This window comes from Proteus sp. LHD240705 (assembly GCF_047921555.1).
Lineage (GTDB): Bacteria > Pseudomonadota > Gammaproteobacteria > Enterobacterales > Enterobacteriaceae > Proteus.
In genome coordinates, this window is sequence record NZ_JBLRMI010000011.1 from 1 (window position 1) to 57,671 (window position 57,671).

Consider the following 57,671-nt stretch of genomic DNA (forward strand, 5'->3'; position numbering starts at 1 on the left):
AAGAATAAGCAATTGATTTTATATTTAGGTTGTTAATAAGATAATTGCTAAATAATGCCTTGGCTCCAACGAGAAAATTGCTCAATCCCCATCCTATTTAATATATAACGAAACCAAACACTGTAATTTTGTGGGTTTTTTTCAGTGTCTTGATAGAGTGTATCTAAAGAAACCCAACGATAATTCATCACTTCATCTGGATTGCTATGTGGTAATTCGTTACTAAACCCAAGAAATAGATGATCAAATTCATGCTCTATCAGATCATCTGTCACTTTTTCGTTATACAGAATAGTTCCAATAGATTGCATATCACATTGCATACCTAATTCTTCATCTAAACGACGATGAATAGCATCTGAAAGTAATTCGTTTGGAAGCGGATGACTACAACATGTATTTGCCCATAAACCACCAGAGTGATATTTAGATATTGCACGTTGCTGAATAAGTAATTGTTGTTTTGAATTAAAAATAAATATTGAAAAGGCTCGATGTAAGGCGCCTACAATATGAGCTTCAAGCTTTGGCATTGTTCCTAGCTCATTATCATTTTTATCTACGAGAATAACAGCGTCTTCCACAAGAAATCACCTTAATAAAATAATATATTGTTATAGCGTGAATATAACATGACTGTATATCAAATAACGATTTATTGTGTTGTCCTTTTTATGGCATCACAGTGATGATGCCTTTATTATAGTAATAAATACGTAGGTAATCTGCTTTTTTAAAATTATCTAAAAATAACTATTTGTTTTATATAAATTAAAAATAATGAATTTAAATGATTTAGGTAATGGCTATCAGAGAGTTTACTAGATTCATATTATGATGAGAGGTAAGATGAAATACTAATTCTGCTACTGTTTGTAGCAAAATCTAAAATAAAGGAATTTAGTTATGTCATCTATATTACCTCGCTCTGTAACCTCGCCAAAAAAATTCTTTATTGGTAGCCAATTACTGTCTTCTGTCGGTAAATATGTAAAAGATTTTGGTGATAATGCATTTATTATTAGTGATGAGTTTTTTTTAGAAAAAGTAACTAAAGAAGCGGCACCTTCTCTAAAAGAAAATGGTATTGTTTCACTGGTTGAAAAATTTAATTACGAATGTACTGAGGCAGAAGTTAATCGCCTTGGTAAAATTGCGGTTGAAAATAAAGCAAACGTTATTATTGGGATTGGAGGAGGTAAGACATTAGATGTGTCTAAAGCCGTTGCTTATTATCAACACATTCCTGTTATTTTATTCCCAACTATCGCTTCAACTGATGCACCTTGTACTGCATTATCTGTTTTATACAAAGAAAATGGTGAGTTTGATAAATACTTATTCTTACCACAAAATCCAGATGTTGTTATTGCTGATACCGCTATTATTGCATCAGCCCCACAACGCTTTTTCTCAGCAGGTGTTGGCGACGCCTTAGCAACTTACTTTGAAGCACGAGCTTGCTATCAAGCAGACGGCTTAAATTTAGTCAATCAACGTCCATCACGTACAGGCCTTGGTTTAGCACAACTTTGTTTTGAAATGTTAAGTGAAAACATTGATAAAGCAATGGATGCTATTCGCCACAAAATTACCACTCCTGCATTAGAGCAAACTATTGAAGCAACAATCTACCTAAGTGGTGTTGGTGCTGAAGCCGGTGGTTTAGCAGCTGCTCACGCAGTAAATAATGGTATGTCTGCTGTTGAGTCTTTACACCGAGTTCAACATGGTGAAAAAGTGGTATTCGGTTTATTAACTCAATTAGTGTTAGAAAATGCACCACAAGAAGAAATTGATGAAGTGATCCGTATTATTAAAGCGGCAGAATTACCACTGACACTTGAAGATATGGGCATGAAAGAATTCATTGAAAGCGAATGGCGCACTGTTGCTAAAATCGCCTGTGCTGAAGGCGACACGATGGGTAATATGCCAATGAAAGTGACTGAAGAAGATGTTTATAATGCAATGATCGCAGCTAACGCATTGGCTCATCGTTATAAATAATTCTTAGTTTAGTAATGATTATCTTAAAACCCCAAATTGATTTTGGGGTTTTTCTTTACTCTAATGTTGGATTCATTTGGGTAAGATCGAACGGTGTTATCTGATAAACATAGTAGTTCAACCAATTAGCAAACAATAAATGTCCATGACTACGCCAAGAAGCGATAGGTTTTTTACTCGGATCATTATTAGGAAAATAGTTTTCGGGTAATTTAGGATCTAGCCCCGCTTTAACATCACGATGATATTCATCTGCTAGTGTATTGGGATCGTATTCTGGATGCCCAGTTGCAAAAACAACTCTTTTATCTTTTGATGCAAATAAATAAGCGCCAGCTTCTTCTGATGTTGCAAGGATCTCTAAATCAGTATTGTTTTGAATAAACTCGATAGGAAAACCAGCATAGCGAGAATGCGGAGCAAAGAAAGTCTCATCAAATCCGCGTGTTAACAGTGAAAATGGTGAGCAAGTGTTATGACTATATACGCCTGAAATTTTTTGTTCTAGCGTGTATTTAGGTAGGTCGTATAAGATATTCAATCCAGCTTGAGCAGCCCAACAAATAAAGAGTGTAGAAGTCACATGCTCTTTAGCCCACGTAATGACTTCTTTTATTTCATCCCAATAAGCCACATCTTCAAATTCAACTAGCCCTAATGGCGCACCCGTGACAATAAGCCCATCGAAATTTTGTTCTTTAATTTGGTCAAAATCACAATAGAAAGTATCGAGATGCTCTACCGGGGTATTTTTAGGAACACGAGAGTCAATACGCAATAATTGAATATCAATTTGAAGAGGGCTATTAGAAAGCAATCGTAGAAATTGATTTTCTGTTTCTATTTTTTTGGGCATTAAATTAAGGATAAGCACTTTTAATGGGCGAATATCTTGAATACTCGCTCTACTGGATGTCATAACAAAGACATTCTCTTTTTGTAAACAACGGACTGCGGGTAGCTCATCGGGTACTCTAATTGGCATTTCAATAACCTCTAAAATACATCTAGACATCTAGAAGCCTGAATTTATCTAATAACCTTTTAAATGTCGAGGTCTTCATGTGGTGTATGAAGAATATTCATATAAGAAAAAGCTATATAGCTAAAATCATCAGACATTAACATTCTTTTTTCCGTCTATTATCGATCTCTTCCAGATCCCTCGAATTATTTTGAAATTCTGATTTTTGTACAATAAAAAAACACCGATGTAATCACATTGTTAAAAATTATTTAAATAAAAATGGAATTCATTTTTGATTTTTGTGAAAACTGCATTAATCTTAATCAGGTGTGTAAAAGCTTTTAGGGGAATGCAGAATGTCACAATCGTTAACTACAGAAGAATTAAATTTTACGCAATCTTTTGGTGAACAGGAAAAGGATATATTAAATCATGATGTTAAGTGTTTTTTAACTGATTTAGTAAATCATTTCTCAGATAGACGCCATGCTTTATTAGTTGAAAGAGATAACTGGAAACACAGAGTTGATAATGGTGAACTTCCTAATTTTATTTCGGAATCAGATTCCATTATAAAATCAGAATGGAAAGTTAATCCAATACCTAAAGATCTTCAAGACCGTCGAGTGGAAATAACAGGGCCTGTTGATCGCAAAATGGTTATCAATGCACTAAATGCTAATGTGAAAGTCTTTATGGCGGATTTTGAAGACTCCTTAGCGCCTACATGGGACAAAGTAATTGATGGTCAGATCAATTTGCGTGATGCCGTCAAAGGCACTATTTCTTATACCAATGAACAAGGTAAATGTTATCAACTTAAAGCGTCACCTGCGGTATTGATTGCAAGAGTAAGAGGACTCCATCTTCCTGAGAAGCATGTGCTATGGCAAGGGAAACCTATTGCAGGGGGATTATTTGATTTTGCTTTGTATTTTTACCATAACCACAAAGCCTTATTAGAAAAAGGGAGTGGCCCTTATTTTTACATTCCTAAATTGCAAACATGGCAAGAAGCTAAATGGTGGAGTGATATTTTTCATTTCACTGAAAAGCGCTTTGGTTTAGCAACAGGAACTATTAAAGCCACAGTATTAATTGAAACCTTACCCGCTGTTTTTCAAATGGAAGAAATTCTTTTTCATATGAAAGAGCATATCGTTGGACTCAATTGTGGTCGTTGGGATTATATTTTTAGCTATATCAAGACATTAAAAAATTATCCTGATCGTGTATTACCTGATAGACAAGGGATCACGATGACTCAACCTTTCTTAAGTGCTTATTCTCGCTTGCTTATTCAAACTTGCCATAAACGAGGTGCGTTTGCGATGGGAGGAATGTCTGCATTTATCCCAAGTAGAGATCCTGAGCAAAATGGCATTATTTTGAAAAAGGTATTTGACGATAAAGAGTTTGAAGCAACAAATGGCCATGATGGCACTTGGATTGCTCATCCTGGACTTGCTGAAACAGTATTAGCTGCTTTTGATCCTATTTTAGGATCTCGAAAAAACCAACTTGATGTTCAACGCAATGAAAAAATAACGGCAGAAATGTTATTAGCACCTTGTACAGGTGAACGTACAGAAAAGGGCATGAGAGCGAATATCCGTGTTGCTGTGCAATATATCGAAGCGTGGATTTCTGGTAATGGTTGCGTACCTATCTATGGATTAATGGAAGATGCAGCAACAGCGGAAATATCGCGTACCTCTATTTGGCAATGGATCCGCCATCAAAAAACACTGTCTGATGGGCAAGTCGTGACTAAAGATCTCTTTCGTAAGATGCTGAAAGAAGAGCTTGAAGTGATACACCAAGAAGTCGGTGATACTCGTTTTAAAGAAGGGCGTTTTAAAGAAGCGGCTTCTTTGATGGATAAGATTACAACCCAAGATGAATTAGTCGATTTTCTGACTTTACCGGGTTACCAACTTTTAAATTAAAAAAGATACGTCAAAGCGTATTTATAAACTGCAAACATCATCACTACCGTATTTATAGGAGCTGTTTTTATGACTATTAGTAGATCAGAGCAAATCGCCCAATTAGAGAAAGAGTGGGAACAACCTCGCTGGAAAGGCATTACCCGTCCTTATAGCGCTGAAGATGTCATTAAATTAAGAGGTTCGGTTAACCCAGAACATACCTTAGCAAGACGTGGCGCTCAAAGGCTTTGGTCATCATTAAATGGAAAATCGAAAAAGGGTTATGTTAACGCATTAGGTGCTTTAACTGGTGGGCAAGCGTTGCAACAAGCAAAAGCAGGGTTAGAAGCTGTTTACCTTTCAGGATGGCAAGTGGCTGCTGATGCTAACACCGCAGCAAGCATGTATCCTGATCAGTCGCTATATCCAGTTGATTCTGTTCCTAATGTTGTTCAACGTATTAATAATACGTTTAGACGAGCTGATCAAATTCAGTGGTCAAATGGTATTGGTCCTCAACATAAAGATTATATTGATTTTTTCCTTCCTATTGTGGCTGATGCGGAAGCAGGTTTTGGTGGAGTATTAAATGCCTTTGAATTAATGAAAGCAATGATTGAAGCTGGAGCGGCAGGTGTTCACTTTGAAGATCAATTAGCAGCAGTGAAAAAATGCGGTCATATGGGAGGAAAAGTATTAGTTCCGACTCAAGAGGCTGTACAAAAGCTTGTTGCTGCACGTTTGGCCGCTGATGTGTCTGATGTGCCAACATTACTTGTTGCCAGAACAGATGCTGATGCTGCCGATCTCTTAACTTCAGATTGTGATCCTTACGATAGTCCATTCTTAACAGGAAAACGTACTCCTGAAGGTTTCTTCTGTACCCATGCGGGTATTGATCAAGCTATTAGTCGTGGACTTGCTTATGCACCTTACGCTGATCTGGTGTGGTGTGAAACATCACTCCCTGATCTGAAAATGGCAGCTAAGTTTGCAGAAGCTATTCACGATAAATATCCCGGAAAAATGCTGGCTTATAACTGCTCGCCTTCTTTTAACTGGAAAAAGAACCTTGATGATCGCACGATCGCGCATTTCCAAGATGAGCTTTCCGCGATGGGATATAAATTCCAGTTTATTACTTTAGCGGGTATTCACAGCATGTGGTTTAACATGTTCGATCTGGCACATGATTATGCCAAGGGTGAAGGTATGAAACATTACGTTGAGAAGGTGCAAGAAAAAGAGTTTGCTGCACTTAATCAAGGCTACACCTTCTCCTCGCATCAGCAAGAAGTGGGAACAGGGTATTTTGATAAAGTGACCACGATTATTCAAGGTGGTATGTCTTCAGTGACGGCACTAACGGGCTCAACAGAAGAACAACAGTTTTAGGTTTCAGCGAACCACAAGTTTTAAAAATATCATTATCTATTTTTGTGGTGATAATTCAGGAGCAGGATGCTCCTCTTTTTCGTGAGGTTGTTAATGACGCCAGAAGATTTAATTGCTCAAACAATTTTACAAGGCTTTGATGCCCAATATGGTCGCTTCCTTGAGATAACCTCGGGGGCACAATATCGTTTTGAGCAAGCGGATTGGCATGGTGTTCAAATCGCGATGAAAGAGCGCATCCGTTTATACGATAATCATGTTGGATTAGTGGTTGAACAACTTAAGTGTATTCGGCATGATATTGATAAAGAAAGTCTTTTTCTACAAAGGGTGAAAGAAAACTATACGCAATTATTGCCCAATTACCCTCGGTTTGAGATCGCAGAGAGCTTTTTTAATTCTGTTTATTGTCGTCTGTTTTACCATCGTGAATTGAATAAAAAAAACCTATTTGTTTTTTCATCTCAACCCGCTTATCGCTTTACACAAGCACCTCGACCGTTATCAAAACAGTTTGTTATTCAGAGTGATTTACCCACATTACTGCAAGACATTTTATCACGCTTACCTTTGCGACTACCGTGGCAAAATAAACAACGCGACATTCACTCTATTTGTAGTGTACTTATCGCTCAATTCTCTTCTGAACAATTGCAGAGTGCGGTATTTCATATCGCAAACGAACTCTTTTATCGTAATAAAGCAGCTTGGTTGATTGGCAAAATAGTGATTAATAATCAATATATTCCATTCTTATTGCCTATTCATAATGTTGAGCAGCAATTACTGATTGATACCTGCCTTATCTCAGCAGATGAAGCGAGTATTGTCTTTGGTTTTGCCCGTTCTTATTTTATGGTTTATGCCCCATTTCCTGCGGCATTAGTTGCATGGTTAAGAGATATATTACCAAGCAAATCTATCGCTGAGCTTTATATGTCAATAGGGTGTCAAAAACACGGTAAAACAGAATACTATCGTGAATACCTCGCCTTTATGAATTTTTCATCGGAGCAATTTATTGAAGCGCCTGGTGTGAAAGGTATGGTGATGTTGGTATTTACATTACCCACTTATGATCGTGTTTTTAAAGTGATCAAAGACAAGTTTGCACCACAAAAAACGATCACTGCGGAGCGTGTAAAAGAGTGCTATCAATTAGTTAAAGAGCACGATCGTGTCGGACGAATGGCAGATACCCAAGAGTTTGAGAATTTTATGATCGATAAGAAAAGAATTAGCCCTGAATTAATGGCTGTTTTTGAACAAGAGATCCCAAATAAGCTAGAAGATCTAGGTGATAAAATACTGATCCGTCACCTTTATATGGAACGGAGAATGATACCGCTCAATATCTATATGGAACAGTGCGATGACAATCAACTTAAAGCTGTTGTTGAAGATTACGGGCAAGCGTTGAAAGAGCTTATTGCAGCGAATATTTTTCCCGGTGATATGCTGTTTAAAAACTTTGGTGTAACTCGGCATCATCGTGTGATTTTCTATGACTATGATGAAATTAGTTATATGACAGATATGAATTTTCGGGCGATCCCTCCTGCTCGCTACCCTGAAGATGAATTAGCGAGCGAGCCTTGGTATAGCGTTGCACTCAATGATGTATTTCCTGAAGAATTTCGCTATTTTCTATGTAGTGATAAGCGAGTTTGTCACTATTTTGAAGCTCAACATCGTGAGCTTTTATCACCAGAATATTGGCAACAGCAACAGCAAAAAATTAAAGAAGGGTATATCGAAGATGTTTATGCCTATTCCCAAACTAAGCGATTTACTTAATAAATTGCCCTAGGAAAAGATAAAAATAAAGATAGGTACAAGGGGATACCTACCTTTATTGGATAAAACCTATTTTTGTACAGAGATAATTAACGCTGAGTACCCGCAACAGCTTCTTTAGCTAATTCAGTAATGCGTTGGAAATCACCTGCTTTCACTGCATCATTAGGCACTAACCAAGAACCACCAATACAAAGTACACTCTCAAGTGCAAGGTAGTTACGGTAGTTTTCTGGTGAAATACCGCCAGTTGGGCAGAAGCGAATTGTTGAGAATGGCCCTGCAATTGCTTTTAATGCCTTAACACCACCATTAGCTTCCGCTGGGAAAAATTTAAATTCATTTAAACCGTAGCTCATTCCCAGCATTAATTCGGAAACTGTTGAAATCCCTGGAATTAAAGGAATAGTTCCCGCAACAGCCGCTTTGAGTAATGCTTCTGTTAATCCTGGGCTAATAGCAAATTGAGCACCCGCTTCAGTAACTTGCGCTAATTGTTGAGGATTAATTACCGTTCCCGCGCCTACAATAGCTTCAGGAACTTCTTTTGCAATACGGCGGATAGCTTCAATTGCACATTCTGTACGTAATGTCACTTCTAAGACTTTTACACCACCGGCGACTAAAGCTTTTGCAATAGGGACTGCATCATCAATATGGTTGATAACAATAACCGGAACAACAGGCCCTGATTTTAGTACAGACTCTGCACTTGTATTCCAATGATCCATGATTGTATTTCCTAATCAGAAAGTGGTGAGCAAATAAATTTAATTTGCTCCTCGTTAAGCCTCAAAACTTGTCTACATTAAAAATCAATGCAACAAGCACCTTGTTCAGCACCTGATAAATGACGGCGTAAATTAATGAATAACTCACGACCACAGCCTGTATTATTGGCACTTAAATCAGGGATTTCATCTTGGCGAGCATTTAATGTTTGCTCATCGACAAGCAACGTTAACTCACCTGTTTTACCATTAACACGAATGATATCACCATCACGTACTTTGGATAATAAACCACCATTTACAGCTTCTGGTGTAACATGAATTGCGGCGGGAACTTTACCTGATGCGCCTGAAAGTCGACCATCTGTAACTAATGCGACTTTGTAGCCTTTATCCATTAACACCCCTAACGGCGGCATTAATTTATGTAATTCAGGCATCCCATTGGCTTGTGGCCCTTGATAACGCACAACGACCACACAATCTTTATTTAACTCACCAGCTTCAAATTTAGCGGCAATATCATGTTGGCTATTAAAAATAACAGCAGGCGCTTCGATAATTTTATTCTCATCAGGTACCGCAGAGGTTTTCATTACAGCTCTACCTAAGTTACCTTGCATTACTTGTGTACCACCGTGTGATGAGAATGGTGTATTGATATCAGCAATCACATCTTTATCTAAAGAGCTTATCGCACCTTCACGCCAATCAAGTTTGCCGTCATTTAACCAAGGCTCTAAGGTATAGCGTTCAATACCAAATCCAGCAACAGTGTTTACATCACGATGAATTAAGCCTTTTTTCAGTAATTCACGAATGATGAGAGCAACCCCTCCAGCCGCTTGGAATTGGTTAATATCAGCAGGACCATTAGGATAAATGCGAGCAATAAGTGGCACAACTTGCGAAAGTTCAGAGAAATCATCCCAATTAATAATAATACCTGCTGCACGAGCCATTGCGACTAAGTGCATAGTGAGATTAGTGGAACCACCTGTTGTTAACAGGGCAATAATGCCATTTACAATCACTTTCTCATCAACTAATTGACCTATAGGGAGATAGTTACCAGCGTTTTCTGTGAGACGCACAATTTGGCTAGCGGCTGCGTCAGTCAATGCATCACGCAATGGCGTATTAGGATGCACAAAAGAAGCGCCAGGTAAATGTAACCCCATTATTTCCATCACCATTTGGTTGGAATTTGCTGTGCCATAAAAGGTACAAGTCCCAATACTATGATAAGAAGCAGCTTCCGCTTCTAACAAGGCATTACGATCTACTTTACCTTCAGCATAAAGCTGGCGAATACGGACTTTTTCTTTATTGGGTAAGCCGCTAGTCATAGGGCCCGCAGGAACAAAAATAGCAGGAAGATGACCAAAAGAGAGTGCAGCCATCGCTAATCCGGGAACGATTTTATCGCAGATCCCTAAATACAGCGCACCATCAAACATATTATGGGATAAACCCACTGCCGCTGACATTGCAATCACATCACGACTAAGGAGTGATAACTCCATGCCATCTTGACCCTGAGTGACACCATCGCACATTGCAGGAACACCGCCTGCCACTTGTCCCACGGCACCAACAGCATGTAATGCTTTTTTAATTTTTTGAGGATAATCTTCATACGGCTGATGAGCTGACAACATATCATTGTAAGCAGTGATAATGGCAATATCATTATGAACCATATTTTTCAGGCGATTTTTATCATCGGTCTGACAAGCCGCGAAACCATGAGCCAAATTACCACAAGCAAGTTGAGCACGATGTACTGTTTGGCTTTTTGCGGCTTCAATTTTTTTCAGATAAGCACGACGAGTCGATTGTGAACGAGCGACAATACGCTCTGTAACCTGTTTTACTGTTTCATTTAGAGGTGTAAAATCGTTCTGAAAATGGTCATGATCTTTAGGGTTCATAATGATGCTTCCTTTATTCACACAAGGGTGATGAGCTTTACTATTGGCTATAAAAAGAGAATATAAGTATTAGCTATAGTATTTGTTACCGGTAACATTGTTACGGGTAACAAGCAGAGTTGCAATACTCTTAATGCACCTTAAACAACATCTGTGATCAGCATCAATTTTTTAAGGGGAGAAATAACAGTTTTTTAATATTTAACGGAAATAAAGTGTAAAAGCGGTCATTTTAAAAAGCTGAATCGGTTTAATTGCGGAGATACCTTCCTCATTACTTTGCAATGAGGAAGGTGAAAGAGGGCGAATTAACTTTTTACGCCACCGTATTCACGGCTAATTTGTTTTGCTGCTTTTATCACCATCGCACCCAATTCAGTGATACGAGAATCCGTCATTCTAGACACAGGACCTGAAAGCGAAATTGCGGCAAAAGGCTGGTGGTGTTCATCATAAATACAGGCACCAATACAGCGTAAGCCTAAAGCATGCTCTTCATCATCGAAAGAGAAGCCTTGTTTGCGGGCTTGTTCTAAATTTTCTTTTAAGGATGAAGGAAGTGTTCGTGTATGAGGGGTATAAGCCATTAGGCCTTTTTTCTGGAGCAAAGGCAGTAATTTATTTTCTGGTAAAGTGGAAAGAAACGCTTTACCCGCACCCGATGCGTGCATGGGTAATTTACCGCCAATAGGTGCAGACATTCGCATTAACGCATTACATTGCACTTGATCGACAATCACCGCATCGAATTCAATTTGGTCAAGAATTGCCAAATTTACCGTTTCACCCGAGTCTTCCATTAATTGACGTAAGATGGGGTGAACCATAACAAGTAAGTTACGGGTTTGCAGAAAACTACTGCCGACAATAAAGGCGTGTGTACCTACAACCCATAAGCCTAAATCTCCGACTTGGCGAACAAAACCATGTTGTTGAAGTGTAGTGAGTAGGCGGTGTGTTGTGGAATTGGGTAACCCAGCTTGAAAGGCTAAATCAGTTAGGGCGATACCACCTGGAGATTCGGAAATATATTCCAATAATGTCAGTCCACGACTTAATGACTGAACAGGGCCTCCTTGTGCGGTGCTTTGAGTGGCAGTTGTTTTCGTCTTACGCACTTTTTTATTTGTAGGGGAAACTGTCATGCATACACTCCAGAAATGCTATCCATATTAATATCTATTATGAACTATCTCGTGTAATAAAACTCCTCCGATCACCGCATTTTTCAAAACAAAATGTGTGATAAGAAATATTACTGTAATGGGATTTATCGCTAAGTGAAAATCTCTCATCTTCGTCTTAGAAATCTTTATAAAAAGATATGGTAGGATAAAAAAACAACGAAATAACAATAAAGAAAACAAGAACAAAAACATTCTCTATTAAGAGGGAACAACGTGGCAAACATAAAGCAACAACTGACGGAAGCATTAGCAAAACGTATCTTAGTACTTGATGGTGCAATGGGTACAATGATCCAACAATATCAACTGACAGAAGCCGATTATCGAGGTGAGCGTTTTACTGATTGGCGTTGTGATGTCAAAGGGAATAATGATCTTTTAGTTTTAACTCAACCGCAAATTATTGCCGATATTCATAATGCTTATTTTCAAGCAGGCGCTGATATTGTTGAAACCAACACCTTTAACTCGACATCTATCGCGATGGCGGATTATCAGATGGAGTCGCTTTGTTTCGAACTTAATGAAGAAGCGGCAAAATTAGCTAAAGCCTGTGCAGATAAATGGAGTGCCTTAACACCAGATAAACCTCGCTATGTCGCGGGTGTTTTGGGGCCAACCAATAGAACTGCCTCAATATCCCCAGATGTTAACGATCCAGCTTTTCGTAACGTTTCATTTGATAAGCTGGTGGAAGCTTATCGAGAAGCAACGCGCGGATTAATTACAGGCGGTGTTGATCTAATTATGGTCGAAACTATTTTCGACACACTAAATGCGAAAGCGGCTATTTTCGCCATTAAATGTGAATTTGAATCACTCAATATTGAGTTACCTGTGATGATCTCCGGCACCATTACGGATGCATCAGGAAGAACATTAACAGGTCAAACAACAGAAGCGTTCTATCACTCTTTACGCCATGCGGATGCGCTTTCATTTGGCTTAAATTGTGCTTTAGGCCCTAAAGAATTACGCCAATATATTCAAACACTTTCACAAATTTCTGAAACCTATGTCAGTGCTCACCCTAATGCTGGTTTGCCTAACGCCTTTGGAGGCTATGATTTAGATGCCCAAGAGATGGCTGAGCAAATTAAAGAGTGGGCACAAGCTGGTTTTCTCAATATTGTAGGAGGTTGTTGTGGAACCACTCCTGCGCATATTCTCGCCATTTCACAAGCGGTAGAAGGCATTGCACCAAGAGTATTACCTTCCTTGAAAAAAGCATGTCGTCTTTCAGGTCTTGAACCATTAGTTATTGATGAAAATTCACTGTTTGTGAATGTGGGCGAAAGAACCAACGTTACAGGTTCTGCTAAATTTAAGCGCTTGATAAAAGAAGGTAATTACCAAGAAGCGTTAGATGTTGCACGTCATCAAGTTGAAAACGGTGCTCAAATCATTGATATCAACATGGATGAAGGCATGCTAGATGCCGTCGAAGCAATGACACGTTTTCTTAATCTCATTGCGGGTGAGCCTGATATTGCCAAAGTGCCTGTGATGATTGACTCCTCCAAATGGGAAGTGATCGAAGAAGGTCTAAAGTGTATTCAAGGCAAAGGTATTGTTAACTCAATTTCGATGAAAGAGGGTGAAGTTCCTTTTCTTGAGCATGCTAGATTGGTGCGTAAATATGGTGCTGCTGTTGTCGTTATGGCGTTTGATGAAGTAGGGCAAGCGGATACCCGAGAACGCAAAATTGAAATTTGTCGCCGAGCTTATCAGTTATTGACCGAGCAAGCGGGTTTTCCTCCTGAAGATATTATTTTTGATCCTAATATATTTGCCGTCGCAACAGGTATTGCAGAACATAATAATTATGCCATTGATTTTATTGAAGTCTGTGCGGATATTAAATCTCAACTGCCTTATGCCTTAATTTCTGGTGGGGTATCTAACGTTTCATTCTCATTTAGAGGTAACGATCCTGTTCGTGAGGCCATTCACTCTGTTTTTCTCTATTACGCAGTAAAAAATGGTATGGATATGGGGATTGTCAATGCGGGACAACTCGCCATTTATGACTCACTACCTGATGAACTGCGTAACGCAGTTGAAGATGTCATTTTAAATCGTCATGAAGAGAGCACAGATAATTTATTAGCATTGGCAGAGCGTTATCGTGGCACTAAAAGTGATGAGCAAAATCATCAGCTTGCCGAATGGAGACAGTGGAATGTTGAGAAACGTTTAGAATACGCCTTAATTAAAGGGATCACCGAGTTTATTGTTGAAGATACAGAAGCTTGTCGCCAACAAGCATCAAGCCCTATTGAAGTGATTGAAGGGCCATTGATGAATGGTATGAATACCGTCGGTGATTTATTCGGTGAAGGCAAAATGTTTTTGCCTCAAGTTGTGAAATCAGCAAGAGTGATGAAACAAGCCGTTGCTTATCTTGAGCCTTATATCCAAGCGACAAAACAGGCAGGAACTTCCGCAGGTAAAATTTTACTCGCCACAGTGAAAGGTGATGTTCACGATATTGGTAAAAATATTGTCGGTGTGGTTTTGCAGTGCAATAACTATGAAATTATCGACTTAGGTGTAATGGTGCCTTGCGATAAAATTTTGCAAACAGCGATTGATGAAAAAGTCGATATTATTGGTCTTTCAGGGCTGATCACACCTTCACTTGATGAGATGGTGAATGTTGCTAAAGAGATGGAAAGACGCGGTTTTTCTTTACCATTAATGATTGGTGGAGCAACAACGTCCAAAGCGCATACTGCAGTAAAAATAGAACCTAATTATAGTCATCCTACTGTTTATGTTCAAAATGCTTCAAGAACTGTAGGTGTTGTTGCTGCACTATTATCTGAAACACAAAAAGCCGATTTTGTTGCTAGAACGCGTCGTGAATATGACGTTGTACGCCAGCAATACGCCAGAAAAAAACCTCGTACTCCTCCTGTTTCTTTAGAGGTTGCGCGAAAAAATGCACTACAAATTGATTGGCAAAATTACACACCACCAAAGCCCAATCAATTAGGAGTGCAAGAGATCACGGCAAGTATTGAAACCTTGCGTGAATATATCGATTGGACACCTTTCTTTATGACGTGGTCTTTAGCGGGGAAATATCCGCGAATTTTAGAAGATGATGTGGTTGGTGAAGAAGCAAAGCGTGTATTTGCCGATGCAAATGCGATGCTGGACAAATTAAGTCGTGAAAAATTATTAACACCTAAAGGGATTATGGGGCTATTCCCTGCAAATCGTCTGGGTGATGATATTGTGATTTATCAAGATGAAAGCCGCCAACAAGTACTTTTGAAAAGCTGTCATTTACGTCAACAAACGGAGAAAAATGATTTTCCTAATTACTGCTTAGCCGATTTTATTGCCCCTGTTGAAAGTGGTGTTGCTGACTATTTTGGTGCTTTCGCAGTCACGGGCGGATTAGAAGAAGATACTCTTGCGAATGTTTATGATAATGCCCATGATGACTACAATAAAATCATGGTAAAAGCGTTATCAGATAGATTAGCAGAAGCTTTTGCTGAATATCTTCACCAACGGGTCAGAACAAAGATTTGGGGTTATAGCGCGGATGAAAATCTCTCCAATGACGAACTTATTCGAGAAAAATATCAAGGAACTCGACCTGCGCCGGGGTATCCTGCCTGCCCAGAGCACACAGAAAAAGCAAAAATTTGGCAATTACTTGATGTTGAAAATCGCATTGGAATGAAACTGACAGATGCTTATGCCATGTGGCCTGGTGCTTCAGTATCGGGCTGGTATTTTAGCCATCCTGACAGTAAATATTTCGCTGTTGCTCAAATTCAAAAAGATCAGGTTGAAGATTACGCAAAACGCCGAGGAATGAGCGTGAGTGAAGTCGAACGTTGGTTAGCGCCTAATTTAGGGTATGAGTCTTAGGTTATTTTCAGATCTCAATAATGTAATAAAGAGTGGGGGATAGTAATATCCCCTTGTTATTCTCACTAGTCGATCCCATTAAAGGTGTATAAGCTATAAGCCTGTATCAGAAAAAAGGACATTACAATGAGCTATACTTTGTACCTTCAGAAAACACCACCTGCTGGCGCTGAGATGCCGTTTCCTTCTTTAGCAAAAGGAAATTATCCATTAAGTGAAGTTTTAATTAATGCTTTTTTAAATCTGATGCAACTAACAGGAAACTTAGATACTGATGCTGTTTTAGATGAAAAAGCATTTGATAAAATTTGGCTAAAAGCAGAAATGACGCCTGCACGAATCGAAGAAGTCGGGGACTATATTTATCATAAAACTCCGACTTCCCCAGAGCCTGTTGAAGAAGAAATAGCATTATTTAAGCAGGCAATGAAAGAAGAAGAAGCGTTGCTTGCTCAAGAGAGTAAAAAAGAAGGGAATATCCCTATTCATAAATTCGCTACTAATGATGGTTGGATTGTCACACCGAAAGAGTGTGAGATTATTGCTTCTACACTTACCGCTAACTTGTTGGAAGATAACCGGCTTTTTGTTGAAAAAATTGCAAAGATTTCTCATCTTGCGCATCGTTCTTTAGAAATTGCCTTAATTGATTTTGGTAAGTTTAATCAATTTGCTAAGAAATATGGTGGTTATCGGGTGTATTAAAAATAAAGAGCTTCTTAGTAAGAAGCTCTTTAAAATAAAATTATTGAGTATAATGACTGGTCTTATTAATTAATGCTAGGTGCTTATCTATTCTTAACGATGTAGTCGGTGTTTGTTTGAAATTTGGCGATAGGTATTCTTGAATAATTTCTATAAAACTTTCCTTTATATTCTTAAGGTTTTCAGAATATTTTGCTATTTCGGTATTTTCATTAAGACTAATTAATTTTTCAATGTTATTTTTATTAAGACTAATTAATTTTTCAATGTTATTTTCATTAAGACTAATTAATTTTTCAATGTTATTTTTATTAATGTAATTTAAAATATTATCTTTTTTTTCTTGATATGTTTTTTTTATTTCTTCATTAATAATGTTATCTGAACTAATTAATCTTTCAAAATTTAAAGATATCTGTTCTATTGTTTCTTTAATTAAATATTCATTATTTTTAGTATTTTGTATGAAATTAGTCAATTCAGTATCTGATTGTATTTTCTTATTCAAAGAATTCACATGATATATTGATTTTTCGTTTTTCTGTTTAGCGCTTTGTAACATTGTGTTATTCGTGTTTTGGGTTGATGTTATACTTCCATTTAAGTCATTATTTACTTCTTTTATATAAGGAATGAAATTTGTTTGGGTGATCCTTAAGTGATTAAAACTACCTATTTTCATTGAGATATCCATATTTTTTAATAAAGTGAGGTTGTAGTTTAAAAAAATATAAATGGAGTATCTTTAATAGATAAAGCATTTTTAATAAAGAGTATGAAATATAAAAGAGAAATAATTTCTTATCTCTCTTTTATATATTGATAATTCGTTATTAATTAAAACAATGTATCATGTAATTTACGCACAATATTATCTGCATCTTTGCCATCAACTAATAAACATAAATTGTGAGTACTTGCACCATGGCTTATCATACGAATATTATAATTTTCTAATGTGCCGAAAATTTTAATACCTAAACCATTCACCTGTGAAAGTGAATTACCAATCACAGCAACTAATGCTAGATCTTCTTCTACTTCAACACGGCATAATGCGGATAATTCAGTTAAGAGTGCATTGGTTAATAAACTCCCCGATGCGTTGGTAGTGCCAGTTGTATCAAGTGTTAACGCAATGCTCACTTCTGATGTGGTTATCACATCAACAGAGATATGATGGCGCGATAAAATAGTAAATATCTCTGCTAAAAAACCTCGTGCATGAAGCATTTTCAGGCTGTGTAATGTGAGTAAAGTTTGTTTTCTACGTAGTGCAATTGCGCGGAATACAGGTGGATTTTCTGTTTGAGCACAAACTAATGTACCGCCTTCTTCGGGGGCTTTGCTAGACCCCACAAACACGGGAATACCACTACGTACAGCGGGTAATAATGTGGCAGGGTGTAAAATTTTAGCGCCAAAGGTGGCCATTTCAGCCGCTTCATTAAAGGCGATTTGATCAATACGATGTGCCTCTGGCACTATTCTTGGATCGGTACTGTAAATGCCTGGTACATCCGTCCAAATATCCACACGAGACATTTCGAGTGCTTCACCAATAAGTGCAGCCGTATAGTCACTACCACCACGACCGAGTGTTGTGGTTCTGCCTTTAGGCTCTTGACCAATAAAACCTTGCGTTACAATCACGGTTTCTTCTAGACGAGGTTGTATAAGGCTTTGTGTGAGCTCGGTGAGCTGTGCCATATCAGGTTCAGCGTGACAAAATAGATCATTGGTTTTCATCACTTTTCTGACATCAAACCAATCTGCCTGTATGCCTTTTTCACGCAATAATTCAACAAATAGCAAGGTTGACATTAATTCACCGTGACTGACTAATTCGTCTGTCAATGCATCAGATGTGGCAAGTGAAGCCGCTTCAGAGAGCATCTCAATATTCTCAAGCAGACGATTTATTTCTTGAGAAATAATTTCTGGCTGAGAAAGCTGGTTGATAATTGCATACTCAATATCACGAACTTGTGAGAGCAAAGCTTCCCGTTGTGAAGGCTCTGTACCTGCTGCAAGCTCAATTAACAAATTAGTAATGCCGGCAGATGCTGAAAGAACCACGACACGAACTGACTTTTGTTTCAGGATAATATCTGCGCATTTTTCCATTGCTGAAAAGTTAGCAACACTGGTGCCACCAAATTTAGCGATAGTGTATGGCGATGATGCAGATGAAGGCGTAGCAGTATTATCAGTCATTGTCGTATTCCTTTAGGCAAAAATGAGATGTTGGACACACTTAGGAATATCGGTTATTAAGTAGAGAGTCAATGCAGAGTGAATAATAATCAATTTAATTAATAATCAGCTCCACATTATCGGTTTTACCTATGTAAGTAATTAGTACTAGATTTGTTGAATGGTTTTGACCAATATCATCAAATGAGAAAGAATTGACTGTAACTATTAAATGTCAGGCTACAATCTGAGAATATTGGATTGTAATCTTAAGAGAGTATTGTGAATGAAAAATGTAAACCCAACCCAAACCTTAGCCTGGAAGGCATTAGAAAACCATTTCTCGGTGATCAAAAATACCGAGATGAAAACACTGTTTGCTCAGGAGCCATCACGCTTTGAGCAATTTTCAAAAACGTTTTCAGACCAAATTCTAGTGGATTTTTCAAAAAACCGTATTACGAAAGAAACATTAGAAAAATTGCAGGCTTTGGCTAAGGAATGTGACGTTAAAGGTGCGATAAATAGCATGTTTACGGGTGAAAAAATCAACCGTACTGAAGATCGTGCTGTATTGCATACTGCATTACGTAATCGTAGCAATACTCCCGTCATCGTTGATGGCAAAGATGTTATGCCTGAAGTTAATGCTGTACTGAATAAAATGAAAACATTCAGTGAGCGCATTATTAGTGGTGAATGGAAAGGTTATACAGGTAAGGCAATTACTGATGTTGTGAATATTGGTATCGGTGGTTCTGATCTTGGCCCTTATATGGTGACAGAAGCATTACGTCCATATAAAAACCATCTTACTATGCATTTTGTTTCTAATGTTGATGGTACGCATATCGCAGAAACACTGAAAAAATGTGATCCTGAAACGACGCTATTCCTTATTGCATCAAAAACCTTTACTACACAAGAAACCATGACAAATGCGCATTCAGCAAGAGATTGGTTCTTAGCCTCAGCTAAAGAAAGTGCATTTGTCGCTAAACACTTTGTGGCGTTATCCACAAACAGCACAGAAGTAGCTAAATTTGGTATTGATACTGCCAATATGTTTGAGTTTTGGGATTGGGTTGGTGGTCGTTATTCATTATGGTCAGCAATTGGTTTATCTATCGCATTATCTGTTGGTTATGACAATTTTGAGCAATTGCTGGAAGGTGCTCATGCAATGGATAATCACTTTAGAACAACAGATGCTGAAAATAACATCCCAATGATCCTCGCTCTGATTGGCATTTGGTATAACAATTTTTTTGGCACAGAAACTGAAGCGATTCTGCCATACGATCAATACATGCATCGCTTTGCGGCTTACTTCCAACAAGGCAATATGGAATCGAATGGTAAGTATATTGATCGTGATGGAAACAAAGTGAGTTATCAAACGGGCCCTATCATTTGGGGTGAACCGGGTACAAACGGACAACATGCGTTTTACCAACTGATCCACCAAGGTACAAAAATTATCCCTTGTGATTTTATTGCGCCTGCAATTAGTCATAACCCACTATCCGATCATCACGCAAAATTGATGTCTAACTTTTTTGCACAAACCGAAGCCCTCGCTTTTGGTAAAACGCGTGAGCAAGTTGATGCTGAATTTGCCGCAGCAGGAAAAGATCCTAAGACTATGGGATATGTTGCCCCTTTCAAAGTGTTCGAAGGTAACCGCCCAACTAACTCTATTCTGTTAAAAGAAATTACGCCTTATTCATTAGGTGCATTGATTGCAATGTATGAACATAAAATCTTTGTACAAGGTGTTATTTTCAATATCTTCACCTTTGACCAATGGGGTGTTGAATTAGGCAAACAACTGGCTAATCGTATTCTTCCTGAATTAAAAGGTAAGGAAAGTGTTAACAGCCATGATAGCTCAACAAATAATCTGATTAATCGTTATAAAGCATGGCGTTAATCGAATAAACTGAATATAAGTAGTTGGTTAGATAGAAAGGAGGTTTTTATAACCTCCTTTGTTTTTTGATTAGTTAGTATTCAATCTGATTTTCTTTTAACGCTTTTTTAGATTATTTATGCGAAATGTTATCAGCTTTTAACTTCCCTTAGTCACATCATGATATCCTTACGCATCATGACTCATACTAGTTAGGATCATCAAAGCGTGATGATGAATAAATGTTCAAAAAATCAATAATTACCCCTGCACCTATCCATTGGCTACCCAGTGAGGAACATGCAAGTATTCAAGAAAGTACATTAAGTTGGTTAATGGAATTAGGCTCCATGACAAGGCGATTTGAACAATATTGCCAAAAAGTCACCGTAATGCCTTATCAAGAAGGGTTTATTGACATTATTGAGCCCGCTGACGAAAGAGCGTGTTTACCCAAAAGTCAGCGTTATTGGTTAAGAGAAGTGGTATTGTGTGGTGACGATATTCCTTGGTTATTAGGGCGGACGTTAGTACCAGAAGAGACATTGACAGGCGAAGACAGAAAACTGGTCAATCTAAGAACCGTTCCACTTGGGCGTTATCTGTTTCAGGAAACAATATTAAGCCGTGATTTTATTCATATCGGGCAACAAAATGGGTATTGGCTACGCCGTTCTCGTTTCCAGCTTTCAGATAAACCTTTATTATTAACCGAGATGTTTCTACCTGCATCACCAGTGTATGAGAAGTAATTAGGGGGAGCTAAAATTGGAGGGAAGTATGACGCAAAGTAAATGGCAAGCATATAGCCGTTTAATGCGTATAGATAAACCTATCGGAGCGCTATTATTACTTTGGCCAACTTATTGGGCTTTATGGATTGCCGCTAAAGGTTTTCCTGATTGGCATATTCTGATTGTCTTTACTATTGGCGTGTTCTCTATGCGTGCCGCTGGGTGTGTAATAAACGACTTTGCTGACCGGAAAATTGATGGCAGTGTTGAACGAACTAAAAATCGACCATTACCTAGTGGAGCTGTGACAGAAAAAGAGAGCAAAATTCTATTTATCGTTTTGGTACTCTTGTCCTTTGCATTAGTTTTAACACTTAATACTATGACTATTTGGCTCTCTGTGGCAGGGCTTGCACTGGCGTGGTTTTATCCTTTCGTTAAACGGTTTAGTAATTTACCCCAGCTTATTTTAGGTATGGCTTTTGGCTGGTCAATCCCTATGGGATTTGCTGCTGTTTCTGAAAGTTTGCCATTAGTGTGTTGGCTATTATTTCTTGTCAATATTGTCTGGTCTGTAGTTTACGATACACAATATGCCATGGTTGATCGTAATGATGATATAAAAATTGGGGTTAAATCTACCGCCATTTTATTCGGTCGTTATGACAAAATTATTATCGGTATTTTACAACTGGTGATGTTGGCATTATTAGTGGGTATCGGTATTTTGCTGAATCTGAAAGGTATCTACTACTGGTCGCTATTGTTAGTAACAGCGCTGTTTATTTATCAGCAGAAACTTATTGCAGAGCGTGAAAGAGCGCCGTGTTTCCAAGCTTTTATGAATAATAACTATGTTGGTTTTGTTTTATTTGCGGGCATTTTATTTAGTTATTTTTAACGGATCATAAGTGCTAAATGGTTCTCTACAATCGAGTAGAAACAAAAAGGGATAAGCAATGCGCTTATCCCTTTTCTATTTCGGTTATGGCTCTATTTACTGATTATTCATCAGCTTTAGGCTCACTTTTTTCGTCAATAGTTTGTACTGAATTGTTATCTTCAGTGATCCCCACGCTTTCAATGGTTAAGCGAATTTCTGGTGACATTAATTTTGCAATCACTTGGTAAAGAGCAGATGCATCTGCTTTTAGGATATCTTCATTATCATTGAGATACCCTTCTTCACGTAGCGTTGAAACTAAAGTAGAGAATACCGCTTTATCAAAGAACTCAGGTGCGTTGATACCATGCAAGACTGAAAGACGTTGTGCCAAGATACGGCTCTCTTTCTCCAATAATGCACGACTAATTTCGGGTGCAAAATTGAGTAAGGAGAGTGTAATACCATAGCGTTGTAATGTTTCTCTGACGCTGGCGGCTAAAAGCTGTAATGGACGAATACGCGCTGGGTTGATACGTAGTAAGCCATCACTATCAGAACAAATCAGGCGTTGACGGCACAATTCTGCAATCAAAGTATTAATGACTTCAGGGAGTTCTTCTTTCTCATAACGAATAAATAGTTCCGCTTTAATAAGAGGGAAGATTAGCTCAACTTGTTTCATTAAATCATCACGATGGATTTTTTCATGATGTAAGATGATGCTGGCAATTAATGACGGAGTGACCATTAAGTGGATTGTGTTATTACGGTAATAAGTCATTAATACCGCGCTTTCACGAGGAAGTACCACAATATCACCCAGACTGTCTTTTTCGACTTGGAATTTATCTGATTGTAGAGCGTGTTCTAATAAGGTTTCAGCATTTTTATCAGACACAATCATATCTGTCGAATAAGGCACATTGCGTAATAATTGCAGATAACAATCGACTTGCTCTAACAGTTGCTCTCTTGTGAGTGCGCGCTGACGTGATGCCAGCAAGGCTGTTGAAACAAGGTTGATCGCATTAATCGATGCTGCATTATTGATATGAACCATAATGTTATCAGCTAGTGCGCTTACTGCTGGGTTCAACCAACTTGGACGCTGTGGCTCAATGGGATCAATATCATCACGCCATTGTGGTACAGCCTGATTTAAGTATTGTACAACAGAAATCGGCTCACCAAAGTTCACATAGCCTTGACCAAGGTTACGTAATTTACGTAATCCTCTGACCATCTGCATAAAACCTTCTTTCTCTTTTGTTGCTCCACGTAACTCTTTGGCATAGGTTGCCACTTCCATTACGTGCTCATACCCAATGTAAATTGGAACAACAGAGATAGGGCGTGTTTCACCGCGTAACATGGCTTGTACCGTCATTGAAAGTGTCCCTGTTTTAGGATCTAACAATCGACCTGTGCGAGAGCGTCCACCTTCAACAAAATATTCAATGGAGTAGCCTCGTGTAAATAGCTCACCTAAATATTCGCGGAAAATGGTGGAGTAAAGCTTGTTACCTTTAAAGGTTCTTCGGATAAAGAATGCCCCTAAACGGCGGAAAATCGGACCTGCTGGCCAGAAGTTGAGGTTAATACCTGCCGCAATATGTGGGGGTACTAAACCTTGGTGATAAAGCACATAAGAAAGCAGCAAGTAGTCCATGTGGCTACGGTGACAAGGAACATAAACGATTTCATGCCCATCTTGCGCGAGTTTACGCACGCGTTCGGCATTATAAACGTTAATACCTTGGTAGAGCTTATTCCATGTCCAACTTAATACACGATCACTAATACGCACCGCTTCATATGAGAAATTGGCTGCAATTTCTTCCATGATATCAGTGGCATTTTTACGTGCTTTATCAAGTGAGATTTTCTTCGCTTTTGATTCATCTTCAATTGCTTTTTCAATGGCTTTCGATGAAAGCAATTTATTGAAGAGATCTTGGCGTGCTGGCAATTTAGGGCCAACTGCCGCTAAACGCTGACGTGAAAAGTGGATACGCGCAACGCGAGCGAGTTTTCGAGCTATACTGGTGTCAGTGCCGTGTTCGTTCGCCATTTCACGCATTGATACAGTGGGTGAAAAACGAACAAAACTATCACGACCTAACCAGAGGATAGCGATAAATTTTTGGATACCGTTAAGCACACGTAAATGTGGAACACCATTATGGCCTTCACGACCTGGAGAGCGTCCAAACATCACAGAAACTGGCAACATCTCAATATCAAGATGTGGGTTATTACGATGTGCATCAAGATAAGCGTGGAATGTCTTCACGGAATCTTTTCGAGGATCGGGCGAGTAGTAACGGAATACTCTTGGGCCGTCATCAATAAAGACGTATGCAGGAAGTTTTGTTCCGCCTATTTCAATAGGTTGCAGTGGATCTGGCAATCCTAATGATAGACATTGCTGTCTTAAAGTCAGTAAGTCCGCCTTGGAATGATAAGGCAGAACATAAAGAAAAGATCGCGACGTATCTAATCCTAATTCAGTGATAGGGTTAGTCGGAACTCGTTTGCTTTTTACCAGTAATTTTAGTGGTAAATTCAATGTGTTATAATATAGTTTACGCCAAGCTGACATAAATAGTTGTAGCCTCTTATTAGCAATACTTCGAAAGCATAACAGAAAGTCTTTCGTAGATCTGTGGTGCTGTGACAATATTAATAGAGAAAAGTGGCAAAATAATCGTTTGTTTTCGATAGAGTTTATTATGGCTAATCAAAATAAAGGTCTTACCCGAATCATTAAAGCTGGTGGCTATTCATACAAAGGCATTCGTGCCGCTTGGATTAATGAAGCCGCTTTTAGACAAGAAGCTATTGTGACCTTGGTTGCAATTATCCTTTCATTTTTCATCGATGTCAGTGGTCTAGAGCGCATTTTACTCATTGGTTCCGTTGTGTTGGTTGTGATCTTGGAACTGGTAAATAGTGCAATAGAAGCCGTTGTCGATCGAATTGGATCTGAATACCACGAATTATCTGGACGTGCAAAAGATATGGGTTCTGCCGCCGTTCTGATTGCTATTATATTGGGATTATTTACTTGGGTAACCATTCTTTGGGGGCATTTCTTCGCATAAAGTTAAAAAATTCGATTTTTGTCGAAAAATAATCCAAAGATGCGTGTTTTATATTCATTTGAGGTTTCAAATCGTCATATACCTGTATATACTCACAGTCTGACTGTATAAACAAACAGGGGGCGGAATGAAAGCATTAACTGCAAGGCAGCAGCAGGTTTACGATTTGGTTCGTGATCACATTTCGCAAACGGGTATGCCACCAACACGGGCTGAAATAGCTTCCCAACTTGGGTTTCGCTCACCAAATGCGGCAGAAGAGCACTTAAAAGCTCTTGCTCGTAAAGGTGTGATAGAAATTGTCTCTGGTGCATCCAGAGGTATCCGTTTGCTAATGGAAGAAGAGCCAGAAGGATTGCCATTAATTGGGCGAGTCGCAGCTGGTGAACCACTTTTAGCGCAAGAGCATATTGAAAGCCATTATCAAGTTGACCCAATGCTATTTAAACCAAGTGCAGATTTTTTATTGCGCGTTAATGGTATGTCAATGAAAGATATCGGTATTATGGATGGCGATTTACTTGCCGTGCATAAAACGCAAGATGTTCACAACGGGCAAGTTATTGTGGCTCGTATTGAAGATGAAGTGACAGTAAAGCGCCTTAAGAAAAGCGGTAATAAAATTGAACTTCATGCAGAAAACCCAGAATTTTCACCTATTATCGTCGATTTACGCGAACAAAACTTTACTGTGGAAGGTTTAGCTGTCGGGGTTATTCGTAACGGTGAATGGTTGTAATTTGTACCAAAGTAAGTCAACACAACTTATTTTATAAAGATGCAGATGATGTGTAAAAGCACAAAATCATCTGCATTTTTTATTTTTTAATTTGTATAAAAAAACACCACTGCACTACAAATGTAATTACAATATGATGAGTTTTAATAATGGAGGTGTTTATGACAACAATACAAGTTAGAGTAGACGATGAGCTAAAAAAAGAAGCTTATCAAGTATTTGAAAAAATGAACCTGTCTCCTTCAGATGCTATAAGATTGTTTCTACGTTATGTTTCTGAAAATGAAAAGTTACCTTTCTCTGAAGTTTCTATCGTTGTTGGTGAACAAGATGAAGATGAGGATATTTTAGCTGTTGTACGTGAGCGTTTGAAGAAACCATGTAAACGTATAAGAGTAAATATTGATGATCTTTAATATTGAGTTTGATAAGCGTGCATTAAAAGAATGGTAGAAACTCGATCAAAGCATTAAAGAACAATTTAAAAAGAAATTAAAAAAATTACAGGAAAACCCTTATATAGAGTGAGTCTGCTCGCTTAAAAGGTTATCTCTCGGGTTGCTATAAGATTAAATTACGAGCATCTGGTTTTCGATTGGTTTACCAAATCATTGATTCAGAAGTCGTTATTTTAGTTATTGCTATTGGTAAGCGTGAAGAAAGTAAAGCGTATTCATTAGCTGAAATGAGAATTCAAAAGTAGAACACGTATTAGCCAGCATTTAGCTGGCTTTTTGTATTTTATAAGCTTAACGAGGCTTATAGTCACCGGTTTTTTTCTGCTTAAGATTATCATCCATACTGTGATCATGATGACAACCTTCAGGATGAGTACACTCTTGTGCTTCGTGGCACTGTGAACATAATCCATGAATTTCGATTACGCTATGTCGTAAATGAAATCCACTCTCTTGTGCCAGTAATGAAATAGAATTTTCGATTTTATGGCTATTTTTTTCAGTGACAGATAAACAACGGTCACAAATTAGCATTACTGATGTGTGTTCAACATCATCAAAATGATGACAAAGTACATAGCTGTTGGTGGATTCTATTTTATGGATAAATCCTTGCTCAAGTAAAAATTCTAATCCACGATAAACCGTTGGCGGTTTTGCTTGTGGTTCAACTTGGCGTAGTAAATCCAATAAGTCGTATGCGCTGATAGCAGAAGGTTGCTGCACTATCAGACGCAATACTGCCAGACGTTGTGAAGTCAGGCGAACACCTCGTTTCTGGCAGATCTTTTCTGCCTGAGCGAGCAATTTCTCTTCATTCATGGGGATCAGGTGCTCTCAGACGTTGTTAATGGCGCAGATCTTACCATATTTTTTGAAAGCAAACCTTTGTGTAAAGTGGGGTTTTGTGAAAATAACTTTTCATAGTGTTCTGTCATGATCATCAACAAAAAACCCAGCCTAAGCTGGGTTAATTTTTTAGATGGTTTTAAGATGATTTTTTCTGAAACTAGGTTTCAGGTGACCGTTAAAACGGAATATCGTCATCAAAATCCATTGGTGGTTCATTGTTTGGCGCTGGTGCTGCTGCAGGTTGTTGTGCAGGACGAGATTGTGCGCCACCGCTAAATTGTTGTGATGCTTGTGGCTGTTGTGGTTGACCCCAACCGCCTTGGCCGCCTTGTGAAGGTGCACCATCTTGACCACCACGGCCGCCTAACATCTGCATTGAGCCACCGATATTGACCACAACTTCAGTGCTATATCTGTCTTGACCGCTTTGGTCTTGCCATTTACGTGTCTGTAATTGACCTTCGATATACACTTGTGAACCTTTACGCAGATATTCGCCTGCAATTTCTGCCAGTTTGCCGAAAATTACCACACGGTGCCACTCGGTTTTTTCTTTCATTTCACCGGTTTGTTTATCGCGCCAGCTTTCTGATGTTGCCAGTGTCAGGTTTGCAACTGCACCACCACTTGGCATATAACGGATTTCTGGATCCTGCCCTAAATTACCGATAAGAATAACTTTGTTTACGCCTCTGCTCGCCATGTGCGGTACTCCTGCGAAAGTAAATTTTTTGAAATCATAAGCGAATAAGTTTATCACGTACGCTAAAATTTGAATATGACGCGTGATGAATTTCTCATTTGTGAACATTGTCGAAATTTTTTTGTCTCAAAATGACAGGTTTTCATCGTCATTCAATTTCACTATATATACTGTATATCCATTCAGTTAACTTTGTGTCATAATTATCCGATTCTTTCTTTTTCGGCGACTCTCTCAATCCGGGATATGTTCATGGATAAAATCGAAGTACGGGGCGCTCGCACCCATAATCTAAAAAATATCAATTTGGTCATTCCCCGCGATAAACTTATTGTTATTACGGGACTTTCTGGCTCTGGTAAATCCTCTTTAGCCTTTGATACGCTTTATGCAGAAGGACAGCGACGCTATGTCGAATCGCTTTCTGCCTATGCTCGTCAGTTTCTTTCGTTAATGGAAAAGCCTGACGTTGATCACATCGAAGGTTTGTCTCCCGCTATTTCGATTGAGCAGAAATCTACGTCGCATAACCCGCGTTCGACTGTGGGAACGATTACAGAAATTCATGACTACCTACGGCTCTTATTTGCACGCGTTGGTGAACCTCGCTGTCCTGATCACGATATTCCATTAGCCGCTCAAACAGTTAGCCAAATGGTTGATAATGTACTTGAGCAGCCAGAAGGCAAGCGCTTAATGCTGTTAGCGCCTGTGGTGAAAGAGCGTAAAGGCGAGCATATTAAGTTACTCAATAATCTTGCTGCCCAAGGTTATATTCGTGCGCGTATTGATGGCGAAGTGTGTGATCTTTCTGATCCGCCGACATTAGAATTACAGAAAAAACATACCATTGAGGTGGTGATTGACCGTTTTAAAGTGCGTGACGATCTCGCCCAACGTTTAGCAGAATCTTTTGAAACAGCATTAGAACTTTCTGGTGGTACTGCTGTTATCTCTGATATGGATGATAACAATGCAGATGATATTATTTTTTCTGCAAACTTTGCCTGTCCTGTTTGTGGTTATAGCATGAGCGAGCTAGAGCCTCGTTTATTCTCTTTTAATAACCCTGCTGGGGCTTGCCCAACTTGTGATGGTTTAGGTGTTCAGCAATTTTTTGATCCTGAATTAGTGATCCAAAATAGAGAGATTTCTCTTGCTGGTGGTGCAATTAAAGGATGGGATCGCCGTAACTTCTATTATTTCCAAATGCTTCGCTCATTGGGTGAACATTACCATTTTGATGTTGAAGCGCCGTTTGATTCGTTACCAGATAATATTCAAAAAGTCATTTTAACGGGTTCAGGCAAAGAGAATATTGAATTTAAATACACAAACGATCGTGGTGATGTTGTTGTTCGTCATCATCCTTTTGAAGGCGTATTAAATAATATGGAACGCCGTTACCGCGAGACAGAATCAAGCGCGGTACGTGAAGAACTTTCTAAGTATATTAGTAATCGTCCTTGTGCTTCTTGTGGTGGTACGCGTTTACGCCGTGAAGCGCGCCATGTGTATGTTGAAAATACTACATTACCTGAAATTGCAGATTACAGCATTGGTCATGCGATGACCTTTTTCCAAAATCTCAAGCTCAGTGGTCAAAGAGCAAAGATCGCAGAAAAAGTCTTAAAAGAGATTGGTGATCGACTTAAATTTTTGGTCAATGTAGGCTTAAATTACCTCACACTTTCTCGCTCGGCTGAAACCTTGTCAGGCGGTGAAGCGCAACGTATCCGCTTAGCCAGCCAGATTGGTGCTGGATTAGTTGGCGTAATGTATGTCTTGGATGAACCTTCAATTGGGTTACATCAACGAGATAACGATCGTCTACTTGAAACACTGATCCACTTACGTAATTTGGGTAATACGGTGATCGTTGTTGAACATGATGAAGATGCTATTCGTGCAGCAGATCATGTTATCGATATTGGCCCAGGCGCGGGCGTTCACGGTGGTGAAATTGTTGCTCAAGGTACGCTTGAAGATATCATCAATAATCCAAATTCATTAACAGGCAAATTCTTAAGTGGTGAACGTCGTATTGCTATTCCAGAGCAACGCGTTCCAGTTGATCGTGAGAAAATGCTGACGATTTTAGGTGCTAAAGGTAATAACCTAAGAAACGTAAATCTGAAATTACCCGTGGGTTTATTTACCTGCATTACGGGCGTTTCAGGATCAGGTAAATCAACGTTGATTAACGATACGTTATTCCCTATTGCACAACGCCAATTAAATGGTGCTACAAATAGTGTTCCTGCACCTTATTTAGACGTTGAAGGTTTAGAGCATTTCGATAAAGTCATTGATATTAACCAAAGCCCGATTGGCCGAACACCTCGTTCAAATCCAGCAACTTATACAGGGGTATTTACACCTATTCGTGAGTTATTTGCGGGTGTACCTGAATCGCGTACTCGTGGTTATACGCCAGGTCGTTTTAGTTTCAACGTAAAAGGTGGTCGTTGTGAGGCTTGCCAAGGTGATGGCGTAATAAAAGTTGAGATGCACTTTTTGCCAGATGTTTATGTACCTTGCGATCAATGTAAAGGTCAGCGTTATAACCGTGAAACCCTTGAAATAAAATATAAAGGGAAAAACATTCACGAAGCGTTGGATATGACCATTGAAGAGGCGAGGGAGTTCTTTGATGCTGTGCCAGCGCTGGCTCGTAAGTTACAAACATTGATTGATGTTGGTCTTTCTTATATTCGCTTGGGGCAATCAGCAACGACTTTATCGGGTGGTGAAGCACAGCGAGTTAAGTTAGCAAAAGAGTTGTCAAAACGTGGTACGGGACAGACGCTTTATATTCTTGATGAGCCTACAACAGGGCTTCACTTTGCTGATATTGAGTTGTTACTTGAAGTACTTCATCAATTACGTGACCAAGGTAATACCATTGTTGTTATTGAGCACAATCTTGATGTGATCAAAACAGCGGACTGGATTGTGGATCTTGGCCCTGAAGGCGGAAGTGGTGGCGGTCAAATTTTAGTGTCAGGCACACCAGAGCAAGTCGCAGAGTTTGAAGGCTCACATACTGCAAGATTCTTAAAACCAATCTTAGAGCGCGGTTATTAAGAGCACACCGCTTATTCCCTTATGATCTAAGCGCTACGAACAATAAACTCTTTACGGTTTGTAGCGCACTTTCTTCAAGAAAAGTAAATCCATGGGATATGATAGAATTTAATTCTATCGAAAAAAGTATTCTCTTTGGGTTATACACTTCCTTATCTATTTTTATCTTATTAGCCGCCTATTTTTATAAAAAACAGATCAAATGGTTAATTGTGCTGTTTAGTAACAGTATTTTAACCAAATACGAGATAACAAAGCTAAATAGAAAGGATTATCATAGTATATCGTGATAGACAGCACAGTTTATTTGGTGATTTGTTTCAATTGTTATACTTGACTATTATTGTATAACAATAGTTATTTTTCATTATTAATCAATCATTTATTTGTTTGCAAAGGTTACAATAGAGGGAAGGTTATTATTTACTATGCTCTTTGAACAGATAATCCTATTTTTCTCCTTACGATAGAATTTTTTTCCAAATCATTTCGGGCTATCACGATTTATAACAACTTTTTTCTCCGTAATATTCCCTATCATTTACCCATAATAAATAATACCTGCAAAGAGTAAGGCTATTTCGACATCGCAATGTTAGATAGACTTTTTTTACCCCCAAAAATTCGTTTTGCTATTAACAATTACAATATAAAAAGTGAGTACTAATATGGAAACGGCTTCCTCAAAAATAGAGACAACAAGCTATCCCGCAACTAGTGCTGGCGCTCGCCGCGCAGGTATGACAGAACAAGAATGGCGTGCTGCAATTAAATTCGACGGCAATGATGTGGGCTGGGTTATCATGAGTATCGGTATGGCTATCGGTGCAGGTATTGTGTTTTTACCTGTGCAGGTAGGTCTGATGGGATTATGGGTTTTCCTACTATCCTCGATCATTGGTTATCCTGCGATGTACCTTTTCCAACGCCTATTTATTAATACGTTGGCTGAATCTCCAGAGTGTAAAGACTACCCAAGTGTTATCACCGGTTATCTCGGTAAAAACTGGGGTATTTTATTAGGAGCACTCTACTTTGTGATGCTAGTCATTTGGATGTTTGTTTACTCAACGGCAATCACCAATGACAGTGCTTCTTACTTACAAACATTTGGTGTTACGGAAGGTTTACTGTCAGAAAACCCATTCTATGGTTTGATCTTGATTTGTGCTTTAGTCGCTATCTCTTCTCGTGGTGAACAATTACTGTTTAAAGTATCAAGCTTTATGGTACTAACTAAACTGTTTGTTGTTGCTGCGTTAGGGATCTCCATGATTGGTATGTGGCATCTTTATAACGTGGGAGCATTACCACCCGCTGGACGTTTAATCAAAGAAGCAATAATTACATTACCTTTTACCCTGACTTCAATTCTGTTTATCCAAACATTAAGTCCAATGGTTATCTCTTACCGTGGTCGTAATAAAAACCGTGAAGTTGCTCGTCACAAAGCGTTACGTGCAATGAACATCGCGTTCGGTGTGTTGTTCTGTACTGTTTTCTTCTATGCAATCTCATTCACATTAGCAATGGGTCATGATGAAGCAGTTAAAGCGTATGAACAAAATATCTCTGCATTAGCGATTGCTGCAAAATTCTTCCCTGGTGGTTGGGTAACTGTTGTAAGCGTTATGCTAAATATCTTCGCCGTAATGACTGCATTCTTTGGTGTCTACCTAGGTTTCCGTGAAGCGACACAAGGGATCGTTATGAATATTCTGCAACGCTATATTCCAGCAGAAAAAATCAACCAAAAATGGGTACAAAACGGCATCATGATTTTCGCCGTGCTTTTAGCATGGGGTGCAATCATTCTGAATGCACCAGTACTGAGTTTTACCTCAATTTGTAGCCCAATCTTCGGTATGGTGGGTTGTCTTATCCCTGCATACTTAGTGTACAAAGTACCAATGTTACACAAATACAAAGGTGCATCGCTCTACCTGATTATTTTTACCGGTTTACTGCTCGTTATCTCTCCGTTCTTGGCATTCTCATAGTCGCCGACTTCGGTTCTAGTTAGGCATTGTTTTTAAAAACTAAATTAATCCAAGGTGTTAGATTATGAGCCAGAACAAAAATTCTCATTTATGGTCACAGTTTGTTCGTCAGTTACGTGAAGGTGTTAAGCCAGCAGTGGGTTGTACTGAGCCAATTTCATTAGCATTGGCAGCAGCGAAAGCAACTGCGCTTTTAGGCGAGCCTGTTGTTCGTGTCGAAGCTTGGGTTTCACCAAACTTGATGAAAAACGGAATGGGCGTAACAGTGCCGGGAACGGGAATGGCTGGGCTACCTATTGCAGCAGCATTAGGTGCGACAGGAGGAGATCCTGATGCTGGGTTGGAGGTCTTGTTAAAAGCATCCGCTGATGCAGTTGCTCAAGCTAAGACACTGGTTGCTCAAGGTAAAGTCACTGTGGGTGTAAAAGCACCTTGTGAAGATGTTCTTTACTCTGAAGCGAAAGTGTATAGCCAATCTGGTTATGCCATCGTCAGTATCGCAAGAGAGCATACACATGTTGTTCGTTGTGAATGTAACGGTAACGTTGTTTTTGAGGAAGATAAATCAGCGCTTACCAATAATTGTGAATCTACTGATGAAAAACCTTTTACTGATGTTTGTGCTGAAGATATCTATAATTTCGCACTTAACGTGCCAGTGAGTGAAATTGAATTTATGCTCAATGCCGCTCGTTTAAATGGCGCTTTATCAGAAGAGGGACTACAAAACACCTATGGATTAGCCATTGGTCGTACCTTAATTCTGCAACAAGAGAAAGGTTTGTTAGGTAAAGACTTACTTAATGAAATCATGATCAGAGCATCAGCTGCATCTGATGCTCGTATGGGTGGGGCGGTATTACCTGCAATGAGTAATTCAGGCTCAGGTAATCAGGGTATTGCCGCAACATTGCCTGTAATGGTGGTTGCTGAATTTATTAAAGCCGATGATGAAACCTTACTGCGTGCATTGGTTTTATCTCACTTAATGGCAATTTATGTTCATAGCCATTTTCCACCACTTTCCGCCCTTTGTGCTGCAACAACCGCTTCAATGGGAGCAGCCGCAGGAATGGCATGGTTACTCACAAAAGATTTCACCACTGTCAGTATGTCTATCAACAGTATGATTGGTGATATCAGTGGCATTATCTGTGATGGCGCATCGAATAGCTGTGCAATGAAAGTATCAAGTAGTGCAGCGAGTGCCTATAAAGCAGTATTAATGGCGATGCAAAATCAAAGTGTTGCGGGTACTGATGGTATTGTCAGTGACGATGTCGATAGTTCAATAGCGAATCTCTGTGCATTAGCCAGTCGTGCAATGCAACATACAGATATTCAAATCATTGAGATTATGGAAGAAAAAGCGCGTCGTAATGCTGGGGAAAAGAAGCAAGCTGTCAATATATAAAAGGCGAAAACCTAAAGCGGTAGTGATGTTGTGATGCAGTAAAAAGAAATACCTGCTTATAAAAATAGGCAGGTATTTTTTTATCATGGAATTGCGTTGATTAGATTAAATACTCACAGCCGCAAAGGCTTGCGCAATGCGCTGAACATTACTTGTATTAACACCTGCCATACAAACACGGCCAGTACCGACAAGATAAATACCAAATTCGTCACGTAATCTATCAACTTGCGCTTGTGTAAAGCCGGTATAGCTGAACATACCGCGTTGAGTTAATAGATGATCAAAATTCTTTTCAGGCAGAGCAACTTTTAAAGCTTCGACTAAAGTAACGCGCATCTCTTTAATGCGATCACGCATATGCGCGACTTCTTTTTGCCATTGTGCAGTTAAAACTTGGTCTGATAGCACTTTATTGACAATTTGCGCACCATAGTTTGCAGGGCTTGAGTAGATACGACGTACACCTGCTTTCAACTGACCTAATACATGTTCGCATTCAGTGGCATTTTCACACACAATTGATAAGCCACCAGCACGTTCACCGTAGATCCCAAATATTTTTGAAAAAGAGTTACTGATAAGTATCGGTAATCCTGCTTTTGCCATAGTACGAATAGCGTAAGCATCTTCATCTAAATTTTCAGCAAAGCCTTGATAAGCAATATCTAAGAATGGAATTGCTTGGCGAGCTTTTAATACTTCAGTGACTTGATCCCATTGATCTTTAGTCAGATCAGAGCCTGTTGGGTTGTGGCAACATGGGTGCATCAATACGATGCTTTTTTCAGGCAGTTTTTTAAAGCAATCGAGTAGTGCTTCAAATTTTACGCCTTTGGTTTCAGGATCAAAGTATGGGTAATAATTTACCTTGAAACCCGAGCCCGCAAAAATAGAAGCATGATTATCCCAAGTCGGATCACTTATCCACACTTCTGATCTTGGGAAATAGCGATGGAGAAAATCAGCACCTACTTTTAATGCGCCTGATCCACCTAATGTTTGGATTGTGGCAATTTTCTTTTCTGCAATTAGAGGATTATCTGCACCGAAAAGGAGATCTTGAATTTCGCTACGATAAGGCGCCAGCCCTTCCATTGGTAAATAAAGTGTTGCGGTGGGGGTCATGGCATTAAGTTGCTGACGCGCAACTGAAACTGTTCCTAAAATAGGGGTCTTGCCTTCTTCGTCATAATAAAGACCAATGCTTAAATTAATTTTATCCTGACGTGGGTCTTTGTTATAAACATCCATCAATGAGAGAATCGGATCTCCCGGAAACGCTTCAACCTGTTGAAACACGGCTTCTTCTCCAATCACTTTTAGTGTGTCATAGGGATACAATATCGTGTGTATTATTGTTCGTCTAGGTATTCCATGATGACGCGCGAGGTTAATTTTGTAATCAACTCATAGGCGCTAATACCACTATATTTGGCAATTTCTTCTACGGGCAACACATCTCCCCATAAAATAGCTTCATCACCAACACTATCAATTAGTTCAGTCCCCAAATCGACGCTGATCATATCCATCGAAACTCTGCCAACAATAGGCACTTTTCGACCATTGATCCACACAGGAGTACCTGAAGGTGCACTACGAGGATAACCATCGCCATAACCAATAGCGATCACACCAAGATAAGTGTCTTTTTCACTTACCCATGTTCCACCATAACCAACAGGTTCACCCGCTTTATGTTTACGAACAGCAATCAGGCTTGTTTTCAGTGTCATTGCAGGGGTTAAGCCAAAATCTTTACCTGTTCTTTCATCACCAGTGGGGGAGATACCATAAGTAATAATACCGGGGCGAACCCACTGATAATGAACTTGAGGCCAAAATAAAATACCCGCAGACGCTGCGATAGACTTATCACCGGCTTTATCTTGAATAAAATTTTGAAATAATGTGATTTGTTTTTGTGTTGCTTCAGGAACATCAGGCTCATCAGCGCGACTAAAATGGCTCACAATATTGACAGGTTGTTGTACATTTTTGCAGGCGGAAAGTCGTAAATAGAAGGCTTGCGCATCTTCAGGACGCACGCCTAAACGGTGCATCCCCGTATCGATTTTCATCCATACTTTGACGGGTTCATCTAAGTCGGCCTGTTCTAATGCTTCTAATTGTTCTTGGCTATGAACAACCGTTTCAATGTGGTTAACGACTAAAATAGGTAGGTCAACGATATCAAAAAAGCCCTCTAACAGAAGAATGGGCTTTACAATACCCCCACTTCGTAAGGTTAATGCTTCACCAATACGTGCAACACCAAAACAATCAGCATTGTCCATTAAGGTATATGCTGTTTCTAATAACCCATGACCATAAGCGTTTGCTTTCACGACAGCTATCAGGTGGCTATGTGGGGCATAGTCTCTCACATGCTGAAAATTGTGACGCAGAGCGCGGCGATCTATCACTGCGGTTGCCGCTTTCATATTATTCCAATACTTCCTTTCATTAAGTCAAGGTTAGTGATTATTCATCGTCGTAAGCAGGGCCCGCATAGTTATCAAAGCGTGACCATTGGCCGTTAAAGGTAAGCCTTACTGTACCAATTGGACCGTTACGTTGTTTACCGATGATGATTTCTGCAACCCCTTTTAAATCACTACTTTCGTGGTAAACCTCATCACGATAAATAAACATGATAAGGTCAGCATCTTGCTCAATAGAGCCTGATTCACGTAAGTCGGAGTTAACAGGGCGTTTATCAGCACGTTGTTCCAAACTACGGTTTAACTGTGATAGAGCAACCACAGGAACTTGTAATTCTTTAGCTAACGCTTTTAAAGAACGAGAAATTTCAGCAATTTCTAGTGTTCTGTTTTCAGATAATGAAGGTACTCTCATTAACTGTAAGTAGTCAATCATGATAAGGCTTAAACCGCCATGTTCACGATAGATGCGGCGAGCACGAGAGCGTACTTCTGTTGGTGTTAAACCCGATGAGTCATCGATATACATATTGCGTTTTTCAAGCAAAATACCCATGGTGCTTGAAATACGTGCCCAATCCTCATCATCAAGCTGGCCTGTACGAATTCTTGTCTGATCGACACGAGATAATGATGCCAACATACGCATCATGATTTGGTTGCCGGGCATCTCTAAGCTGAAGATAAGTACGGGTTTTTCTTCCGTCATTGCTGCATTTTCACATAAGTTCATGGCAAATGTGGTTTTACCCATAGAAGGACGTGCAGCAACAATAATTAAATCTGACTTTTGTAATCCTGCGGTTTTTTTATCAAGGTCTTGATAACCACTTGAAACCCCTGTGACACCATCATGAGGTTTTTGATAGAGCTGTTCTATTTTTTCAACAGTCTCTTCTAAAATTGCATCTATTGCTTTAGGACCTTCGTCTTTATTGGCGCGTGTTTCAGCAATTTGGAACACTCTTGATTCAGCAAAGTCGAGCAGATCTTCACTGGTGCGTCCTTGAGGATCAAAACCCGCATCTGCAATTTCGTTGGCAACTTTTATCATATCGCGAACAACCGCACGCTCTCGGACAATATCCGCATAAGCGTTGATGTTCGCCGCACTTGGCGTATTTTTTGAAAGTTCTGCTAAATAGGCAAAACCACCTACACTGTCTAACTCGGCATTTTGTTCTAATGCTTCGGATAGCGTAATCAGGTCGATAGGTTTGCCTAATTCCAACAAACGTTGCATTTGCGAGAAGATAGTACGATGAGGTCGGCTATAAAAATCTTCGGCGGTGACGCGTTCAGAAACATTATCCCAACGTTCATTATCTATCATCAGACCGCCTAACACGGACTGCTCTGCTTCCAGCGAATGGGGAGGTAGCTTTAATCCCTCCATTTGTCGGTCTTTAATATCAGACATCAGCTTGTCAGTGGTCTTGTTTCTGGCCATAAATCCTGCATAAAATCGAAAAAGTGTCAGTCAGCGTATTAGTATACGCTAACCCAATTATCTGTGCCTTGTAGAAATAGCTATCCTTTGTCATTATCTCCAAAGGTCTTTTTGCGCTCGCTTATTTAACCTCTCATCCTACAAAGGAGATAGTAATGGCTAATCGTATTCAATTTGCAACTCATGGCGATGCAGATGTTCTTGAGTTAGCAACATTTACACTCGCTCCTCTTGGCGATCATGAAGTTCAAGTTGCCAATAAGGCAATTGGTATTAACTATATTGATACTTATGTACGTAGCGGATTATATCCTGTAAGCCAATTCCCAAGTGGATTAGGCACTGAAGCTGCGGGCATTATTATCAAAACAGGCGCTAAAGTGACTTCACTAAAAGAAGGGGACAGAGTTGTGTATGCGCAATCTCCGCTAGGGGCTTATAGCGATACGCATAATGTACCAGAAAATAAAGTAGCACGTCTGCCTGATAATATCTCTTTTGAACAAGCCGCAGCCTCTTTCTTAAAAGGATTAACGGTTTATTATCTCTTCAATGAAACTTATAAATTACAAGCGGGTGAAACCTTCTTATTCCACGCAGCAGCTGGTGGTGTTGGTTTAATTGCCAGCCAATGGGCGAAGGCCATTGGTGCAAAAATGATTGGTACAGCAGGTAGTGATGAAAAAGTTGCCAAAGCAAAAGCCGCAGGTGCATGGGAAGTGATTAATTACCAGACTGAGTCGATTGTGGAACGTGTTTTGGCGCTAACTAATAACCAAAAAGTGCCTGTTGTTTACGACTCTGTTGGTAAAGCAACGTGGTTAGATTCGTTAGACTGCTTGCAGCGCCGTGGCTTAATGGTGAGTTTTGGTAATGCATCAGGTGCCGTAACAGGTGTCGATTTAGGTATTCTTAATAAAAAAGGTTCTCTATATGTGACGCGCCCATCTATTTCGGGTTATATCACAACGCGTGAAGAGCTAGATGCTGCAAGTGAAGCGCTATTTGCATTAATTGGTAGCGGTAAAATTGATGTAAGTGTGCCAGATAATCAGAAATTTGCTTTAGCAGATGCGAAAGATGCTCATCGTTATCTTGAAAGTAGACAATCTCAAGGATCGAGTTTACTTATTCCTTAATTATTATTTATAAAAACTAAAACCTATTTAAAATAAATTAAATAGGTTTTTAATATTTATTATTAATAAATATAAATAATTTCAAGTTTGATTATCAAAAAAAAGCCTTATTTTTATTTTAGATTTATTTTTAACTCTATCTCTTTTAATTTACGTTTTCGTGATTTTTATTAATAGAATATGGAGTGTTTATGCAAAAAGATGAATTAAAGGATTTTATTGATTTTATTTATGAAGATAATAAAGTCAGTAATGTTGAATTACAATTTATTCGTGATGTCGCAGATGAAAAAACAGAAGCATTATTTAAACGCCTTGGTGAAAATAATAATTTATCTGCATTCCAAAAATCAATGGATGTATCAGTTCAATTAATGCAAAATGCTTTTTTTGATATTAAAAAGAAAGAAGGAACAGAAGAAGGTAAACGTGAAGTTAAAGAAGCATTTGAATTTCAAATTGCTTATTTAGTTGCCAATTATAATCGCTTCTTCTCATTACTTTAATGAAAGTAAAACCAGCCCAATGTGGCTGGTTTTATTTTTAATATCGTTATTTTTCAGTTACAAATTTAAGTGCATTTTCTAAAACAGATAAATCAGCGCCCTGTTTATGGGCATTTTCACTTAAATGACGTCGCCATTGTCTAGCGCCTGGAATACCTTGGAAAATCCCCAACATATGACGTGTAACATGACCTAAATAAGTACCTTGTGAGAGCTCTTTCTCAATATAAGGATACATTGCTCTTACCGCAGTGACTGCATTGGCAATAGGTAGCTGGTTGTCAAAAAGCTCATGATCAACATGCGTTAGAATTGACGGGTTTTGATAAGCCTCACGACCTACCATAACGCCATCCATATATTTTAAGTGCTCTTTGGCTTCTTCTAGTGACTTAATACCACCGTTAATTGCCATAGTGAGATGCGAGAAATCGCGTTTTAATTGATAAACACGAGGATAATCTAAAGGTGGAACTTCACGGTTCTCTTTTGGACTTAAACCCGATAACCATGCTTTACGGGCATGAATAATAAAGGTATCACAGTTATTATCACGGCTAACAGTATCAATAAAATCACATAGAAATTCGTAGCTATCCAGCTCGTCAATACCAATACGGGTTTTTACCGTAACAGGAATATCAACGACATCACGCATGGCTTTCACACAATCTGCAACGAGTTGTGCATCTCCCATTAAACAAGCACCAAAACGCCCATTTTGTACGCGATCTGAAGGGCAGCCCACATTTAAATTGATTTCATCATAGCCACGCTCTTGTGCCAATTTTGCACATTGCGCTAAAGCTTGAGGATCGCTTCCACCTAACTGCAAAGAGACTGGATGTTCTTCTTCACTGTATTTTAGATAGTCGCCTTTACCGTGAATGATGGCACCTGTTGTGACCATTTCAGTATAAAGCAGTGTATTTTTACTGAGCTGACGAAAGAAATAACGACAATGACGATCAGTCCAATCGAGCATCGGTGCAACAGAGAAACGGTTCAAATTATATGTATTTGAATGGCTATTAACATGATGATTTTCTGTTGGTTTATTGAGTTCTGTATTTTCTGACATGCTGTAATTCTTTCGTCTATTTAGGCGTTGCTACCCTTATTTTTTTGTGAGGGTAGAAAATGAGGGCGCATTATAGCATAGAGAATAACTAACGCATGGTGGATCTGATGTTAGAATTGTTTTAATGAACTCAAGAAGAGTCATCAGAAACAACAAAATAGGAACTTATATGCCAACAGAAAAAAGAGCATTGCCTTATTTTAAATTAAATATCATCCTGAACCGATAAAAACAGGAGCTTTTATCACAGATGATACCGTTATATGTGATTGTTGTGGAAAACTACGCCTACATATTGATTTTAGTTAATGAACATCATTCAAATAATATTAAGTCTATTTTTTAGAACATAGACTTGATATTTATTTTTATAAAATAGCCTATTTATATTATCTCTATTAAAAATGGAAATAGTCACTGCTCAAGGTTTTACGCTATAAAGCGAAAAAATAAAAAGAGGAGCATTGAATATGAACATTAAAAGAAAGATCCTTATAAAATTAAATAATCTTGATTATGATAATAAAAAACTGTCATTTTCTACTTCCCATGAAATGCATCATTCCCTTTTAACTAATATACCTTTAGTTCCGGTAATATCATCTGTTCATCAATTACCACCCAAAAATTATATAGATTCTATTACAATAAACTTTAATGATCTAAATAAATATTATTACCTTAATTTACCAGAGAATAATCATTATTCTTTAGATGAAGTGATTAAAATATTACAACAACACCCTGATATTGAATATGTACAAACGGTACCGATACAACCTATTGAACCTCCTAATATTACGCCTGATTTTACTCAATATCAGCAATACTTAAATACGCCAGAAAAAACAGTGAATATTAATAAAATTAAAGGATTAGGGATTTGTGAAGCATGGAAGCAAGAAGCATATGGGCAAGGAATACAAGTCGCTGATATTGAGTGGGATTTCAATCTTTCTCATCATGATTTATCAACGGATAATATTACGTCGTTATTACCATTTAATGAAAAAACCAGTCAGGCAGATCATGGTACAGCGGTTGCGGGATTAATAATGGGAAAAAATGATGGTAAAGGGATCACTGGGCTCGCTTATAAATTAGATATGTTTTATGCCATCTCTGAATTAACTTGTGGGCGTATTGATGCGATTATTGCGAGTAAACGCATATTACATGCTGGTGATATTGTTTTATATGAAATGCAGACAATTTGTGAACATCAAGCTTATGTACCTGCGGATTATGAAATGCATATTTGGGAAGCGACTCGCGCATTAACAGATGCTGGGATCATTGTGATTATGGCAGCAGGTAATGGGGGCGTAGATCTGGATTTACCTGCTTATGAAAGTTACCGACAACGCCATGATAATAACTCAATACGTGTTGGTGCAGGTTCGCCTTATACATTAAATCGATTACCTTTCTCAACGCATGGTTCACCTATTCATGTACAAGCGTGGGGAGAGGATGTTGCAACAGCGGGTTATGGTGATCTGTTTCGAAGTGATGATAACCATACTTATACCGCTAATTTTAGTGGAACATCGTCAGCCAGTGCTTTAGTTGCGGGAGCCGCTGCTGTGATCCAATCTTGGTATAAAGACCGTACAAACAGTGTGTTAACGCCGATACAAATGCGTGACTTATTAATTAGAACAGGCACTTTTCCACTGTTAAATGACAAAATCGGCCCTTTACCAAATGTGAACAACGCAATTTTGTATTTAAAAAAATTAATAAAACGTCATTAAGTACAATAGTATTAATTCCCTTAACACCTCCTAAATATTAGGAGGTGTTATTTAAATTTCATCTATATGATATATAAAGTTTTTATCATCATAATAAGATGAAAATATAAAAAGAAGCGTAATTTAATCAACTTTTCTTGTATAAACAACGACCATAAAATAGCGTTGCAAATAAACGAGCTAATAAGTTTTTATAGGAAAATAAGGCGATTAGACAACTTCTAAGAGAAAATTTATTTAATTATAAACTTAATCGATTTTTACGATTTATATAAATTAATAGCATTATGATTTTATTGTGTTTTTAGCATAAACCCTAAAGGGCATGGTTTATGATGAAAAACTTAAATATGAATAGTTTTTCATTGTTTATGCACCTTTTTGCTTTCAATTTCACGTCACTGCGTTTATCATTTTCCGCTTGTACTATACATACGGCGTCGCTGGTTTTGGGCTTCTGTGGAGCATAATGCTCCGGCAGCTCACACAGTCTTTTCCAGTGGCGGTTCTATCTGCATTATTCTTCGGGATAGAGTATTACCTTAAATGACTGAGAAAACATCTCTGACACCAGTTGTCGAATTAAAATCCTTAAGTAAAGGTTTCGACGGAAAACAAATTATTTCCCGCCTCGATCTCACTATCAACCATGGCGAGTTTTTAACCATCCTCGGTCCTTCGGGCTGTGGTAAGACGACGGTTTTGCGTTTAATCGCGGGTTTAGAAGACGTTGACGATGGGCAAATTATCCTTGATGGACAAGATATTACGGATATCCCAGCGGAACAACGTTTTGTAAATACGGTTTTTCAAAGTTACGCGCTTTTCCCACATATGACTGTTTTTGAAAACGTCGCATTTGGTCTTCGCATGCAGAAAACACCTGCTGATGAGATTAATATTCGCGTTGAAGAAGCATTGCGTATGGTGCAACTTGAAGATTTCGCACAACGTCGCCCAGCACACCTTTCTGGTGGACAACAACAACGTGTTGCGATTGCGCGCGCTGTTGTGAATAAACCAAAGGTCTTATTGCTTGATGAATCATTATCTGCACTGGATTACAAATTACGTAAACAGATGCAAAATGAATTAAAAGCCTTACAACGTAAATTAGGGATCACCTTTATTTTCGTGACTCATGACCAAGAAGAAGCGCTGACTATGTCAGACCGGATCGTGGTGATGCGTGAAGGGCGTATTGAGCAAGATGGTACTCCGCGTGAAATTTATGAAGAGCCAACAAATCTGTTTGTTGCGCAATTTATAGGTGAAATTAATATCTTTGATGCGCGTGTGCTCCATCGTATTGATGAAACACGTATTCGTGCTGATGTTGAAGGTCATGAATGTGATATTTATACCACATTACCGGTGACACAAAATCAGCAACTCAAAGTATTACTTCGACCTGAAGATCTCCGTGTTGAAGAAATTCACGATCTTGAAAACCTTCCTGGGTTAATTGGTTATGTTCGTGAACGTAACTATAAAGGCATGACGCTAGATTCTGTTGTTGAAATGGAAAATGGCAAGGTGGTGATGGTCAGTGAATTCTTTAATGAAGATGATCCAGATGTTGATCACTCGTTAGACCAAAAAATTGCAGTAACTTGGGTTGAAAGCTGGGAGGTCGTACTGGCAGATGAAGAAAACACGTAAACTATTTCAAAACATCGTTATTACTGGTGTTGTGGGTTGGTTGATGCTGTTCGTCTTCTTGCCGAATATCATGATCATTGCGACCAGTTTTTTAACGCGTAATGATGCCAACCTTGTCGAGATGGTCTTTACACTCGATAACTACTATCGCTTATTTGATCCGATGTATGCAGAAGTGTTACTGCATTCTATTAATATGGCGGTAGTCGCAACATTAGCTTGTTTATTATTAGGTTATCCCTTTGCTTATTTCCTCGCAAAAATGCCTAAGAAAATACAGCCATTAATGTTGTTTTTATTGATTGTACCTTTTTGGACAAACTCGCTTATTCGTATTTATGGATTAAAAATATTCCTAAGTACGAAAGGTTATTTTAACGAATTCCTGTTGTGGATTGGACTTATTGATAAGCCACTCAGAATTATTTATACCCCAGAAGCCGTTGTGCTGGGACTGGTTTATATTTTATTACCTTTCATGGTATTACCGTTATATTCCAGCATTGAAAAGTTAGATAAACCTTGTTTAGAAGCAGCGCGCGATTTAGGTGCTAATAAATTTCAAACCTTTATTCGTATTATTATTCCATTAACAATGCCGGGCATTATTGCGGGTTGTTTACTCGTGATGTTACCTGCGATGGGCTTATTCTTTGTTGCTGATTTAATGGGTGGTGCGAAAAACTTATTAATTGGTAACGTAATTAAGAGCCAATTCTTAAATATTCGTGACTGGCCTTTCGGTGCAGCCACAAGTATTTGTTTAACATTGGTGATGGGATTAATGCTGTTTGTGTATTACCGAGCCGTGAAGCTACTGCATAAGAAGGTAGAAATAGAATGATAGGACGGTTATTGCGTGGTGGATTTATGTCCATTATTTACGCGTATCTTTATATCCCGATCATCATTCTGATAGTTAACTCTTTTAACTCATCACGTTTCGGGATCAACTGGAAAGGCTTTACCACAGATTGGTACGCCATTTTATTTAATAATGACAGTCTGCTTCAAGCGGCAGGACATTCATTAACAATGGCGGTCACCTCTGCGACATTCGCCACATTAATCGGCTCATTAGCGGCGGTTGCACTTTATCGCTACCGTTTTCGTGGCAAAAAATTTGTCGGTGGTATGTTGTTTGTCGTCATGATGTCGCCAGATATTGTGATGGCGATTTCGTTACTTGTACTGTTTATGATCCTAGGTGTTTCATTAGGATTTTGGTCGCTTCTATTTTCACATATTACATTTTGCCTGCCTTTTGTTGTGGTGACTGTGTATTCACGATTAAGTGGGTTTGATGTAAAAATGCTGGAAGCTGCTAAAGATTTAGGGGCAGGTGAATTTACTATTTTACGTAAAATCATTATGCCTCTGGCAATGCCAGCAGTAGCTTCAGGTTGGTTATTAAGCTTTACGTTATCTATGGATGACGTTGTCGTTTCCTCTTTTGTGACAGGGCCAAGCTATGAAATTTTACCACTGAAAATTTACTCAATGGTAAAAGTGGGCGTTTCGCCAGAAGTGAATGCGCTTGCAACCATCCTTTTAGGTCTATCTTTAGTATTAGTATTAATTAGTCAGTTGATTTTAAGAGACAGAACTGGCAAAGCGTAAACATGCATTAGTGCGAGTTTCTCGCACTTTTTGGGGTCTTGAAGACCAATCTGTTGGAGGTAGGCTCACTGCCTATTTGATATTAACGCATCAACCACTGAAGGAAACATAAATGAAAAAGTGGTCCTCAGTACTTGCTGCCAGCGTAATGGCATTAAGTATCGGCACAGCATCGGCTGATGATGGTAAGACATTATATTTCTACAACTGGACGGAGTATGTGCCGCCTGGTCTGCTTGAACAGTTTACGAAAGAAACTGGGATTAAGGTGATTTATTCCACCTATGAATCCAATGAAAGCATGTATACCAAGTTAAAGACCTATAAAGAAGGTGCTTATGACTTGGTGGTTCCTTCTACTTATTTTATTTCTAAAATGAGTCATGAAGGTATGCTACAAAAAATCGATAAATCAAAATTAACCAATTTTGATAATCTCGATCCTAGCCTTTTACATAAATCATTCGACCCAGAAAACGATTACTCCATTCCTTACATTTGGGGGGCGACTGCTATTGGTATTAATAGCGATGAAGTTGATGTGAGTAGCATTACTTCATGGGCAGATTTATGGAAACCTGAATATAAAGATAGCCTGTTATTAACCGATGATGCCCGTGAAGTTTTCCAAATGGCATTATTAAAATTAGGCTATTCGGGTAATACAACCGATCCTAAAGAGATTGAAGAAGCCTATAAAGAGCTACAAAAGCTGATGCCAAACGTATTGGCCTTTAATTCAGATAATCCTGCTAACCCTTATATGCAAGGGGAAGTTAATTTAGGAATGATTTGGAATGGCTCTGCATTTATTGCTCGCGATGCTGGTGCACCTATTGAAATGGTGTGGCCAAAAGAGGGGGGTATTTTCTGGATGGATAGCTTAGCTATTCCTGCTAATGCCAAAAATGTCGAAGGTGCGCATAAACTTATCGACTTCTTATTACGCCCAGAAATCGCAGCAAAAGTGGCTGAAAACATTGGTTACCCAACACCTAATCTCGCTGCGCAAAAGCTACTGCCAAATGTGATCACTAAAGATAATTCTCTTTATCCAACAGAAGAGATTATCAATAAAGGCGAATGGCAAAATGATGTGGGTGATGCGACAGTGTTGTATGAAAGCTATTATCAAAAATTAAAAGCGGGACGCTAATCGCATCTTATTTGCTAAAAAGCCACCTTTATAAAGGTGGCTTTTTTTATGTCGAAAAAGGCATAAGGTTTCCATTAAGTTAACAATAAAAATAAATGAGAGAGGTTGTGTAAGCCAAAGATAATTAAAGAAAATAAGCGTGACTTGTATTATTTTTTTATACAACATTCAGCAACAAGTCGACTGTTTTTTTCTTGCGTTTTGCGTTGTTGTTCAATATTAATTAAATAATTGCTCTGTAGAAAATAACTAATATGAACATCAAATTTTTCAGAAATCAGATAAATAAATTCAATACTTATCCTGTTTGTTCCCCGTTCATAACGAGAAAGTTGTTGTTGGCTTATTCCTAACTCTTGAGCAAAAAGGGCTCCTGAGTATTTTAATTTCTTTCGTAAATGACGTATTCGTTGCCCTATACGAAAATTAATGGTTTTGCTGTTATCAATCATTTAATCAGCCTTAGAAATTCAAATCATTATTGATAAGAAAAAGTCAGACTGGCTAACCCGTTTGCTTTACCAGGTTTTAGTGTTCCAGTCGTGATATAGCGAGTTGACAGGTTTAATGTGTAGTTTTCGTTATTAGAAGTTGTTATATGAAGTAAACGTTGATTAGGTTGTCCAGTCGCGCTGATATCAGGCCCATAAACGACGGGGGTTGGATTATCATTAAAAAGAAACTGTATCCCAATACCCGAAGCATCAGAGTCTGATGTTAGTGTGAGTACATCTGTATTATTAGAATAGGTAGATTGGTCGGTCATGCTGGCATATAGGTGAACATTGGTATCACAAGTGACAGAAATGGGCTTACTTTGTGTTTTTGACGTTGAACCAATGGTTGCCATATCTCGCATTGAGATATCGCCTAATTCATAGGTGAGATTTTTCGTATTGACCGTACAACCTCTGGCTTTAATGGTGATTGTCACAGGGTTAATAGCAACGAGAGAGGTGTTATTACCTTTATGTGCACCACCATATTCAGACCAAGTATTGGCGATAACGGTATAAGGAATATTATAAATACCCGTTTCTAAGTGTTCATCTGTGACAACAAACACCACTTTGCCTTTTAACGAAACGCGGTCAACATTATGGTTAACAGTAGAGCCTGCTGCTGGATAAATGATGGTTGCACCAGAACCATTATTAACATCAATTGGTACATAAGAAACATTGTCATTGTTATCTTTTAGGCCGAAAGCATAGCCAATACCTTTGACTCCAGGCAGTGAATAAACTGGATAACGATTTCCCCCTTCGTAATAGTAAATACCACTAATTTTTGAGCCTAACGCATTGGCATACAGTGTTTCTACCCAACATTTTTGTAAGAACTTATTTTCACATTTAAAGCCATTATGAACGGAAGTTTCACCTATCCATGTTGAGGTAATGGGAGTGCCTGCGGGTGTACCATCCGCAGCGCCATCAAAATTCATTGGCGGCGGTGAAACTACAAGAGGATCTGCTACCGCCCATGCCATTTCTGTGGGAAGAAAAACAAGGGAAACCAGTAATGTAAGGGGGAATAAAATACGTTTCATTATTGGTACTCCAATAAAAATGTGGTGGTTGCATTGGCTTGTCCTGCACTGACTGGCACTTGAGTGGCGACATAGCGAGCGTAAAATTGCAGGGTATTATCTTGATTAGGTAACAGGGGATAAGATTGGCTTTTATCATTAACTGCGATTGATGTTCTATTTTTATCCATAATTGAAATAGCGACACCTTTTGCGCCATTATCATTAATCGCCAGTAATGTATTATCAGAGAGATCACCCGTACCGTTAAAACTGACTTTCACCGCACTGGCCTCTGGCTGACAGTCCACTAATTTAATACTAAAAGGAATAACAGGTGTTCGTTGTTGGCTCATCGCCGTTGATGTGAAGTCTTTCGTCGCAATGTCGCCAAGTTTCACTGTAATATTTTCTGAGTTTGTCTCAACGGTGCAGGTGTTGCCTGTCACTCGTGCATGAATTTGCACTAAAGTGTCATAGGCATATCCTTTAGTCATAAAAAGGAATGGTAGAGCCAAAATAAGCGTGAGTTTATGCATTATTGGCACTCCTGTGTCATTTTTACAAAAGGTTCATCTTGTTGATTTTCAGGTAATTTATAATTTACTTGGCACTGTTCAGACGCACGATTTCCCCAACGAATATCTAATACACCTGATTCAGGGACACCAGAAAGGTAAAGTAAGCCATCATCACCAATAATGCCGGATAGGTGATTTTGCTTGTCGGATGCTATGGCACCAAAAGGAAGTGGGCGCCCTTGTCGCTGCAGTGTTAGGAGTAGGCGATATCCTGTTTTAGCATCAAAATTGACTTTGATAACAGCGCCTTGGGTCGGAATAACTTGCTGAATATTCTGTTCAATTTCGACATTATCAGGGAGTGCTGTGGTATCAAGCGCGACTTTATTTTGGCGATAAGCGGTTGCGTAAGGAATAACAGCAAATCCACGCCAGTCGGTATAAATCCCGGTTGCATTATCGATAGGAACATCTGCGGTTTTGCGAGCATCAACGAGAATGGCATTTGAGCTTAAAGGCTGGCTTAACGTTAAACCTTCGCTGTGAAGTAACATCCCTCCAGCAACGCTATAATTCAGTTGTTGAGCCTCTTTATTATAGTTATAACCCACGTTAAGGTTGCCATAGCGACTTTGATAACCTATTGCCGCGTTACCCGTATAACTTCCGCCTTGGTTGCTATAGCCTTGCTGAACACTGTAATTGAGCGTGTTATCTTCAAATAATGTGCCTGCTACACCAGCATTATGTGCTGAATAACCATTATCATTATGACTATAGTTATAAGTGAGATAAGCACTATTAACGGATTGATAGCTTGAAGGCATTAATAATTGCAATGGAATCGAAATACCCAAAGAGAGCGTTTGATCGCGCTGACCGCTATTCATCATGCGGTTATATCCATAAATAATATTGTAAGAGAGGCCTTTTACATTGCCGTTATAACCTGCTTGAAACAGAACATTTTTTTCATTGGTTTCCCAATAATTTTGCCAATTGGTTGTCATAAAAACAGAACCATAATCTCCAAGTTGCTGTGATAAATTCACTTGAAGACTGCCTTTTTTTCTATTGTATAAATTAAAATAGCGTAATGGTTCTTCTTTATTATTTTCATAGAGATAGCCTGACATTCGAGTATTAAGTGTTTCATCTAGCGTATAAAAACCCGAAGTGGAATAGCGATATCCTAATAATTGAAAATTTGTTCCAAATTGGTTTAATGATTTGGCATAGAGAAAGCGCAGGGAATACCCTTCAGAAGTCGAATTATCAGGTAATTTACTATGGGCAAAGGTGATATCCGTTGAGAATGCACCTAAAGTTCCCATATTCCGACCTACACCTAGTGCATAAGATTGATAATCAGAGGTAATTAATGCACCACCGTAAGCGGTGCTGTCATAAGGCAGACCATAAATAAGATGACCTTGGATAAAGCGAGGCTTTTTATTTTGGCTATCTTGGCGAACTTCACCCGCTTGAATAACAAACTTTTTTTGACCTTCTCGTTGTAAAATAGGTACAGCAGAATAAGGCACAATATAGTCGTGTTTACTTCCATCGTTCTCTTCAACCGAGACATATAAATCGCCACTATTTGAGGTGGGATAAAGATCGCGAATTTCAAATGCACCAGGAGAGACAAAAGTCTGATAAATAACATAGCCATTTTGTCGAATAACGACTTTGGCATTGCCACTTGCAATACCTCTCACAACAGGTGCAAATCCTCGTTGGCTATCTGGCAACATGGTGTCATCACTTTCTAAAGAAACACCTCGGAAATTAACGCTGTCGAATAATGTTGATGAGGTATAACTATCGCCAACTTTTAACTGACTTCTTAATGACACAATATTTCGTTGAAGATAGGTATTGATGTGATCCCATTGATGCTTTCCATTTGATGAATTCCATGTGGAATAATCTCTCAATCGCCAAGCGCCAATATTGATCCCGCTACGTAGATTAAGGTAATAGCTATTATTATGAGAATTTCCCCAGTTATTGGCACCACTAAAACTGTAATTTAATAAACCTGCGGTAATTCCGTTATCCCATTTTTCCGGTGGAATATAACCTCGTGCTTGGAGATTTAATGCGGCTTGAGGTACTTGAATTTTTAATGCTTGTTTTTCAATATCATAATTAACGCTGGTATCAGGAATAGAATCCGAAATATCAATACATTCTTTTTCTGATTTTAAATCAAAATCAGTAATTAACTTAATGTTAATCCCTAGTGACTGTAAAAAAGCTTTATTTAAACAAGGGATCACATTTTTATTATTGCTAATAAAATGAATGCTTTCATTTCGTAGATATTCATTATTAAAAATAATATCCAGAGGATAATCACCGGGTTTAATACTGTTTCCTGCTTCAAAATAGCTTAAATCAGTGACTGCTTCAGGTGAATCAGATAAAAATGCAGGATTAAATCGGTTTGCACTATATGAAGGAAATGGCAATATTAATGAAATCGTAATGATGCCAGAAAAAAGAAAACAAACTGTATTTTTATTAACCATGATTTTTAACCAACAAGCTAAAAGCAGATGTAATTGTTAATGAGTAATTTCTTTTTTTAATACTGGGGTCTGTGCGCCGTAATCATTAATTGTTTGGAATGAAATTGTATTTTCATTTCGATTTATTTTTCCCAATGTTAATTGGGATAAAGGATTGAGCATGATACTTGATGGAAGTTGACTACCTGTTACGGCTAGATTTACCATCGTAATATAATAAGGCGTTGGATTAGTGGCAATAAGTTCCCCATTTTGATAAGAAAACTTAATTTCATTAGCAAATTTTTCACTATAAGCTGGTAAAATACTTGGGCGATAAAATAATTTAATTCGACTTTGTATTGCAATTTGCATGGTATTTTCTTTATCAAGCCCTTCTTGTAATGAAGGTATAACTTTTACATTCATCCAAAATAAACTTTCTTTATCTTTTGGTAATGATTTACCGACATACATAATTCTTAATGCATTTTCTTTATTAGCATCAAGAATATATAAAGGAGGTGTAACAATAAAGTCAGCTGTTTTATTTCCTTCGATATCTGAAACCCAAGATTGAATTAAAAAACTATTTTCTTTATCTGAGTTAGTTACTACAAGATTCGTTTGTTTAATATTGGAATTATAAACAATACGTGTTGCACCTAATGAAACGCCATTAGAATAAGAAAATAACGGAAATAAAAACGTAATAAGGAAAATAAGTGTCTTTTTCATAATAAAAATTATCAAGTAATGAAGATATCGCAATAATATTTTGATAGAAAAATATGCCGTCCCTGGCAATAAGACATCAATCAAAAGTCATAAAGCAATTAAGAGTAAGTCACCATAAAGTTTGTGGTAACGTTTGCGCTACCTGCCTTAACCGCATCTTCAGTCGAAATAAGGGAGGCGTTGTAATTTAATTGGTTTTCACCATCAATTAGTTTTTGAGTTGTAGAAGCTTGGTTTGGCGCAACAATGGCACTAGTAGAATCAGTGATTTTTAAGGCAATATTTTCTGCCGCATCAGCACCTTGTAATGCAAACGCATTTGCATCGCCACTAGAAGCCGTACCGTTGAAGGTAATTGCAGCATTAGTTGACACTGTAGTATCACAATTATTTAATTTGATACTAAAAGGAATACGGCCTGTTTCATCACCTTTCGCTGCAAATTCAGCAACACGGAATTGACCTAAGCGAACAGTTTGGTTTGATGAGCTACTATCAACACCACAAGCTGCATTAACAACAGAACCTTCGAAGTTAACAGAACCACCATTTACAGTGGTGGTAGTTGCTGCTAGTGCAGGTGAAGCCATGACTGCCATTGTTGAAGTAATAATTGCAGATAATAATAACTTTTTCATTCATTGTTCCTATATTTTCAATATATATCTTTGTTTTTAGCTTAATAAAATAAGCTATATTTAACTCTGCTTATCATTTCTATATAAATGAAGAAACAGTGATTAAAATAGGTTTGAGAAGCGTAAATAGAATTATTAATACACTTATTAAAATAAGAGTAGATAGATCAAAATTTAATTAAACAGGAATAAAATGCATATTGCACTTAAGTCAAATTTACGAAAATTATAGATGGGCTAGAAAAATTATAGAAATCGTTTAAAACGATCATTTTTGAGGGGTTTGATAGTTAAAAACTACTGATAATCTGTTAACTATAGGTAAAAATTAATGTTAAGAAATAGAAAAATACATAAGTTTATATAATGTATGTTAATTTTGAATTTATCTGATTGATATTTATTGTGTTTTTTGCAGTCAAATAATGATCATCCAAAATAGATAAGGTGTTTATACGTATAACATTATGTTTCATAATATATATTTTATGATAAAAATATTTACATGGTGAAACAAAAATTTACACGTATTGAGGGGAAAAGAAACGAAATAGAATGTTTTTTTACAGAAATAAAAGATTTAAATTTGTTTTTTCAAAAAAAAATAGAAGTAATATTAATTCATTTTTTTTTGAAATTAGATGTCATAATTTTACAATTTATAATTCTTCTCTCTTTTTTTACAACCAAGGGGAGTGGATCAATATATTTTATTTTCAATATAAATTGTAACAAAATGTTTCATTGCTCAAGATTTCCTTTTTATTTTTGCCTATTCGTTTTTCATTTTTTGCATGATAGTAATTAAAGCAATTACATTGATTCTGTTTTAATATCGGTTCTAATGACCGGATCTTGAACTCGAAGGCAAAAAAATGATATCTAGCTCATCAAAAGGGACATTATATGGCATTGTTGCCATTCTACTTTGGAGCACCATTGTTGGCTTAATTCGTAATATTAGTGAGTATTTTGGTGCTGTAGGGGGTGCCGCACTGATTTATACCACAGGTACACTCTTTCTTATTTTGATTTTAGGTGTACCTAAGTTATCACGCTTTCCTAAACGCTATCTTTTCTGGGGAGGGCTATTATTTGTTACTTATGAAGTCTGTTTATCTTTAGCTTTGGGATTTGCAACAGACAGAACACAAGCCATAGAGCTAGGAATGGTGAATTATTTATGGCCTAGTTTTACACTAGCGCTTGCCGTAATACTTAATAAGCAGCGATTCTCTATTTTACTGATTGTCGGATTATTATGTGCATTTAGTGGATTAGTCTGGGTTGTGAGTGGCGATAATCCGCTGACAATTGACGGTTTATGGAAGAATATTCAAAGCAATCCATTAAGCTATATATTGGCGTTTTCAGGTGCCATTCTATGGGCGTTTTATAGCAATTTAACTCGCCTTATGTCTGGCGGGAATAACGGCATTGTACCTTTCTTTTTATTAACGTCACTTGCATTGTGGGGACAATACCTATTTTCAGCACCAGTAGAGTGGATCGTGAATACAAAAAGTATCACACTACTATTAATAACGGGTGCGGCTATTGGGCTTGCAAATGCGGCTTGGACAATCGGCATGATCAGAGGCAATGTGACCTTATTAGCCACACTCTCTTATTTTACTCCCGTTATTTCTACTGCATTCTCATCAATATTATTGTCTACCGCACTCTCTTTCTCATTTTGGCAAGGCGTAATGATGGTGACTGGTGGCTCTTTAATTTGCTGGTTAGCCACTCGTCAAAAAAGGATAAAACCACTTAAAATGGCTAAATAGCACAAAAATTAGCTTCAATATAAACCAAATTGCGTATTTATTGAGAAGTGAATTTTATTCGTCTTCCAGTTAATTAATCGAAGTTGAAATTATTTCACTATGCGATAGGTGGAATATCAGCTTATCTATATTAGTTATAGACTAAAAGATCCTACTTCGATTTAGTATCTAAGTAATACGATAAGAACAAATGCAATAAAAAGGGATTGCTATGAAACTTGAGACACTTTCTATTCACGCCGGTTATTCACCTGATCCAACCACAAAAGCTGTTGCTGTGCCTATTTATCAAACGACTTCTTATGCGTTTGATGATACGCAACATGGTGCTGATCTTTTTGACTTAAAAGTGCCTGGAAATATTTATACCCGAATAATGAACCCAACCAATGACGTATTAGAAAAAAGGGTTGCGGCATTAGAAGGCGGAATTGCGTCTGTTGCTGTGGCATCAGGTATGGCGGCAATTACTTACGCTATTCAAACTATTGCCCAAGTGGGTGACAATATTGTTTCTGTCGCGAAGCTTTATGGCGGCACATATAATTTAATGGCGCATACATTTCCACGAATTGGTATTGAAGCGCGTTTTGCTCCTCATGATGATATTGCTGCACTTGAAGCGCTAATTGATGAAAATACCAAAGCGGTATTTTGCGAAACAATAACAAACCCAAGTGGGAATATTGTTGATATTAAAGCATTAGCAGATGCTGCTCATCGTCACGGTGTGCCTTTAATTGTTGATAATACGGTTGCAACACCTTATTTGTGCCGTCCTTTTGAACATGGTGCGGATATTATTATTCATTCGTTAACCAAATATATTGGTGGTCACGGTAATTCGATTGGCGGTATTGTTGTGGATTCTGGTAAATTTCCGTGGGCTGAACATAAAGATCGCTTTGAAATATTAAATACACCCGATATTTCTTATCACGGGGTAAATTATGTTGAGCATTTTGGTGCAGCTGCTTATATAGCAAGATGTCGTGTTGCTCCTTTGCGTGGAACGGGGGCGGCACTATCGCCATTTAATGCTTTTTTAATTCTACAAGGGTTAGAAACGTTGGCGCTACGCATGGATCGACATACTGAAAATGCACAAAAAGTAGCAGAATATTTGCAAAATCATCCCCAAGTTGCGTGGGTTAAATATGCGGGCTTAACTCATCATCCTGAACATGATTTAGCGGTACGTTATATGTCAGGTAAACCTGCGGGTATTCTCTCTTTTGGGATCAAAGGGGGGGCAGAGTCTGGGGCGAAATTTATTGATGCATTGCAACTCATTGTTCGCCTTGTGAATATCGGTGATGCAAAATCATTAGCATGTCATCCAGCATCAACCACTCATCGCCAATTAAATGATGAAGAATTAGAACGTGCAGGCGTTTCACGTGATTTAATTCGTTTATCTATTGGTATTGAACATATTGACGATATTTTTGCAGATTTAGAGCAGGCATTAATGGCCAGTATTTAAATAAAAAAACACTTTATATTTTATTCTTATGAAAATCTTACCAAGCTTGGTAAGATTTTTTATTTCTATGGAATGTGAAATGGATTTATTTAAAATAAGGAATAATCATGCTAGAACCTATTGGCGAAAATAAAGTTTTACCAAAAGTATCTGAAATAAATTGTGATTGTGGATATTCTCATCCTTCTGGTGAATATCTTTTAGATATAAAAAATACTTCTGTTGAATATAAATCTTTTAAACCTGAATATGAAATTCTGTTTGCTAGAGAGTTAAAGGAAATTAAAGGAAAAATAAATATTAATAATAGAGTTGATATGGATAATATCTTTTATGAATGCAATGTTGATGATCAATATAATTGTAGTGATTTAAAGGAAAATACAGAGCTAGGGAATGGTAAAAAAAGAGAAGTAAATAAGAAAGATTATATGTTATTTGAGAATGGAGGAAATGTTATAGAAAATCAAGACAGTTACTATACATCTCTGAATGGAATGAAATTACCTTATTTTATAAAGAATGTGGCAGATAAACTCAATTTCTATCAAAAAAAACTGAGGAAAATGAATTTAAATGGTATAAATAATAGTGTTTTATCTAAATTGGAAAATATAACGCTTAAAGAAATTGGTAAGCAAAGTAATAAGTTGCTTAATAATCTAAATAATTATGTTTATCCTAAAGATAAATATACCCAAGTAGATAATCAAAGGAATAAGCACAGTCAATTTTGTCAAAATACACTAATTAAAAATTCATCTCAAATTTTTCCAGCTAATGAAATATTAACGCCTTCAGAGAATAAGGCTATTTTATCTGAATATCCATTACATACGAAATTAAATCAATATCTAAAAATGTTGTTAAATGAAAATATTGATGTTGTCTATATTTTATCTGATAAAAATGAGATTTTTAATTATAATGATATAAAATCAATTGAAAGAAACAATGTTAATAATAATTCTTTTATGCTTGATGGGGGTAAATTTAAATA

46 protein-coding genes and 1 pseudogene (1 of these 47 running past the window's edge) are annotated in these 57,671 nt (G+C 38.0%); 27 read left to right on the forward strand and 20 right to left on the reverse strand.

Features of this window, described 5'->3' with window-relative positions; translation table 11 throughout:
• Positions 1-47 precede the first annotated feature (47 nt).
• The gene (gene idi / locus ACNART_RS16295) at positions 48-584 is read right to left on the reverse strand and encodes an isopentenyl-diphosphate Delta-isomerase (protein ID WP_198620624.1); all 537 of its coding nucleotides are present in this window, start codon (positions 582-584) and stop codon (positions 48-50) included.
• Positions 585-906: 322 nt separating this feature from the next.
• Between idi and ACNART_RS16300 the strand changes: the two genes are divergently transcribed.
• The gene (locus tag ACNART_RS16300; protein ID WP_109373143.1) at positions 907-2,010 is read left to right on the forward strand and encodes a glycerol dehydrogenase; all 1,104 of its coding nucleotides are present in this window, start codon (positions 907-909) and stop codon (positions 2,008-2,010) included.
• Positions 2,011-2,065: 55 nt separating this feature from the next.
• Here ACNART_RS16300 and metA read toward each other — a convergent pair whose 3' ends face one another.
• Complete coding sequence (gene metA / locus ACNART_RS16305; protein ID WP_198620632.1) at positions 2,066-2,995, reverse strand: homoserine O-acetyltransferase MetA; 930 nt, start codon at positions 2,993-2,995, stop codon at positions 2,066-2,068.
• Between the two features lie 338 nt (positions 2,996-3,333).
• On the opposite strand from metA, the gene aceB reads away from it, so the two are divergent.
• The 3 genes from aceB (at position 3,334) to aceK (ending at position 8,100) form a co-directional block, all read left to right on the forward strand.
• The gene (aceB, locus tag ACNART_RS16310; RefSeq protein ID WP_198632744.1) at positions 3,334-4,926 is read left to right on the forward strand and encodes a malate synthase A; all 1,593 of its coding nucleotides are present in this window, start codon (positions 3,334-3,336) and stop codon (positions 4,924-4,926) included.
• A 69-nt stretch (positions 4,927-4,995) separates the two neighbouring features.
• Complete coding sequence (gene aceA / locus ACNART_RS16315; protein WP_109373146.1) at positions 4,996-6,303, forward strand: isocitrate lyase; 1,308 nt, start codon at positions 4,996-4,998, stop codon at positions 6,301-6,303.
• A gap of 87 nt (positions 6,304-6,390) precedes the next feature.
• Positions 6,391-8,100, forward strand: a complete 1,710-nt coding sequence (gene aceK, locus ACNART_RS16320) for a bifunctional isocitrate dehydrogenase kinase/phosphatase (RefSeq protein ID WP_409281908.1) — start codon at positions 6,391-6,393, stop codon at positions 8,098-8,100.
• A gap of 89 nt (positions 8,101-8,189) precedes the next feature.
• Here the strand turns inward: aceK and ACNART_RS16325 are convergent, their stop codons facing one another.
• The 3 genes from ACNART_RS16325 to iclR all read right to left on the reverse strand — a co-directional run bounded on the left by ACNART_RS16325 (position 8,190) and on the right by iclR (position 11,910).
• Positions 8,190-8,831, reverse strand: a complete 642-nt coding sequence (locus ACNART_RS16325) for a bifunctional 4-hydroxy-2-oxoglutarate aldolase/2-dehydro-3-deoxy-phosphogluconate aldolase (RefSeq protein WP_198620621.1) — start codon at positions 8,829-8,831, stop codon at positions 8,190-8,192.
• Between the two features lie 77 nt (positions 8,832-8,908).
• Positions 8,909-10,765 carry a phosphogluconate dehydratase gene (gene edd / locus ACNART_RS16330; RefSeq protein WP_349442943.1) on the reverse strand — a complete coding sequence of 619 codons (1,857 nt, stop codon included), beginning with the start codon at positions 10,763-10,765 and terminating at the stop codon, positions 8,909-8,911.
• 308 nt (positions 10,766-11,073) lie between these two features.
• Positions 11,074-11,910 (reverse strand): glyoxylate bypass operon transcriptional repressor IclR, encoded by an 837-nt coding sequence (gene iclR / locus ACNART_RS16335; RefSeq protein ID WP_075673076.1) that lies wholly within the window; start codon positions 11,908-11,910, stop codon positions 11,074-11,076.
• Between the two features lie 255 nt (positions 11,911-12,165).
• On the opposite strand from iclR, the gene metH reads away from it, so the two are divergent.
• Both metH and ACNART_RS16345 read left to right on the forward strand, forming a co-directional pair.
• Entirely contained in the window at positions 12,166-15,843 is a 3,678-nt protein-coding gene (gene metH, locus ACNART_RS16340) for a methionine synthase (protein WP_368927867.1), read from the forward strand.
• Between the two features lie 126 nt (positions 15,844-15,969).
• Positions 15,970-16,548, forward strand: coding sequence for a hypothetical protein (locus ACNART_RS16345; protein WP_368927868.1), 579 nt, complete (start codon positions 15,970-15,972; stop codon positions 16,546-16,548).
• A 40-nt stretch (positions 16,549-16,588) separates the two neighbouring features.
• Here the strand turns inward: ACNART_RS16345 and ACNART_RS16350 are convergent, their stop codons facing one another.
• Together ACNART_RS16350 and lysC are read right to left on the reverse strand one after the other, a co-directional pair.
• Positions 16,589-17,230 (reverse strand): hypothetical protein, encoded by a 642-nt coding sequence (locus tag ACNART_RS16350; RefSeq protein ID WP_368927869.1) that lies wholly within the window; start codon positions 17,228-17,230, stop codon positions 16,589-16,591.
• A 155-nt stretch (positions 17,231-17,385) separates the two neighbouring features.
• A complete protein-coding gene (gene lysC, locus ACNART_RS16355) occupies positions 17,386-18,765 on the reverse strand; it encodes a lysine-sensitive aspartokinase 3 (protein WP_368927870.1) in 1,380 nt (459 codons plus the stop codon).
• A gap of 265 nt (positions 18,766-19,030) precedes the next feature.
• Between lysC and pgi the strand changes: the two genes are divergently transcribed.
• From pgi to ubiA, 3 genes are all read left to right on the forward strand, one after another.
• Positions 19,031-20,677 carry a glucose-6-phosphate isomerase gene (gene pgi / locus ACNART_RS16360; protein WP_198620616.1) on the forward strand — a complete coding sequence of 549 codons (1,647 nt, stop codon included), beginning with the start codon at positions 19,031-19,033 and terminating at the stop codon, positions 20,675-20,677.
• A 221-nt stretch (positions 20,678-20,898) separates the two neighbouring features.
• Positions 20,899-21,408, forward strand: coding sequence for a chorismate lyase (ubiC, locus tag ACNART_RS16365; protein WP_368927871.1), 510 nt, complete (start codon positions 20,899-20,901; stop codon positions 21,406-21,408).
• Between the two features lie 28 nt (positions 21,409-21,436).
• Positions 21,437-22,291 carry a 4-hydroxybenzoate octaprenyltransferase gene (ubiA, locus tag ACNART_RS16370; RefSeq protein WP_088494414.1) on the forward strand — a complete coding sequence of 285 codons (855 nt, stop codon included), beginning with the start codon at positions 21,437-21,439 and terminating at the stop codon, positions 22,289-22,291.
• A 103-nt stretch (positions 22,292-22,394) separates the two neighbouring features.
• Here ubiA and plsB read toward each other — a convergent pair whose 3' ends face one another.
• A complete protein-coding gene (gene plsB, locus ACNART_RS16375; protein ID WP_109373156.1) occupies positions 22,395-24,878 on the reverse strand; it encodes a glycerol-3-phosphate 1-O-acyltransferase PlsB in 2,484 nt (827 codons plus the stop codon).
• 130 nt (positions 24,879-25,008) lie between these two features.
• On the opposite strand from plsB, the gene ACNART_RS16380 reads away from it, so the two are divergent.
• The 4 genes and pseudogenes from ACNART_RS16380 to ACNART_RS16395 all read left to right on the forward strand — a co-directional run bounded on the left by ACNART_RS16380 (position 25,009) and on the right by ACNART_RS16395 (position 26,822).
• Complete coding sequence (locus ACNART_RS16380) at positions 25,009-25,380, forward strand: diacylglycerol kinase (protein ID WP_006536373.1); 372 nt, start codon at positions 25,009-25,011, stop codon at positions 25,378-25,380.
• A gap of 127 nt (positions 25,381-25,507) precedes the next feature.
• Positions 25,508-26,119: a transcriptional repressor LexA gene (gene lexA / locus ACNART_RS16385; protein WP_109373157.1), complete on the forward strand. Its 612-nt coding sequence runs from the start codon at positions 25,508-25,510 to the stop codon at positions 26,117-26,119.
• A gap of 161 nt (positions 26,120-26,280) precedes the next feature.
• Complete coding sequence (locus ACNART_RS16390; protein WP_198626498.1) at positions 26,281-26,535, forward strand: type II toxin-antitoxin system RelB/DinJ family antitoxin; 255 nt, start codon at positions 26,281-26,283, stop codon at positions 26,533-26,535.
• Positions 26,525-26,822: pseudogene (locus ACNART_RS16395) on the forward strand (type II toxin-antitoxin system RelE family toxin). Before ACNART_RS16390 ends, ACNART_RS16395 begins: the two are co-directional and overlap by 11 nt.
• 46 nt (positions 26,823-26,868) lie before the next feature.
• Here ACNART_RS16395 and zur read toward each other — a convergent pair.
• Both zur and ssb1 read right to left on the reverse strand, forming a co-directional pair.
• On the reverse strand, positions 26,869-27,399 hold the full coding sequence (gene zur, locus ACNART_RS16400) for a zinc uptake transcriptional repressor Zur (RefSeq protein WP_109373158.1): 531 nt from the start codon (positions 27,397-27,399) through the stop codon (positions 26,869-26,871).
• Between the two features lie 205 nt (positions 27,400-27,604).
• Complete coding sequence (ssb1, locus tag ACNART_RS16405) at positions 27,605-28,132, reverse strand: single-stranded DNA-binding protein SSB1 (protein ID WP_088494417.1); 528 nt, start codon at positions 28,130-28,132, stop codon at positions 27,605-27,607.
• Between the two features lie 252 nt (positions 28,133-28,384).
• On the opposite strand from ssb1, the gene uvrA reads away from it, so the two are divergent.
• From uvrA to ACNART_RS16420, 3 genes are all read left to right on the forward strand, one after another.
• Complete coding sequence (gene uvrA, locus ACNART_RS16410; RefSeq protein ID WP_198620615.1) at positions 28,385-31,219, forward strand: excinuclease ABC subunit UvrA; 2,835 nt, start codon at positions 28,385-28,387, stop codon at positions 31,217-31,219.
• Positions 31,220-31,887: 668 nt separating this feature from the next.
• The gene (locus ACNART_RS16415; RefSeq protein WP_109373160.1) at positions 31,888-33,219 is read left to right on the forward strand and encodes an amino acid permease; all 1,332 of its coding nucleotides are present in this window, start codon (positions 31,888-31,890) and stop codon (positions 33,217-33,219) included.
• A 64-nt stretch (positions 33,220-33,283) separates the two neighbouring features.
• Entirely contained in the window at positions 33,284-34,633 is a 1,350-nt protein-coding gene (locus ACNART_RS16420; RefSeq protein WP_198620614.1) for a serine dehydratase subunit alpha family protein, read from the forward strand.
• Between the two features lie 105 nt (positions 34,634-34,738).
• Here the strand turns inward: ACNART_RS16420 and ACNART_RS16425 are convergent, their stop codons facing one another.
• Genes ACNART_RS16425 through dnaB form a run of 3 tightly spaced genes read right to left on the reverse strand, consistent with a single transcriptional unit; the run spans position 34,739 to position 38,530 of the window.
• Positions 34,739-35,935 carry an aromatic amino acid transaminase gene (locus ACNART_RS16425; protein WP_109373162.1) on the reverse strand — a complete coding sequence of 399 codons (1,197 nt, stop codon included), beginning with the start codon at positions 35,933-35,935 and terminating at the stop codon, positions 34,739-34,741.
• A gap of 53 nt (positions 35,936-35,988) precedes the next feature.
• Positions 35,989-37,080 carry an alanine racemase gene (gene alr, locus ACNART_RS16430; RefSeq protein WP_198620612.1) on the reverse strand — a complete coding sequence of 364 codons (1,092 nt, stop codon included), beginning with the start codon at positions 37,078-37,080 and terminating at the stop codon, positions 35,989-35,991.
• Between the two features lie 40 nt (positions 37,081-37,120).
• A complete protein-coding gene (gene dnaB / locus ACNART_RS16435) occupies positions 37,121-38,530 on the reverse strand; it encodes a replicative DNA helicase (RefSeq protein WP_023583065.1) in 1,410 nt (469 codons plus the stop codon).
• Positions 38,531-38,685: 155 nt separating this feature from the next.
• Between dnaB and ACNART_RS16440 the strand changes: the two genes are divergently transcribed.
• The gene (locus tag ACNART_RS16440; protein ID WP_368927872.1) at positions 38,686-39,669 is read left to right on the forward strand and encodes a quinone oxidoreductase; all 984 of its coding nucleotides are present in this window, start codon (positions 38,686-38,688) and stop codon (positions 39,667-39,669) included.
• Between the two features lie 191 nt (positions 39,670-39,860).
• Entirely contained in the window at positions 39,861-40,175 is a 315-nt protein-coding gene (locus ACNART_RS16445) for a hypothetical protein (RefSeq protein WP_109373166.1), read from the forward strand.
• A gap of 46 nt (positions 40,176-40,221) precedes the next feature.
• Here the strand turns inward: ACNART_RS16445 and dusA are convergent, their stop codons facing one another.
• Positions 40,222-41,256, reverse strand: coding sequence for a tRNA dihydrouridine(20/20a) synthase DusA (gene dusA, locus ACNART_RS16450; RefSeq protein WP_368927874.1), 1,035 nt, complete (start codon positions 41,254-41,256; stop codon positions 40,222-40,224).
• 204 nt (positions 41,257-41,460) lie between these two features.
• Between dusA and ACNART_RS16455 the strand changes: the two genes are divergently transcribed.
• The 6 genes from ACNART_RS16455 (at position 41,461) to potD (ending at position 47,451) form a co-directional block, all read left to right on the forward strand.
• Positions 41,461-41,565: a CbrC family protein gene (locus ACNART_RS16455; RefSeq protein WP_198630301.1), complete on the forward strand. Its 105-nt coding sequence runs from the start codon at positions 41,461-41,463 to the stop codon at positions 41,563-41,565.
• A 161-nt stretch (positions 41,566-41,726) separates the two neighbouring features.
• Positions 41,727-43,013, forward strand: a complete 1,287-nt coding sequence (locus ACNART_RS16460; RefSeq protein WP_198626496.1) for a S8 family peptidase — start codon at positions 41,727-41,729, stop codon at positions 43,011-43,013.
• Positions 43,014-43,559: 546 nt separating this feature from the next.
• Entirely contained in the window at positions 43,560-44,675 is a 1,116-nt protein-coding gene (gene potA / locus ACNART_RS16465; RefSeq protein ID WP_098941766.1) for a spermidine/putrescine ABC transporter ATP-binding protein PotA, read from the forward strand.
• Positions 44,659-45,519 carry a spermidine/putrescine ABC transporter permease PotB gene (potB, locus tag ACNART_RS16470; RefSeq protein WP_109373214.1) on the forward strand — a complete coding sequence of 287 codons (861 nt, stop codon included), beginning with the start codon at positions 44,659-44,661 and terminating at the stop codon, positions 45,517-45,519. The genes potA and potB overlap by 17 nt, the downstream gene beginning before the upstream one ends.
• The gene (potC, locus tag ACNART_RS16475) at positions 45,516-46,295 is read left to right on the forward strand and encodes a spermidine/putrescine ABC transporter permease PotC (protein WP_036934543.1); all 780 of its coding nucleotides are present in this window, start codon (positions 45,516-45,518) and stop codon (positions 46,293-46,295) included. Before potB ends, potC begins: the two co-directional genes overlap by 4 nt.
• A 112-nt stretch (positions 46,296-46,407) precedes the next feature.
• Positions 46,408-47,451 carry a spermidine/putrescine ABC transporter substrate-binding protein PotD gene (gene potD / locus ACNART_RS16480; RefSeq protein ID WP_069366989.1) on the forward strand — a complete coding sequence of 348 codons (1,044 nt, stop codon included), beginning with the start codon at positions 46,408-46,410 and terminating at the stop codon, positions 47,449-47,451.
• Between the two features lie 149 nt (positions 47,452-47,600).
• Here potD and ACNART_RS16485 read toward each other — a convergent pair whose 3' ends face one another.
• The 6 genes from ACNART_RS16485 to ACNART_RS16510 all read right to left on the reverse strand — a co-directional run bounded on the left by ACNART_RS16485 (position 47,601) and on the right by ACNART_RS16510 (position 53,395).
• Positions 47,601-47,903 (reverse strand): helix-turn-helix domain-containing protein, encoded by a 303-nt coding sequence (locus tag ACNART_RS16485; RefSeq protein ID WP_198620608.1) that lies wholly within the window; start codon positions 47,901-47,903, stop codon positions 47,601-47,603.
• Positions 47,904-47,929: 26 nt separating this feature from the next.
• Positions 47,930-49,003, reverse strand: coding sequence for a fimbrial protein (locus ACNART_RS16490; protein ID WP_198626495.1), 1,074 nt, complete (start codon positions 49,001-49,003; stop codon positions 47,930-47,932).
• Positions 49,003-49,521, reverse strand: coding sequence for a fimbrial protein (locus ACNART_RS16495; RefSeq protein ID WP_198626494.1), 519 nt, complete (start codon positions 49,519-49,521; stop codon positions 49,003-49,005). The genes ACNART_RS16490 and ACNART_RS16495 overlap by 1 nt, the downstream gene beginning before the upstream one ends.
• Complete coding sequence (locus tag ACNART_RS16500) at positions 49,521-52,040, reverse strand: fimbria/pilus outer membrane usher protein (protein ID WP_368927876.1); 2,520 nt, start codon at positions 52,038-52,040, stop codon at positions 49,521-49,523. Before ACNART_RS16500 ends, ACNART_RS16495 begins: the two co-directional genes overlap by 1 nt.
• 36 nt (positions 52,041-52,076) lie before the next feature.
• Positions 52,077-52,757 (reverse strand): molecular chaperone, encoded by a 681-nt coding sequence (locus ACNART_RS16505; protein ID WP_198632591.1) that lies wholly within the window; start codon positions 52,755-52,757, stop codon positions 52,077-52,079.
• Between the two features lie 98 nt (positions 52,758-52,855).
• A complete protein-coding gene (locus ACNART_RS16510; RefSeq protein WP_368927877.1) occupies positions 52,856-53,395 on the reverse strand; it encodes a fimbrial protein in 540 nt (179 codons plus the stop codon).
• 875 nt (positions 53,396-54,270) lie between these two features.
• Here ACNART_RS16510 and yddG point away from each other — a divergent pair.
• The 3 genes from yddG to ACNART_RS16525 form a co-directional block, all read left to right on the forward strand.
• Positions 54,271-55,185 carry an aromatic amino acid DMT transporter YddG gene (gene yddG / locus ACNART_RS16515; RefSeq protein WP_198620603.1) on the forward strand — a complete coding sequence of 305 codons (915 nt, stop codon included), beginning with the start codon at positions 54,271-54,273 and terminating at the stop codon, positions 55,183-55,185.
• Positions 55,186-55,396: 211 nt separating this feature from the next.
• Positions 55,397-56,671, forward strand: a complete 1,275-nt coding sequence (locus tag ACNART_RS16520; protein ID WP_368927879.1) for a bifunctional O-acetylhomoserine aminocarboxypropyltransferase/cysteine synthase — start codon at positions 55,397-55,399, stop codon at positions 56,669-56,671.
• A gap of 107 nt (positions 56,672-56,778) precedes the next feature.
• Positions 56,779-57,671: the 5' portion of a protein-tyrosine phosphatase family protein gene (locus tag ACNART_RS16525; RefSeq protein WP_198632588.1), read on the forward strand. 490 nt of this gene lie beyond the right edge of the window; only the first 893 of its 1,383 coding nucleotides appear in the window; its start codon is at positions 56,779-56,781; its stop codon lies off the right edge, out of view.

Bases quoted from the DNA above. Each gene is read 5' to 3' on its own strand.
- ACNART_RS16300 (WP_109373143.1), top strand. From the start codon at position 907: ATGTCATCTATATTACCTCGCTCTGTAACCTCGCCAAAAAAATTCTTT.
- metA (WP_198620632.1), bottom strand. From the start codon at position 2,995: ATGCCAATTAGAGTACCCGATGAGCTACCCGCAGTCCGTTGTTTACAA.
- aceB (WP_198632744.1), top strand. From the start codon at position 3,334: ATGTCACAATCGTTAACTACAGAAGAATTAAATTTTACGCAATCTTTT.
- aceA (WP_109373146.1), top strand. From the start codon at position 4,996: ATGACTATTAGTAGATCAGAGCAAATCGCCCAATTAGAGAAAGAGTGG.
- ACNART_RS16325 (WP_198620621.1), bottom strand. From the start codon at position 8,831: ATGGATCATTGGAATACAAGTGCAGAGTCTGTACTAAAATCAGGGCCT.
- edd (WP_349442943.1), bottom strand. From the start codon at position 10,765: ATGAACCCTAAAGATCATGACCATTTTCAGAACGATTTTACACCTCTA.
- iclR (WP_075673076.1), bottom strand. From the start codon at position 11,910: ATGACAGTTTCCCCTACAAATAAAAAAGTGCGTAAGACGAAAACAACT.
- ACNART_RS16345 (WP_368927868.1), top strand. From the start codon at position 15,970: ATGAGCTATACTTTGTACCTTCAGAAAACACCACCTGCTGGCGCTGAG.
- ACNART_RS16350 (WP_368927869.1), bottom strand. From the start codon at position 17,230: ATGAAAATAGGTAGTTTTAATCACTTAAGGATCACCCAAACAAATTTC.
- lysC (WP_368927870.1), bottom strand. From the start codon at position 18,765: ATGACTGATAATACTGCTACGCCTTCATCTGCATCATCGCCATACACT.
- pgi (WP_198620616.1), top strand. From the start codon at position 19,031: ATGAAAAATGTAAACCCAACCCAAACCTTAGCCTGGAAGGCATTAGAA.
- ubiC (WP_368927871.1), top strand. From the start codon at position 20,899: ATGTTCAAAAAATCAATAATTACCCCTGCACCTATCCATTGGCTACCC.
- ubiA (WP_088494414.1), top strand. From the start codon at position 21,437: ATGACGCAAAGTAAATGGCAAGCATATAGCCGTTTAATGCGTATAGAT.
- plsB (WP_109373156.1), bottom strand. From the start codon at position 24,878: ATGTCAGCTTGGCGTAAACTATATTATAACACATTGAATTTACCACTA.
- ACNART_RS16380 (WP_006536373.1), top strand. From the start codon at position 25,009: ATGGCTAATCAAAATAAAGGTCTTACCCGAATCATTAAAGCTGGTGGC.
- lexA (WP_109373157.1), top strand. From the start codon at position 25,508: ATGAAAGCATTAACTGCAAGGCAGCAGCAGGTTTACGATTTGGTTCGT.
- ACNART_RS16390 (WP_198626498.1), top strand. From the start codon at position 26,281: ATGACAACAATACAAGTTAGAGTAGACGATGAGCTAAAAAAAGAAGCT.
- zur (WP_109373158.1), bottom strand. From the start codon at position 27,399: ATGAATGAAGAGAAATTGCTCGCTCAGGCAGAAAAGATCTGCCAGAAA.
- ssb1 (WP_088494417.1), bottom strand. From the start codon at position 28,132: ATGGCGAGCAGAGGCGTAAACAAAGTTATTCTTATCGGTAATTTAGGG.
- uvrA (WP_198620615.1), top strand. From the start codon at position 28,385: ATGGATAAAATCGAAGTACGGGGCGCTCGCACCCATAATCTAAAAAAT.
- ACNART_RS16415 (WP_109373160.1), top strand. From the start codon at position 31,888: ATGGAAACGGCTTCCTCAAAAATAGAGACAACAAGCTATCCCGCAACT.
- ACNART_RS16420 (WP_198620614.1), top strand. From the start codon at position 33,284: ATGAGCCAGAACAAAAATTCTCATTTATGGTCACAGTTTGTTCGTCAG.
- alr (WP_198620612.1), bottom strand. From the start codon at position 37,080: ATGAAAGCGGCAACCGCAGTGATAGATCGCCGCGCTCTGCGTCACAAT.
- dnaB (WP_023583065.1), bottom strand. From the start codon at position 38,530: ATGGCCAGAAACAAGACCACTGACAAGCTGATGTCTGATATTAAAGAC.
- ACNART_RS16440 (WP_368927872.1), top strand. From the start codon at position 38,686: ATGGCTAATCGTATTCAATTTGCAACTCATGGCGATGCAGATGTTCTT.
- ACNART_RS16445 (WP_109373166.1), top strand. From the start codon at position 39,861: ATGCAAAAAGATGAATTAAAGGATTTTATTGATTTTATTTATGAAGAT.
- dusA (WP_368927874.1), bottom strand. From the start codon at position 41,256: ATGTCAGAAAATACAGAACTCAATAAACCAACAGAAAATCATCATGTT.
- ACNART_RS16460 (WP_198626496.1), top strand. From the start codon at position 41,727: ATGAACATTAAAAGAAAGATCCTTATAAAATTAAATAATCTTGATTAT.
- potA (WP_098941766.1), top strand. From the start codon at position 43,560: ATGACTGAGAAAACATCTCTGACACCAGTTGTCGAATTAAAATCCTTA.
- potB (WP_109373214.1), top strand. From the start codon at position 44,659: ATGAAGAAAACACGTAAACTATTTCAAAACATCGTTATTACTGGTGTT.
- potC (WP_036934543.1), top strand. From the start codon at position 45,516: ATGATAGGACGGTTATTGCGTGGTGGATTTATGTCCATTATTTACGCG.
- potD (WP_069366989.1), top strand. From the start codon at position 46,408: ATGAAAAAGTGGTCCTCAGTACTTGCTGCCAGCGTAATGGCATTAAGT.
- ACNART_RS16485 (WP_198620608.1), bottom strand. From the start codon at position 47,903: ATGATTGATAACAGCAAAACCATTAATTTTCGTATAGGGCAACGAATA.
- ACNART_RS16490 (WP_198626495.1), bottom strand. From the start codon at position 49,003: ATGAAACGTATTTTATTCCCCCTTACATTACTGGTTTCCCTTGTTTTT.
- ACNART_RS16495 (WP_198626494.1), bottom strand. From the start codon at position 49,521: ATGCATAAACTCACGCTTATTTTGGCTCTACCATTCCTTTTTATGACT.
- ACNART_RS16500 (WP_368927876.1), bottom strand. From the start codon at position 52,040: ATGGTTAATAAAAATACAGTTTGTTTTCTTTTTTCTGGCATCATTACG.
- ACNART_RS16505 (WP_198632591.1), bottom strand. From the start codon at position 52,757: ATGAAAAAGACACTTATTTTCCTTATTACGTTTTTATTTCCGTTATTT.
- ACNART_RS16510 (WP_368927877.1), bottom strand. From the start codon at position 53,395: ATGAAAAAGTTATTATTATCTGCAATTATTACTTCAACAATGGCAGTC.
- yddG (WP_198620603.1), top strand. From the start codon at position 54,271: ATGATATCTAGCTCATCAAAAGGGACATTATATGGCATTGTTGCCATT.
- ACNART_RS16520 (WP_368927879.1), top strand. From the start codon at position 55,397: ATGAAACTTGAGACACTTTCTATTCACGCCGGTTATTCACCTGATCCA.